This window comes from Halobaculum roseum, assembly GCF_019880245.1.
Classification (GTDB): domain Archaea; phylum Halobacteriota; class Halobacteria; order Halobacteriales; family Haloferacaceae; genus Halobaculum; species Halobaculum roseum.
Genome location: NZ_CP082286.1, coordinates 1 through 56,265, shown reverse-complemented (window position 1 = coordinate 56,265; position 56,265 = coordinate 1). Strand labels below are relative to the sequence as shown.

At 70.0% G+C, this 56,265-nt stretch carries 54 protein-coding genes and 1 pseudogene (1 of these 55 only partly in view); 20 read left to right on the top strand and 35 right to left on the bottom strand.

What is annotated here, in order from left to right; all coding sequences use genetic code 11:
* Positions 1-120: the 3' portion of a hypothetical protein gene (locus tag K6T36_RS00270; RefSeq protein ID WP_222922079.1), read on the top strand. The gene continues 378 nt to the left of window position 1, outside the view; the window shows 120 of its 498 coding nt (coding positions 379-498); its start codon lies beyond the left edge, outside the window; its stop codon occupies positions 118-120.
* A gap of 235 nt (positions 121-355) precedes the next feature.
* Here the strand turns inward: K6T36_RS00270 and K6T36_RS00265 are convergent, their stop codons facing one another.
* The 6 genes from K6T36_RS00265 to K6T36_RS00240 form a co-directional block, all read right to left on the bottom strand.
* The gene (locus K6T36_RS00265) at positions 356-664 is read right to left on the bottom strand and encodes a hypothetical protein (RefSeq protein WP_222922078.1); all 309 of its coding nucleotides are present in this window, start codon (positions 662-664) and stop codon (positions 356-358) included.
* A gap of 110 nt (positions 665-774) precedes the next feature.
* Complete coding sequence (locus tag K6T36_RS00260; RefSeq protein ID WP_222922077.1) at positions 775-1,572, bottom strand: helix-turn-helix transcriptional regulator; 798 nt, start codon at positions 1,570-1,572, stop codon at positions 775-777.
* Between the two features lie 236 nt (positions 1,573-1,808).
* Positions 1,809-2,210: a nuclear transport factor 2 family protein gene (locus K6T36_RS00255; protein ID WP_222922076.1), complete on the bottom strand. Its 402-nt coding sequence runs from the start codon at positions 2,208-2,210 to the stop codon at positions 1,809-1,811.
* A gap of 184 nt (positions 2,211-2,394) precedes the next feature.
* Positions 2,395-3,267, bottom strand: a complete 873-nt coding sequence (epsC, locus tag K6T36_RS00250; protein WP_222922075.1) for a serine O-acetyltransferase EpsC — start codon at positions 3,265-3,267, stop codon at positions 2,395-2,397.
* A 408-nt stretch (positions 3,268-3,675) separates the two neighbouring features.
* On the bottom strand, positions 3,676-3,891 hold the full coding sequence (locus K6T36_RS00245) for a hypothetical protein (RefSeq protein ID WP_222922074.1): 216 nt from the start codon (positions 3,889-3,891) through the stop codon (positions 3,676-3,678).
* Between the two features lie 531 nt (positions 3,892-4,422).
* Positions 4,423-5,658 carry an outer membrane protein assembly factor BamB family protein gene (locus K6T36_RS00240; protein ID WP_222922073.1) on the bottom strand — a complete coding sequence of 412 codons (1,236 nt, stop codon included), beginning with the start codon at positions 5,656-5,658 and terminating at the stop codon, positions 4,423-4,425.
* 103 nt (positions 5,659-5,761) lie between these two features.
* Here K6T36_RS00240 and K6T36_RS00235 point away from each other — a divergent pair, with 103 nt between their 5' ends.
* Complete coding sequence (locus K6T36_RS00235) at positions 5,762-7,234, top strand: hypothetical protein (protein WP_222922072.1); 1,473 nt, start codon at positions 5,762-5,764, stop codon at positions 7,232-7,234.
* Positions 7,235-7,422: 188 nt separating this feature from the next.
* Here K6T36_RS00235 and K6T36_RS00230 read toward each other — a convergent pair whose 3' ends face one another.
* The 5 genes from K6T36_RS00230 to K6T36_RS00210 all read right to left on the bottom strand — a co-directional run bounded on the left by K6T36_RS00230 (position 7,423) and on the right by K6T36_RS00210 (position 14,314).
* Positions 7,423-8,073, bottom strand: coding sequence for a DsbA family protein (locus K6T36_RS00230; protein WP_222922071.1), 651 nt, complete (start codon positions 8,071-8,073; stop codon positions 7,423-7,425).
* Between the two features lie 185 nt (positions 8,074-8,258).
* Positions 8,259-9,080, bottom strand: a complete 822-nt coding sequence (locus tag K6T36_RS00225) for an AAC(3) family N-acetyltransferase (protein ID WP_222922070.1) — start codon at positions 9,078-9,080, stop codon at positions 8,259-8,261.
* Positions 9,081-9,463: 383 nt separating this feature from the next.
* Positions 9,464-10,360 (bottom strand): segregation/condensation protein A, encoded by an 897-nt coding sequence (locus tag K6T36_RS00220; RefSeq protein WP_390182291.1) that lies wholly within the window; start codon positions 10,358-10,360, stop codon positions 9,464-9,466.
* Positions 10,317-13,904: a chromosome segregation protein SMC gene (smc, locus tag K6T36_RS00215; RefSeq protein WP_222922068.1), complete on the bottom strand. Its 3,588-nt coding sequence runs from the start codon at positions 13,902-13,904 to the stop codon at positions 10,317-10,319. Before smc ends, K6T36_RS00220 begins: the two co-directional genes overlap by 44 nt.
* Positions 13,905-13,987: 83 nt before the next feature.
* Positions 13,988-14,314, bottom strand: a complete 327-nt coding sequence (locus K6T36_RS00210; RefSeq protein ID WP_222922067.1) for a DUF7518 family protein — start codon at positions 14,312-14,314, stop codon at positions 13,988-13,990.
* Positions 14,315-14,602: 288 nt separating this feature from the next.
* Here K6T36_RS00210 and K6T36_RS00205 point away from each other — a divergent pair, with 288 nt between their 5' ends.
* Positions 14,603-15,526 (top strand): presenilin family intramembrane aspartyl protease PSH, encoded by a 924-nt coding sequence (locus tag K6T36_RS00205; protein ID WP_222922066.1) that lies wholly within the window; start codon positions 14,603-14,605, stop codon positions 15,524-15,526.
* Positions 15,523-16,383, top strand: coding sequence for a presenilin family intramembrane aspartyl protease PSH (locus K6T36_RS00200; RefSeq protein ID WP_222922065.1), 861 nt, complete (start codon positions 15,523-15,525; stop codon positions 16,381-16,383). Before K6T36_RS00205 ends, K6T36_RS00200 begins: the two co-directional genes overlap by 4 nt.
* 172 nt (positions 16,384-16,555) lie before the next feature.
* On the opposite strand, the gene K6T36_RS00195 is transcribed toward K6T36_RS00200, so the two are convergent.
* On the bottom strand, positions 16,556-17,029 hold the full coding sequence (locus tag K6T36_RS00195; RefSeq protein WP_222922064.1) for a PUA domain-containing protein: 474 nt from the start codon (positions 17,027-17,029) through the stop codon (positions 16,556-16,558).
* Positions 17,026-17,523 (bottom strand): LabA-like NYN domain-containing protein, encoded by a 498-nt coding sequence (locus K6T36_RS00190; protein ID WP_222922063.1) that lies wholly within the window; start codon positions 17,521-17,523, stop codon positions 17,026-17,028. The genes K6T36_RS00195 and K6T36_RS00190 overlap by 4 nt, the downstream gene beginning before the upstream one ends.
* Before the next feature lie 211 nt (positions 17,524-17,734).
* Between K6T36_RS00190 and K6T36_RS00185 the strand changes: the two genes are divergently transcribed.
* Together K6T36_RS00185 and K6T36_RS00180 are read left to right on the top strand one after the other, a co-directional pair.
* On the top strand, positions 17,735-18,250 hold the full coding sequence (locus K6T36_RS00185) for a nucleoside deaminase (RefSeq protein WP_222922062.1): 516 nt from the start codon (positions 17,735-17,737) through the stop codon (positions 18,248-18,250).
* Positions 18,251-18,394: 144 nt separating this feature from the next.
* Complete coding sequence (locus K6T36_RS00180) at positions 18,395-19,384, top strand: PhzF family phenazine biosynthesis protein (protein WP_222922061.1); 990 nt, start codon at positions 18,395-18,397, stop codon at positions 19,382-19,384.
* Positions 19,385-19,500: 116 nt separating this feature from the next.
* Here K6T36_RS00180 and K6T36_RS00175 read toward each other — a convergent pair whose 3' ends face one another.
* Positions 19,501-20,022: a hypothetical protein gene (locus tag K6T36_RS00175; RefSeq protein ID WP_222922060.1), complete on the bottom strand. Its 522-nt coding sequence runs from the start codon at positions 20,020-20,022 to the stop codon at positions 19,501-19,503.
* A gap of 290 nt (positions 20,023-20,312) precedes the next feature.
* Here K6T36_RS00175 and ppsA point away from each other — a divergent pair, with 290 nt between their 5' ends.
* The 3 genes from ppsA (at position 20,313) to K6T36_RS00160 (ending at position 24,705) form a co-directional block, all read left to right on the top strand.
* On the top strand, positions 20,313-22,652 hold the full coding sequence (gene ppsA / locus K6T36_RS00170) for a phosphoenolpyruvate synthase (RefSeq protein ID WP_222922059.1): 2,340 nt from the start codon (positions 20,313-20,315) through the stop codon (positions 22,650-22,652).
* A gap of 130 nt (positions 22,653-22,782) precedes the next feature.
* Positions 22,783-23,931 carry a tyrosine decarboxylase MfnA gene (mfnA, locus tag K6T36_RS00165; protein ID WP_222922058.1) on the top strand — a complete coding sequence of 383 codons (1,149 nt, stop codon included), beginning with the start codon at positions 22,783-22,785 and terminating at the stop codon, positions 23,929-23,931.
* A gap of 225 nt (positions 23,932-24,156) precedes the next feature.
* Positions 24,157-24,705: a YqaA family protein gene (locus K6T36_RS00160; protein ID WP_222923311.1), complete on the top strand. Its 549-nt coding sequence runs from the start codon at positions 24,157-24,159 to the stop codon at positions 24,703-24,705.
* 24 nt (positions 24,706-24,729) lie between these two features.
* Here K6T36_RS00160 and K6T36_RS00155 read toward each other — a convergent pair whose 3' ends face one another.
* From K6T36_RS00155 to K6T36_RS00145, 3 genes are all read right to left on the bottom strand, one after another.
* Positions 24,730-25,890: a DNA-methyltransferase gene (locus K6T36_RS00155; RefSeq protein WP_222922057.1), complete on the bottom strand. Its 1,161-nt coding sequence runs from the start codon at positions 25,888-25,890 to the stop codon at positions 24,730-24,732.
* 88 nt (positions 25,891-25,978) lie between these two features.
* Entirely contained in the window at positions 25,979-26,335 is a 357-nt protein-coding gene (locus K6T36_RS00150; RefSeq protein ID WP_222922056.1) for a winged helix-turn-helix transcriptional regulator, read from the bottom strand.
* 115 nt (positions 26,336-26,450) lie between these two features.
* Positions 26,451-26,741, bottom strand: a complete 291-nt coding sequence (locus K6T36_RS00145; protein WP_222922055.1) for a DUF7964 domain-containing protein — start codon at positions 26,739-26,741, stop codon at positions 26,451-26,453.
* A 99-nt stretch (positions 26,742-26,840) separates the two neighbouring features.
* Between K6T36_RS00145 and K6T36_RS00140 the strand changes: the two genes are divergently transcribed.
* The 3 genes from K6T36_RS00140 to K6T36_RS00130 all read left to right on the top strand — a co-directional run bounded on the left by K6T36_RS00140 (position 26,841) and on the right by K6T36_RS00130 (position 28,154).
* Entirely contained in the window at positions 26,841-27,053 is a 213-nt protein-coding gene (locus tag K6T36_RS00140; RefSeq protein ID WP_222922054.1) for a hypothetical protein, read from the top strand.
* A 53-nt stretch (positions 27,054-27,106) separates the two neighbouring features.
* The gene (locus tag K6T36_RS00135; RefSeq protein WP_222922053.1) at positions 27,107-27,358 is read left to right on the top strand and encodes a hypothetical protein; all 252 of its coding nucleotides are present in this window, start codon (positions 27,107-27,109) and stop codon (positions 27,356-27,358) included.
* A 79-nt stretch (positions 27,359-27,437) separates the two neighbouring features.
* On the top strand, positions 27,438-28,154 hold the full coding sequence (locus K6T36_RS00130; protein ID WP_222922052.1) for a helix-turn-helix domain-containing protein: 717 nt from the start codon (positions 27,438-27,440) through the stop codon (positions 28,152-28,154).
* A 30-nt stretch (positions 28,155-28,184) separates the two neighbouring features.
* On the opposite strand, the gene ddfA is transcribed toward K6T36_RS00130, so the two are convergent.
* On the bottom strand, positions 28,185-28,469 hold the full coding sequence (gene ddfA / locus K6T36_RS00125) for a DdfA family disk-determining factor (RefSeq protein WP_222922051.1): 285 nt from the start codon (positions 28,467-28,469) through the stop codon (positions 28,185-28,187).
* A gap of 109 nt (positions 28,470-28,578) precedes the next feature.
* On the bottom strand, positions 28,579-29,049 hold the full coding sequence (locus K6T36_RS00120) for a YbaK/EbsC family protein (RefSeq protein WP_222922050.1): 471 nt from the start codon (positions 29,047-29,049) through the stop codon (positions 28,579-28,581).
* Positions 29,050-29,348: 299 nt separating this feature from the next.
* On the opposite strand from K6T36_RS00120, the gene metG reads away from it, so the two are divergent.
* Together metG and K6T36_RS00110 are read left to right on the top strand one after the other, a co-directional pair.
* Positions 29,349-31,460: a methionine--tRNA ligase gene (gene metG, locus K6T36_RS00115; protein WP_222922049.1), complete on the top strand. Its 2,112-nt coding sequence runs from the start codon at positions 29,349-29,351 to the stop codon at positions 31,458-31,460.
* A 438-nt stretch (positions 31,461-31,898) separates the two neighbouring features.
* Complete coding sequence (locus tag K6T36_RS00110) at positions 31,899-32,093, top strand: zinc ribbon domain-containing protein (RefSeq protein WP_225935146.1); 195 nt, start codon at positions 31,899-31,901, stop codon at positions 32,091-32,093.
* A gap of 133 nt (positions 32,094-32,226) precedes the next feature.
* On the opposite strand, the gene K6T36_RS00105 is transcribed toward K6T36_RS00110, so the two are convergent.
* Entirely contained in the window at positions 32,227-33,096 is an 870-nt protein-coding gene (locus tag K6T36_RS00105; protein ID WP_222922048.1) for a VOC family protein, read from the bottom strand.
* A 96-nt stretch (positions 33,097-33,192) separates the two neighbouring features.
* Positions 33,193-34,368 carry an MFS transporter gene (locus K6T36_RS00100; protein ID WP_222922047.1) on the bottom strand — a complete coding sequence of 392 codons (1,176 nt, stop codon included), beginning with the start codon at positions 34,366-34,368 and terminating at the stop codon, positions 33,193-33,195.
* Between the two features lie 128 nt (positions 34,369-34,496).
* On the opposite strand from K6T36_RS00100, the gene K6T36_RS00095 reads away from it, so the two are divergent.
* Positions 34,497-34,667 carry an HVO_0758 family zinc finger protein gene (locus K6T36_RS00095; protein ID WP_222607430.1) on the top strand — a complete coding sequence of 57 codons (171 nt, stop codon included), beginning with the start codon at positions 34,497-34,499 and terminating at the stop codon, positions 34,665-34,667.
* A gap of 126 nt (positions 34,668-34,793) precedes the next feature.
* On the opposite strand, the gene K6T36_RS00090 is transcribed toward K6T36_RS00095, so the two are convergent.
* The 12 genes and pseudogenes from K6T36_RS00090 to K6T36_RS00040 all read right to left on the bottom strand — a co-directional run bounded on the left by K6T36_RS00090 (position 34,794) and on the right by K6T36_RS00040 (position 48,736).
* On the bottom strand, positions 34,794-35,894 hold the full coding sequence (locus K6T36_RS00090) for an aldo/keto reductase (protein ID WP_222922046.1): 1,101 nt from the start codon (positions 35,892-35,894) through the stop codon (positions 34,794-34,796).
* Positions 35,895-35,925: 31 nt separating this feature from the next.
* Complete coding sequence (locus tag K6T36_RS00085; protein ID WP_390182290.1) at positions 35,926-37,092, bottom strand: DHH family phosphoesterase; 1,167 nt, start codon at positions 37,090-37,092, stop codon at positions 35,926-35,928.
* 41 nt (positions 37,093-37,133) lie between these two features.
* Entirely contained in the window at positions 37,134-38,024 is an 891-nt protein-coding gene (locus K6T36_RS00080) for an SDR family oxidoreductase (protein WP_222922044.1), read from the bottom strand.
* An 18-nt stretch (positions 38,025-38,042) separates the two neighbouring features.
* A complete protein-coding gene (locus K6T36_RS00075) occupies positions 38,043-38,477 on the bottom strand; it encodes a DUF5791 family protein (protein WP_222922043.1) in 435 nt (144 codons plus the stop codon).
* A 34-nt stretch (positions 38,478-38,511) separates the two neighbouring features.
* Positions 38,512-41,778: a DUF7286 family protein gene (locus K6T36_RS00070; protein ID WP_222922042.1), complete on the bottom strand. Its 3,267-nt coding sequence runs from the start codon at positions 41,776-41,778 to the stop codon at positions 38,512-38,514.
* Entirely contained in the window at positions 41,775-42,734 is a 960-nt protein-coding gene (locus K6T36_RS00065; RefSeq protein WP_222922041.1) for a DUF7284 family protein, read from the bottom strand. Before K6T36_RS00065 ends, K6T36_RS00070 begins: the two co-directional genes overlap by 4 nt.
* A complete protein-coding gene (locus tag K6T36_RS00060) occupies positions 42,731-43,141 on the bottom strand; it encodes a DUF7285 family protein (protein ID WP_222922040.1) in 411 nt (136 codons plus the stop codon). Before K6T36_RS00060 ends, K6T36_RS00065 begins: the two co-directional genes overlap by 4 nt.
* Positions 43,116-43,610 (bottom strand): DUF7283 family protein, encoded by a 495-nt coding sequence (locus K6T36_RS00055; RefSeq protein ID WP_222922039.1) that lies wholly within the window; start codon positions 43,608-43,610, stop codon positions 43,116-43,118. Before K6T36_RS00055 ends, K6T36_RS00060 begins: the two co-directional genes overlap by 26 nt.
* Positions 43,611-43,654: 44 nt before the next feature.
* Complete coding sequence (locus K6T36_RS00050) at positions 43,655-45,505, bottom strand: type II secretion system protein (RefSeq protein ID WP_222922038.1); 1,851 nt, start codon at positions 45,503-45,505, stop codon at positions 43,655-43,657.
* The gene (locus K6T36_RS00045; RefSeq protein ID WP_222922037.1) at positions 45,502-47,589 is read right to left on the bottom strand and encodes an ATPase, T2SS/T4P/T4SS family; all 2,088 of its coding nucleotides are present in this window, start codon (positions 47,587-47,589) and stop codon (positions 45,502-45,504) included. The genes K6T36_RS00050 and K6T36_RS00045 overlap by 4 nt, the downstream gene beginning before the upstream one ends.
* Positions 47,590-47,705: 116 nt before the next feature.
* Positions 47,706-48,107 (bottom strand): annotated as a pseudogene (locus K6T36_RS19140) (DUF7311 family protein); the annotation flags it as partial.
* The gene (locus K6T36_RS00040) at positions 48,104-48,736 is read right to left on the bottom strand and encodes a DUF7310 family coiled-coil domain-containing protein (protein WP_222922036.1); all 633 of its coding nucleotides are present in this window, start codon (positions 48,734-48,736) and stop codon (positions 48,104-48,106) included. The gene K6T36_RS00040 and the pseudogene K6T36_RS19140, both read right to left, overlap by 4 nt.
* Before the next feature lie 149 nt (positions 48,737-48,885).
* Here K6T36_RS00040 and K6T36_RS00035 point away from each other — a divergent pair, with 149 nt between their 5' ends.
* The 5 genes from K6T36_RS00035 to K6T36_RS00015 all read left to right on the top strand — a co-directional run bounded on the left by K6T36_RS00035 (position 48,886) and on the right by K6T36_RS00015 (position 53,447).
* Complete coding sequence (locus K6T36_RS00035) at positions 48,886-49,974, top strand: tubulin/FtsZ family protein (RefSeq protein ID WP_222922035.1); 1,089 nt, start codon at positions 48,886-48,888, stop codon at positions 49,972-49,974.
* A 90-nt stretch (positions 49,975-50,064) separates the two neighbouring features.
* Positions 50,065-50,940: a COX15/CtaA family protein gene (locus K6T36_RS00030; RefSeq protein WP_222922034.1), complete on the top strand. Its 876-nt coding sequence runs from the start codon at positions 50,065-50,067 to the stop codon at positions 50,938-50,940.
* A 126-nt stretch (positions 50,941-51,066) separates the two neighbouring features.
* Entirely contained in the window at positions 51,067-51,876 is an 810-nt protein-coding gene (locus tag K6T36_RS00025) for a basic amino acid ABC transporter substrate-binding protein (RefSeq protein WP_222922033.1), read from the top strand.
* Between the two features lie 6 nt (positions 51,877-51,882).
* Positions 51,883-52,719: an amino acid ABC transporter permease gene (locus K6T36_RS00020; protein WP_222922032.1), complete on the top strand. Its 837-nt coding sequence runs from the start codon at positions 51,883-51,885 to the stop codon at positions 52,717-52,719.
* Positions 52,719-53,447 carry an amino acid ABC transporter ATP-binding protein gene (locus K6T36_RS00015; protein ID WP_222922031.1) on the top strand — a complete coding sequence of 243 codons (729 nt, stop codon included), beginning with the start codon at positions 52,719-52,721 and terminating at the stop codon, positions 53,445-53,447. The genes K6T36_RS00020 and K6T36_RS00015 overlap by 1 nt, the downstream gene beginning before the upstream one ends.
* Positions 53,448-53,481: 34 nt before the next feature.
* On the opposite strand, the gene K6T36_RS00010 is transcribed toward K6T36_RS00015, so the two are convergent.
* Both K6T36_RS00010 and K6T36_RS00005 read right to left on the bottom strand, forming a co-directional pair.
* Positions 53,482-54,537: a zinc-dependent alcohol dehydrogenase family protein gene (locus tag K6T36_RS00010; protein WP_222922030.1), complete on the bottom strand. Its 1,056-nt coding sequence runs from the start codon at positions 54,535-54,537 to the stop codon at positions 53,482-53,484.
* A gap of 81 nt (positions 54,538-54,618) precedes the next feature.
* On the bottom strand, positions 54,619-56,160 hold the full coding sequence (locus K6T36_RS00005; protein WP_222922029.1) for a replication factor C large subunit: 1,542 nt from the start codon (positions 56,158-56,160) through the stop codon (positions 54,619-54,621).
* Positions 56,161-56,265: the final 105 nt, after the last annotated feature.

Here is a 56,265-nt window from a genome sequence, read left to right as displayed (position 1 = left end):
GAGCCGGCGCCGGAGTTCGAGAAACATTGGGAGATCACCCTGCGGTACCGGCTACGAGAAAACGAGACGACGACTGCCGATGCCGTTTCGAGCTCCTCGATTTCAGTTCAACAGCGATAATGAAGCATCTCCGGGTTGTTCGCTTCGAGATCCGTTCTCGTGACGCCACCGAGGGTGTCCACACCCAGCTCGAATTCGGTCCCACGTAGGCGGTGTACAGGACCGTCGATCCGTACCCGACGATCCCACATCCAGTGGCGGCTATCAGTATCGCTCCCTGTCACAGTTTCGGTTCGGTGCTCACTGGAGTATCCCCCCAGGTACGTGGGTCGCTATCATGTGGGCGTGCGCTCTCTCAGATCGTGACCTCTCCCGCGACACGGTTCGGGTCAGTACTCGGGGACTCGACCCGGCGAATGCCGCCAATCGGGAGGCGTGCACGGACGGCGAGCCAGCCCACATGGCCTTCCGTCGGCGCAGCATACCGGGATGTGCCTTCGGATATCGTCCCGTCTGCACTGAGCGTGACTGTCCCACCGAGGTGCGTGATTTCGTTCGTTCGGGCCTGCAGGTCGGCAAGTGTTTCGAAGGACCGTTCGATCACCTCTGTCGGCGTCCCTGTGTAGTGACCATCGAACGTATAGGTGACTTCGTAGGTCGGCATGAGTGCCCAGCGAGGAGTAGCGCGGGTCAGACGGTAACGATTCCCGCTGCAACGATTCCACTTGGTGGATTCAGTTCACGCCGTGGACACGCACCCGGAACAGGACGCCATCACTCCGCGAGGGTGGTGGCGCGTATTTGCTCGGCCTCACGGCGATGCTCCTCGATCCTCGACATGACCCACGAACACACGAACCGGTCATCGGTTTCGATCTGAGCACGCTGGTTCCCATCCCGATCGATCTGCGTAATCAGCGCCACCGTTTCGTCCGCGACCCCAAGCGTCTGCGAAACGCTGCCGTCGTAGCGATAGAACTCGGCGCTCCCCGATTCGATCATTTCCCGTGTCCGTTCGCGGAACTCTGGCGAGTCACTGACGGCATCGAGGAGGTCCCCGGTTATCACGCCGACGAGAGTGAGCTCCCCCTGGACGGTTTGCTCCCGGAGGGTCTCTACGAGGGGGGACACTACCGTGTTGGTGAGAAACCGGAACTCGTCGGCTTCGTGTAACAGTTCCCGAGCTCGTCGGACCGGAGCACCCGGATCGGTTTGGGTCGGCGTCGCGATCGTCGCGTCGCGGAGCCGGTTCAGCTCGAAATCGGTCTCGTTCATCGGTAGATAGTCGATCACGTCTTCGAGGTGTTGCATCGTCTCAACGGCCTCCTTGAGCGATGTGAACTCGTCGGCGAGGACCGCGCCCAACGGCGTACTGTTGCAATCCGAACCGTGTTGTGCGATCCAGTTTTGTGCTTCCAAGCCGGCGAGCACTCGGCTGAGCGTTGATCGGGGGATATCCAGTTGCTCGCTGAGTTCCTCGCGATCGGCTGGCGCTTCGCTCAAGTATTCGAGCACCCGCACGCGGTTTTTCGACAGCACGAGATACTGAATCTGGTCGAGTGGATCGCTCATGGTGTGACATACGTTAACAATCCATATGGCGATTTCGTCGAACCAACAGAGGGGATCTAGATTGGTCCCTCCTAGGGCCACGGGAATTCGGGATCATCCACCAATTACGCTGAGGAGGGGTTGATCGACGGCTCCAGCGGCGCTGTGTACAGTGTCCGAGAGATTCCAAAACGCAAAGACGGGGAACCGCTGCACGAGTGTACGCCCGAACAGGCCGACCACGGCTCGATGGCGAGTTACGGTCCGAGAGCCTGTTCCATTTGGGCAGTGTCGGGATACTCCTGAAACCGGGTCATTCGGCCGTCCTCCAGGTCCAGGACATGGGCGAACGGATACTCGAGAGTCTCACCTGTCTCGCTGGCCGTTCCCCGCGTCTTCCCGACGACGACGACGGTGTCCCCGCCATCGATGAAGCGGTCGATGTCGAGCTGCAGGCCGTCGATATCCGAGGTGACGCGCTCGAAGAATCCGCCCACTTCCTCGGGGCCGTGGTAGGTCCCACCGTAGCGGATACCATCGGGGCAGATCCATTCGATGTCGTCGTCGAACCGTTCCATCGCCGTTTCAAAGTCTCCCTCGTTGAACGCCTCGTATCCTTCGCGGACGATCTCGACGTTCGTTCGTTGTTGAGACGCCATTGTCCCTCACCGGAACTAGTATTGAATAATTGAAACGATAAGCGTTGCCGCCAGTTCACAGCAGAATAGTGACCGGGCGGAGTAATCGGATATATCTGGGTTCGAACGGTCTCGCCAGCGTCTTCGATATCGACTTTCACATCGTACGCTTCAGTTCGGTGATCTCTGAGTAGTCAGCCGCCAGTTACCCGTTCGGTTTTCGCTCCTGATCGGGGTGATTAGAGATGAAGACGCTGGTCTCGTTCGGGACATCGTCTGTTACCCAGGAATTCGCCCCGATGCTCACATGGTCGCCGATATCTACCGCCCCGAGTACGCTGCTTCCGGCCCCGATAACGACGTGGTCGCCGATGTCGGGATGGCGCTTGTAGTCCTTCGTCAGCATGTGGCGTTCGTCCTCTTCCTCCTCGAAGTGGAGTGCGCCCAGCGTCACGTTCTGGTAGATTCGGACCCAGTCACCGACCGTAGCCGTCTCGCCGATGACGACCCCGGTCCCGTGATCGATGAAGAACCGTTCGCCGATCTCCGCACCGGGGTGGATGTCGATTCCCGTCTCAGTCTTCGAATACTCGGCGAGTTCGCGTGCGTATTCGAAGTGGCCCTCCTCGTAGAGGACGTGCGCGATCCGGTGGGTCAGGATGGCATGGAACCCTGGATACGACCGAATGATCTCACAGTAACTCTTCGCCGCGGGATCGCCCTTGTATGCGGCCTCGACGTCTCGCTTGAGGACGCTTCGAATTGTCGGCATTCGGTCGAGCGTCCTGTCGACGGTCTCGGTCAGGTCGTCCGCGTCGCGATCCGAATAGGCCGTAATGCCGTTCTGGATGCACGTCCCGAGCCTGGTCAAGCGGCTACGAGTTTCGGCAGGGTCGTCTACCAGTTCCGTCGCGTTCCAGCACCGGGGGAACAGGAGCTGCTTGAGCAGGAGTGGTTCGGCACGCAGAAAATCGCGGCGAGGATACCCCCGCGAAGTGTCCGTCGGGAAGGGCGATTCATCCGCTCGATAGGAGTCGACGAGCGCCCCGTGGGCGTCGCCCGTGTACTCGTACCCCATTTATATAGGTGTTGGCGCTTCCGAGTAAAGTATTTCACCTCCTTCGTCCCCGTGAGATCCCTTCGATGGTTCCGGTAGGTCGTCCACTCCCCGTTCCGAATTTCGGAACCACCTCGGTCGCCCTGAAGTACCATACTGCAGTCATCCTCTATATTCAGCAGGACGATTGTCTCCGAGTCCGGATGAGTCTTCGAGAGCGTGCTGAATACAGGTGAGCTACTCACCGCGAGCGAACGAAGTGAGCGAGCGGGCCAAGGAACCCTCGAAGCGCGGCGAAGCCGCGCTGAGGGGGTGACGCAGTGCTTTTGCTCCAGCTTTTGCCAGCGAGGGGCCGAAGGCTCCGAGCGCAGCAAAAGGTGGGTGGGACGCACGTATCGACCACGGGCTCTATCGAAGGCACCAACCGAATCAGAGATCCGCGAGACGTATCACCTCGACGGCGGTCAGGACGAACCAAGCCATCCAGATGGTAAACGTGATCAACGCCGCAGTGTAGTACGCCACGTTCGAACCGAGCGAGGACGCAACCCCGAACGCCAATGCCACACCGGCGAGAGCGACGACGTGACGGCGCCAGTCGCGGAGGGCTTCTATGAGTGCCGCCTGTGCCGGATAGTTCGGCATCGGGGAACGTTCGTCGCCCGCGGAGAAAAACCGTTCTGGGATCGACAACACCTGTATTCAGCACCGGCCGACTCGCCAGCGCCTTCCAGACCATCTCGCACGGGACGACTGGTAAGTGACTCGTGCCAATCGTTCATCGAGTGGTCGCAAGAGCACTCCACCGCTACTCGTGGGCCACGGTTCGACGAGGTCGCAAGCGTCATCAGCACCGTGCAGTCACGTGCGAGTAGACTTCCCGATTCGTTGGTCGTCGGGTGCCAACGACTCGAAGAAGAGCGGCAGGGGGTAGCGTAGACTCGTTCACGGATCCACTCTCTGCCGTCGACCGGCTCTCTACTACCCTCAAGCGGATTCTCGCGGAGCGACCGAAAGGTGACTACTGCGGGGATAGTATCCGCGAGCGGAGCGAGCGGTTCACCGGACCCGAGCGCATGGCTGGTCCGGCCGTTTCGCAGTACGAGAAATACTCGAGTTCCGTGAGCAGTCAGAACGCACGACCCATGACGCCATGAACGGCGATCACCGAGCGGCTCAACCGCTGACCTGGAGAGCCACAACTCTCCCGTCACCGTACATGACGTACACCTCCGCCGCACCGTCGTCGTCCGTATCCGCGAGTGTCGCGTGCGTGTAGATCGAACCCTCGCGTTCGTAGGTCCCGACGACGGACCCGTCCTCCGAGTCCACGACGCTGACGAGCCCGTCGTTCGTGGGGGCGACCAACTCGCTATCGCCGTCGCCGTCGACATCGCCAAGCGACGGCGGCGGGGTCATTTGGACGCGTTCGTTCGTCAGCGTCGTCTCCCACTCGACTGTCCCCGTCCCCCCATCGAGCGCGCGCAACTCGGCGGCCCGGTTCGTCGCGTACACTTCCGGGTCACCGTCGTCGTCGCCGTCGCCGATCGCGTGGACCGCGGCGAACGGTCCGATGGAGCGCCTCCAGATCACCTCGCCCGTCGCTCCGTCGAACGCGGCGACCGTGCCGGCGGTCGTGGCGACGACGAACTCGGCGGACCCGTCGTCGTCGAGGTCCGCGCTCGCGGTCCACCCGACGGACTCGCCGAACGCCTCGCGCTCCCAGACACGCTCGCCGCGGGCGTCGAACACTGCGACCGTGCTCGTTCCGAGGGCGACGCCGAACTCGCTGGTCCCGTCACCGGTGAGGTCACCGACGACCGGCGGGGCATACGTCGTTCCCGACAGGTTCTGCCGCCACTGGAGCGTCCCGTTCGCCGCATACGAGAACACGCTCCCGTCGACGTCAACGACGACCACCTCGGCGGTACCATCGCCGTCGAGGTCGACGACAGCCGGCCGCGTATAGCCGTACTCCGACAGCGGCACCGACAGCTCCTCGTCGCCGGTCGTCGGATGGAACGCCCGCAGCTCCTCGTTGGTCGACGACGCGAGCACCTCGCGGACGCCGTCGCCGTCGAAATCGGCGACCGCGGGGTCGGCGACGGCGTGGATCGTGCAGTGCTCGGCCGGTACGGGGACGTTCCACGTCGCCGTCCCGTTCGAGGCGTGTAGCGCCGCCAGGCGACACTCGTCGGTGTCGCTGCTGCCGCTCACCGGCGCGTACACGAGCCCGCCGTCGCCGATCCGTGCGGCGGCGACGGCGTGGTGGTTCGCGCCGATGCTCGTCCCGGTGTCGCTGACCCACCGTTCGGACACGTCTCCCGCGGTGCCGCCGAGCGTCACCGCGACGACGCCGCCGACTAACACGAGGAGAACGGCCGCCAGCGCCACCACGGTCCGACCGCGCATAGACGCTAGCGGGAGCCGAGGGCGAATAAGTCACCCCACTGCCGCCCGCCGTTCGACGGCCGAACCAATCCCGTTTTGCGGCGGAGGCTCCGAGACGACACCGATGCGTCCGCGACGGCACGATCGGATCCGTCTCGTCACCGCTATCGCCGTCGTAGCGACGGTGCTCGCGACCGCGAGCGGTTCCGTCTCCGCGCACAACGTCGGCGCGACGCGGTACGAGGCGCCGATCCCCCCGCTGCTGCTGTTCGGTGGAGCCGCCGCGACGGTGCTCTTTTCCGGTCTCGTGCTCGCGCTCGCCGAGCGATCCGGCGGAGTCGTGCCGGACCTGCGAGCGTCTTCGATCGCCCGGTCGCTGAAGGCCGTTCGCCTTCCTTCCCCCCCGCCGGCGCTGCGAGCGACGCTTCGTGTCGGGTTCCTTGTCGCATTCGCCGGCGCGCTCGCCCACGGACTCGTCGGGCCGACCTCCGCCGCCGAGAACGCCGTAACGATCGTCGTCTGGTCACTGTGGCTGCGTGGCCTCGCGCTGGTCGCGACGCTGGGGGGAACCGTCTGGCCGACGCTCTCGCCGTGGCGGACCGTCTACGACGGCCTCTGCGGACTGGAAGGCGAGGAGATCCGAGTCGTCGGCCGTGTCCCCGACCGCGTTGCCGACGGAGTCGCATTCGTCGGGTTCCTCCTCGGGATCGGCGTCCTCGCGACGCTGACGAGCGCCCCGCGCGACCCCCGCGGGACCGCGGCGCTCGTGCTCGCGTACGCCGCGGTCATGCTCGTCGGCGGCGTCTGTTTCGGCCGCGAGTGGTTCGACCGTGGGGACTTCGTCGGCGCCTTCTACCGGATCCTCGCGCGCGTCGCGCCCGTTCGTCGAGTTGAGGGGGGCACCGATGACGCAGGATACCGGTTGCGGACGCCGTGGACAGGGACGCTGCAGCCGGCGGCGAACGGATCGACGGTCCTGTTGATCGTCGCGACCGTGTACGTCGTCAGCTTCGACGGCTTCACCAACACCCCGGAGTTCCGGACGCTGCTCGACGTGCTCCGCGCGACCGCCGCCGTCGGCCCCGAGGGCAGCCTCCTGGTGTTCGTCGTCGGGTTCGGGGCGTTCGTCGGAGCGTTCCTCGCGGTCGTCGGAGTCGCCGCGCGAGTCGGCACGAGTCGCGACGGCTCGGCCGCGGCCTCGACGGACGGCGGTGTCGCGACCGAGTCGACCGTCTCCGCGGCGCGAGCGTTCGCACCGACGCTCGTCCCGATCGCGGCCGCCTACGAGGTCGCGCACAACTACCCGTACGTCGCGGCGTCGCTGGGGCAACTCGTCCCGCTGGTCCTCGAACCGTTCGGCATCGGGGTCGGGTCGGTCGACCCGCTCGCGTGGCTCCCCCTCCCGGCGTTCTGGGCGAGCCAGGTCGTGTTGGTTGTCGTGGGCCATCTGTTCGCGGTGATCGCCGCCCACGCGGTCGCGAGTCGGCGCTACCCGGACCACACGCTCGCCGGTCACGCGCCCCTGCTCGTCGTGACGGTCGCGTACACGGTGGTGTCGCTGTGGATCGTCTCGCGACCGGTCGTCACGTTCGGCTGATCGGACGCCAACTGATTCGACGGACGGCCCGAGGGACGTTCGCCGGCATATCCACGGATCGAATACGTTCGGACGGTCTCGCGGACTCGTCGAGAGACGCGTTCGCGTGCGTCCTCGTGCGTGCGGTCCGCCGGTACCGGTGAGGAGGGATCCACCGTCACGGTGGAGCGGGAACCTCCGTCGGAGATCTACGCTTCCCGTGCGTCCTCGACCGCCGACTCGATCGCGGAATACGTCGGTTCCTCTATCGGTGTCCCGTCGACGAACACCGCGGGGGTCCCGCTGACGCCGCGCTCGGTTCCGGTTTCCCTGTCCGCCTCGACGACGGGCCGGTACCGCCCGTCCGCCGCGGCCCGGCGAACGGTGTCGGCGTCGGCCCCCACGTCGCCGGCGATTTCGCCGACTAAGTCGTCGCTATACTGGTGACGGCCGTCGGACCATCCGTCGGCGAACAGCGTCTCGACGAACTCGAAGAACGCCGCCGTCCCCGCGGAGTCTTGGACCGCGCGGGCGGCGATCGGCGCGCGCCACGACCATCGGTCGTCGACAGGGATCGGGAAGTCGTAGTGCTCGTATCGGACGACTCCCTCCTCGATGTAGGTCGTCTCGATCTCGGGATACACCTGCGTGGCGAACGTCCGGCAATGGGGACACGCGAAGTCCTCGAAGACCGCGACGGTCACCGCCGCTTCGCCGTCCCCGTGGACGGGGCGCGAGAGCGACTGGACCGTGTTGTCGCTCGCGGAACCGCCGCCGAGGCACCCAGCGACGCTCCCGACCGATGCGGCCCCGATCGCGGACAGCGTTCGACGACGAGTGATCGGTATCGGGGAACTCATAGATCGATCTCGAGAGCTACCGCCTAACTCGATTGTGGTGCGTCCGTCGAATTCGTCCCCCGGAACGGTCCCTCAGACGGGCCGGACGTCGCCGGTGCGGGATCGTTGACTCGCCCGATCTAGCCGCCCTGTCCGACAGCTACCGCCGTCGAATCGGTCGGTGGGTCACCGCCGGACACCCCCCCTCAGGTGACCATGTAGTAGGGGTCCCGTTCGAGCTTCGGCTCGAGCGCCTCGCGCATGTCCCCGGCCCTCGCGAACGAAAGTTTCAGCCCGTTTCTGGTCCGATCGTCCAAGACTCCCTGTTCGTCGAGGTAGCGCTCGATCTTCCACCGGTTCCAGGTGTAGATGGACTCGAACGTGTCGTTCGTTTGGGTCACACGCTGATGGGTTGACTCGTCGTAATAGATCACGCCGGAGTGCGTGTCCGTGGTCTGATACGGCGGATCGTCCCGAAGGGAAATATAGTGGAACTGAGTGGACACGAGTCTGTTCGTCCCGATGTTCGCGATCAGGACGTTGTCCTCGTCGAGCCGTGCGTAACACCCGTCGGGTCCGAACGTGTTCTGGTGGGTACACCCGTCGAACCGATACCCGCCGGCGACCTGGATCGAGTGTAACGCGTCGTTCGTGCGGTACTCGGCGTCGTCCATGAAGAGGACGGGGAACGTCCCCACCTGCGGCCGGGAGTACTCCTTGTGATACACGCCGGACTCCCGGAAGCTCGGGGTGAAACCGGGAACCAACACGCTCTCGAACTCCGCTGTCAACGCCGAACACAGTCGTTCGTAGGGGCATCCGGCGAAGGCGGCGTTCACGTCGCTCAGTCCGATGTGGACGAAGACGACCGGGTCGTCGTACTCACTCAGGATCGATCGGAACTCGGCGAACGGGAACGACGAGGCTGACGTGTCCCTCACGCGCTCGGCGACCCGGTTCGTGTACAGTCGTCTCCCGACTGTCGACCACCGCTGGATCTCACGGACTGACCGCTCTGTCAGCGTCACACGATCGCCAGACGACGCGAACGTAATGTTATAACTGACTTACGACGGACCCCCGTTTAGCCAGTTATTATCAACTGCATGTGTTCGTTTGCGACAAGGTGAGTCTACGGTGATCCGATGCAGCCGTAGCCGCGGTTCAGCGCTCGGCATGGAGTCCACTCGTCGCCTCGCTCGAAGTGACCTACGACCCGGCGCCCGACGGGAAGTGCATTCGCAATCGCCGACACAACGCTCGAAGCTCGATCACGATGCACGAATTCGACGCCGACTGACGGGGACGGATCGGGCCGTGAACGCGGGACGACAGAGATCCGTCCGATTCGCTGAGGGTCCGACAGGGCCACAAACGGTATCCGCTGCGGCTGACGGTCCGCCCTCCGTCGTCAGTCCGCGATCGCCTCGTCGCCGGCGGCGGCGACGCCGGCGTCGCGAACCCACAGATCGCCGAAGAGGTCGTCCTGCTCCAGCGTGATCTCGCCGCGGTGCGCCAGAAACAGCAGCGCGAGGTACGTCATCACCGCGGTGCTACCGGTGTCGGCGATCTCCCTGAACAGCACCTCCGCGCGCCCGCGCTCGTACTGCGGGTGCAACGCGGCGCGCACGTCGTCGATGACCGCCTCGATGTCCTCCTCGTGGGTGGTCCCGGTCACGTCGGATTCGCCGGGTTCGCCCTCGCGTCGGAGGTCGTCGGCGCCGTGGTACTCCAGCGTCTGCGTGCCGCGGGAGAACCCCTTCGGCGACTCGCTGGTGTCGTACTGGCGCGACTCCTTCCACCACGTGCCGCGCTCGGCCTCCCGCAGCTCCCGGACGAGTTCGTCGAGCGTCTCGGGCGAGCCGCGGGTGCTCTTGCGCTCCAGCCGCCGGTCCATCTCCTCCTCGAGCGCGTTCACGGGGTCGAACCCGTCGTCGATCGGCGCGTCGTCGACCATCGCGCCGTCGCCCTCGAAGGCCCGCTCCCAGGGTTCGAGGCCGTCCTCCGGGTCCTCGTCGTCGTCCGCGGCGAGCATGTCGTCGGACTTCATCCGAAGCAGGACGCTCGCGTAGAAGAGTGCCCGTCCGCCCGTCCGGAGGTCCGCCTCGTCGAGCCGGTCGAGGAACGCGTCGGTCACCTCGACCACGTCGATGTCCCAGGGGTCGATCTCTCCCTCCTCGGCGAGGTTGACGAGCAGCTCGACCGGCTCGACCTCGTCGTCGTCCGTCTCGCCGGGCGGGGCGATCCCCGCGTCGCCGGGCGCCTCAATCATCGGCGCTCGCCTCCGGCATCGGCTCCCCGTCGTCACCCAACTGGATGCCCGTGACGGCCGAGACGTTGTCCGACTGCATCGTCACGCCGATCGCGCGCTCGGAGCGCTCCAGCAGCGCCGAGCGGTGGCTGACGACGACGAACTGCGCGTCGCCGGCGAGGTCGTGGACCATCTCGCCGACGCGCTCGGCGTTGACCGCGTCGAGGAAGGCGTCGACCTCGTCGAGCGCGTAAAAGGGCGCGGGGTTGTGCCGCTGAATGGCGAAGATGAACGCCAGCGCCGTCAGCGACTTCTCCCCGCCCGACATCGCGTCGAGGCGCTGGACGGGCTTGTCCGCCGGCTGGGCCTTCATCGTCAGCCCGCCCTCGAAGGGGTCCTCGGAGTCCTCCAGCACCAACTCGCCGGTCCCCGCGGAGAGCCGTTGGAAGATGTCTGTGAACTGCTCGTCGATCGCCTCGAAGGCGTCCATGAACGTCGCCTTCTTCTGGGACTCGAACCGGTCGATGCGCTCCTCGATCGCCTCGCGCTCCTCGACGAGCACGTCCCGGCGCTCCTGGAGGTCGTCCAGGTCCGACTGCACGTCGTCGTACTCGTCGATCGCGAGCATGTTGACCGGCTCCAGCGCCTCCATCTCCGACTGGAGGCGGTCGATCTCCGACTCGACGGTGTCGTGGTCGGGGATCTCCTCGGGGTCGTAGCTGCCGACCTGCTCCTCCAGGGAGTCGATCTCCCACTCCAGGCGCTCTGCGGTCTCGCGCAGCGACTCCAGCTTCGAGACGACGCGTTCGACCTCGGTTTCCTGTTCGTCGCGGGCGGACTTCGCCTCGCGGAACGACTCCTTGACGGACTCCCGCTCCTCCTTGAGGTCCGCGAGCTCGTCCTCCAGTTCGGCGATGGCGTCGCGCTTCTCCTCCAGGGTCGACTCCTTCTCGGCGATCCGCTCCTCGAACTCGTCGATCCGCTCCTCGGCGTCCGCCTTCTTCGACTGCGCCTCCTCGACGGTTTCGTGGTGGTCGTCGACGGCGTCCTCGGCGTACTGCTTCTCCAGTTGGAGCTGGTTCAACTCGCCGTCGAGGTCGTCCATCCGCTCCTCGAGGTCGTCGATCTCCGCGCGGATGTCGTCGGCCTTCGCCGACAGCTCCGGGATCTTCGAGTCGGCCAGCTCGGACTCCAGCTCCTCGATGTCGGCCTCGACGGTCTCGATCTCCTCGTCGGCGGCGTCGATCTCCCCGTCGAGTTCGGTCATCTCCTCGTCGACGGACTCGCGCTCCTCGCGCAGCTCGTCGAGTCGGTCCCCCAACTCGTCGATGCGCTCCTCCTTCGATCCGAGCTTCTCCTCGGCGCGCTCGATGTCGGACTCGATGTCGCGCACCTTCTCGGCGGCGTCGGAGGCGCGCGAGCGGGCGTCCTCCAGGTCGCCGTCGATGTCGGCGATCTCGGATTTGATCCGCTGGCGCTCGTCCTCCAGCTCGTGGATCTCCTCGGCGACGCGTTCGAGCTTCCCCTTCCCGGACTTCGAGAAGGAGTACCGGGAGCCGCCGCCGGAGCCGCCGGTCATCGCGCCGGACTTCTCGACGAGGTCGCCGTCGAGGGTGACCATCCGGTAGTTGCCCATCAGGTGCCGGGCGGTCTCCATGTCCTCGACGACCAGCGTCGACCCGAGCACGTACGAGAAGATCGGCTCGTACCGGCCGTCGTAGTCGACGAGGTTGCGCGCGAAGTCGACGACGCCGGGGTCGTTCGGCAGCGACGGGAGCCCGCGGTCGTCCATCTTCGTGATCGGGAGGAACGTCGCGCGCCCGGCGTTGCGCTGCTTCAGGTAGTCGATGCAGTCGGAGCCGACGCCGTCGTCGTCGACGACGACGTTCGCGAGCCGGCCGCCCGCGGCGGTCTCACAGGCCTTCGCGTACTCGCCGGGGACCGACGCCAGCTCGCCCACGGGGCCGTGGACGCCCGAGAACTCGGCGTTCGTGATCGTCGTCACCGCCCGCGGCCACGACGTGTCGCCGGAGTCGCCCGCCCGCGCCTCGAGTTGGGAGTACTCCTGTTGCTTCTCGCGGATGTCCTCCTCGACCTCGTCGAGTTCCTCCTGGTACTCCGCCTTCTCGCCGCGTAAGTCCTCGATGACGCCGTCGATGTTGGCCTTGTTCTTCTCGGCCTTGTCGAGCTCCGAGTGGAGGTTCGAGACGCGTTCCTTCAGGTCGGGGATCGCCTCGCGCGTCTCCTGGATCTCGTCTTCCACGTCGCCGATCTCGTTCGACCGCCGGCGCGCGTCGTCGAGCAGCCGGTCCTTCTCGCGCTGGAGCTCGTTCTTCTCGGCGCGAAGCTCCTCCAGCGTCTCCTTCCTGTCGGCCAGTTCGGCCTTCAGCTCGTCGAACTCGGTGTCGACGCTGTCGATCTCGGATTGGACCTCGGCCAGCTCGGTCTGTTTCGACGTGAGCGTCGACTTCAGGTTCGCCTTCTCGACTTTCGTCTCGCGGATATCCGACTCGAGCTCGTCGATCTCCTCGCTCTTCTTGTCGATGGCGACGAACGCGTCGCGCCGCTCCGTCTCCGCCTCCTCGACGCGCTCCTCCTGGTTCTCGATCTTCCCCTCCAGCCGCGAGACCTCGCCTTTGATCTCCTCGATCTCTGACTTGATGGCGATCTGCTCGTCCTCGCCCTTCCGCTCGATCTCGCGGTTGATCTCGTCGAGGTCGGCCTCGAGGTCGTCGACGCGCGCCTGCCGCTCGTCGAGTTCGGCGCGCAGCTCCTCGAGTTCGTCCTCGCGCCGCTCCATCGACTCGCGGGTGCCGTCGAGGTCCTCGCGTTTGTCCTCGAGCTCGGCGGCCTTCAGATACCCCTCGTACTCCTCCTTCTCGTCGCGCAGGTCCTGATACTGGAGGGCCGTCTCGCGCTCGTCGGCCAGCTGGTCGAGCCGCTCTTCCTTCTCCTCGATGCGGAGGTCGGCCTCGTCGATGCGTTCCTCGACGGTCTCCAGTTCGCCGAAGGCGTCCTCCTTCTTGGCGTCGAACTCGGCGACGCCGGCGATCTCGTCGATGATCCCACGGCGCTCGTGGGGCGTCATGTTGATGATGTCCGTCACGTCGCCCTGCATGACGACGTTGTACCCCTCCGGGGTGACGCCGGCCTGCGCGAGCAGGTCCTGGATGTCCGAGAGGTTGACCGAGCGTCCGTTGAGGTAGTAATACGAGTAGTAGTTGTCGTCGGTCTCCTTCACCCGGCGCTTGATGGTGATCTCCTCGGCGTCGCCGATGTCGTCGCTGCCGGCGGCGCTGACGACCTGTGACCGGTCCAGCTTCCCGTCGGAGTTGTCGAGGACGACCTCGACGCTCGCCTCGCGTTCGCCCGAGGGGCCCTCGCCGTCCTCGAAGCCGGGGTTGTAGATGAGGTCCGTGAGCTTCTCCGCGCGGATGCCGCGCGTACGCGCGAGCCCCAGCGCGAACAACACCCCGTCGATGATGTTCGACTTGCCCGAGCCGTTCGGGCCCGTGATGACCGTGAAGTCCTCGTAGAAGGGGATCCGCGTCCGGCGCCCGAAGCTCTTGAAGTTGTCCAGTACGAGTTCCGTGATGTGCATGCGTGAGTGGAACGGTGGTGTGGTACCCGCCGCGCCGCCGCGGTTCGGCGACGCCGGCGAGGTCGAGTACGCGACCGGGGCGGTTACGCGACGATGATGTCGTCGGAGTCGTCGTCCGAGGAGTCCGACTCCTCGGCCGCCTCGCCGTCGCTGCCGCGTGCGGCCTTCTGCGCGTCGCTCTCGTCGTCGGCCATCACGGCTTCGTCCTCCGCGGCGGCGTTCGTCGCCGACTCGTTGGGTACGAACTCCGCGTTCGGGTTCCGGCTCGTGGTCGACTCCTCCTCCACCTCGGTCGCGCTCTCCAGCTGCGAGATGCGTTCTTTCGCCTCCACCAGCTCCTCGGTCAGTCCGTCGACCGCCGCCTGAAGCTCAGCAACCTGCGCCTCGAGATCCTCGACCCGATTTCCCATACACGGGCACGGCCGTCCATCCGTATAAACCCGCGTCAGACAGATGGATGACCCGCGAGGCTGCCCGTATCGCCCGAAATCGAACGATCGAACACTTCTCCCGTCGGTTCGACCGCCGCCGTTCGTAAATCGGTGTACGCTATATTGAATCCCGTACGGCGGCGCGCCCGGCGTCCGAGCGCGCCCAGCGGACAGAGGCGGTCGCGTTTGCGAACGGCCGGTCGGACCGGCGTCCCCCCTCGCCCGCAACCACAACCACCAAACGCGGGCCACCCCTACCGGCGGGCAATGAAGGCTCGCGCAGTCCGCGGCGTCCTCCTCGCGGGGCTGTTGTTCCTCGTCGTCCACGTCGGCGCCGTCTCGCTGGCGCCCACGTTCGAGGCGGCCGGCTACCAGACGGTCGAGGACCCGCAGAACCCGACCAACTCCGCGCTGTACCTCGGGGCGATCCTCGTGGTCACGGCGCTGATGCTCGCGGCGTTCAAGTACGACTTCGACTGGGCGGTCCGGCTCGTCATCGTCGCCTCCTCCGGGATGCTCTCGTGGTACGTCTTCTCGGTGTTCCTCCCCGGGTTCGCCGCCGTCGCCGCCGCCGGGCTCGTCGCCGTCGCGCTGTTGGCGTACCCCGAATGGTACGTCATCGACGCCGCCGGCGCGCTCATGGGTGCCGGCGCGGCCGGCCTGTTCGGCATCTCCTTCGGCCTCCTGCCGGCGATCGTGCTCCTGACGGTGCTCGCGGTGTACGACGCCATCTCGGTGTACGGCACCGAGCACATGCTCGACCTCGCGGAGGGCGTGCTCGATCTCAACATCCCCGTCGTGCTCGTCATTCCGCTTGAGTGGTCGTACTCCCTGCTCGCGGAGGGGTCGACCGAGGGCGCCACCGAGGGAACCGACGAGGACGAGCGCGACGTGTTCTTCATCGGCCTCGGCGACGCGGTGATGCCCGCGGTGATGGCCGCCTCGGCGGCCTTCTGGTCGCCCGCCCCCGCGTTCGGGCTCCCGGTCGTTCCCGCGATGGGGCTGCCGACGCTGCTCGCCATCGTCGGGACGTTCGTCGGCCTCGCCGTCCTCCTGCGGATGGTACTGAAGGGCCGCCCGCACGCGGGACTCCCGCTGTTGAACGGCGGCGCCATCGGCGGCTACCTGGTCGGCTCGCTCGTCGCCGGCGTCCCGCTGGTCCAGGCGCTCGGGTTGGCGCAGTACCTGTGAGGCGCCGGTCGGACGCCGGGCGACTGACTGCCGCCGTCCGGGATCCGCGCGTCCGCGGCGCCCTCGGCGTCGGCGCGCTGTTTCTCGCGGTCCAACTGCTCGCGCTCGCGGCGGCCCCGCGGCTCGACGGGTCGGGCGTCAGCTACGGGAGCGGCGGCGACGCGCTCGTCCCGCTGGTCCTGGGCCTCGCGGTCGGCACCGTCCTCTCGCTGGCGGTCGTCCGGTACGGGGCCGGTCGCCGGCTCGTGCGCGGGGTGATGCTCGTGTCGCTGGGCGCCGCCCAGTGGTTCACCGTCTCCGCGTTCGTCGGCCCCGTCGCCGGCGCCGTCGCGGCGGCGGTCGGAACGCTGCTCGCGTGGCGCCTCCCCCGTCCCGCCGTCCGCAACGCGGTCGCGGTCGTCGGCGTCGCCGGCGGCGCCGCGCTGTTCGGCGCCAGCCTCGATCCGGCGTACGCCGCCGGGGCGCTGGTGCTCGCTGCCGGCTACGACGCCTACGCGGTGTACGGCTCGGGCCACATGCTCGACATGGCCGACGCGAGCGCCGAGCTCCGGGTGCCGTCGATGTTCGTCGTCCCGACCGACGAGCGGTACGACGACGCGAACGCGACCGTCACCGGCGGCGGGACGCCCGCGGCGACGCTGCTCGGCGCCGGCGACGCGCTGTTCCCGGCGATGTTGACCGCGAGTGTCGGGGTCGCCGCTCCGGGGACGCTCGCCGCGGCCGCGCCGCTTCTCGGGTCGCTCGTCGGCCTCGCGGCGCTACAGGTGTTCGTCCACCGCGTCCGCGGCGTCCATGCCGGGCTCCCGTTCGTCAACGGCGGCGCGCTCGTCGGCTGGCTGGCGCTCCTGATCGCGTGACAGCGGCCCGAGCCGTGCCGGGGTCACCGTCTCCGAATCGGTCCGCAGTCGGGCGATCCGCCGACACATTTATTCCGACTCTGTCCTCAGCCGCGGACGCGGGAGACCCGCGTGCTTGGGTCGCCACTACGTCCCCGAGAGGGGAACGCGGGAACCCGTCTCCGGGCGCAGGTCACTCCGGGCCGGCGCCCGACCGTACTTTCACCGCCATTCCCGTCGAGAAGTCGTGCATCTCCGCCGCGGCCAGCTCCGCCCGGCCGACGCCGAGCACGGCGCCGTCCTCGTGGACGACGACGACCTCGTCGCGCGGGCGGACCGCGTCCCCGACCTCGCTCACGAACTTCGCGAAGACGTTCTTCCCGTCGCGCACGAACGGCGCCGACTCGTCGCCGACGACGACGCTGTATTCGGGGTGCGGCAGTACGGATCGGAGCCGACGGCCGCCCTCGACGCCGAGGGTGAACCGGCCGTCCGTCCGGTAGGAGACGATCCGCCCGGCGTCGCAGGTGACCTGTCGCGGGCGGCCGCTGGTCGACCGCCGGACCGTCACGTCCTCGTCGACCGGAAACAGCGCGGCCCCCGCGTCGGCGCCGAACTGGTAGTCGGCGACCGTTCGGAGATCGTCGAGGGTCGCGTCGCCGCTCATAGCAGGAACGTGTCCTCGCGCTCGCTCATGTCGACGAACGAGTCGGCCGCAGCCTTCAGGTCGGCCGCGGCGGACTCCTCGAAGGCGACGACCTCGACGCGGACGCCCTCGTGACGCAGATGCGAACAGAGCCGCGAGAAGTCGGCGTCGCCGGTGCACAGGACGACGGTGTCGACGTGGTCCGCGAGCGTCACGGCGTCGAGGCTGATCCCCACGTCCCAGTCGGCCTTCTTCGAGCCGTCGCCGAACGTCTTGATCTCCTTGATCTTCGTCTCGAAGCCGATGTCGCGAAGCGCCTCGAAGAACGACTCCTCGTCGGGCGAGTCCGCGCGGATGACGTACGCGATCGCCCGCGTGAGTTGACGGCCCATCACGGCCTTCTCCAACATCTTCGAGTAGTCGACGTTGCGCGAGTACACGCTCTGTGCGGAGTGATAGAGGTTCTGCGAGTCGGCCAACACGGCCACCCGCTGCCCCTCGTGGATCTCGGTCATACCTGACCGTGTCGGACGCGCCGTTTAGTCGTGTCGGGGCGCGACTCGCGCGCCCGTGGCGTCGCCCGACTCGGCCGTATCCATGCCGCAGAATCGCCCGACTGTTCCCCGAATCGGAGCCGTTCGATCGCCGCGTCTGTCGGACACCCGACGTGGCGCCCGGCCGACGCGTCGCCGACAGCTACACCTCGATCGGCGACCATTCTCGGGTATGGCATCCTCGTTCGAAGCCCTGCCGGACCGCTTCGCCGACCTCAGCCACGAGGACCACGTGCGCGAGGCGATCGAGTTGGCCCGCGGCGCCGCCGAGCGCGGCGACGACCCGTACGGGTCCGTGCTCGTGCGTGCGTCCACCGACGAGATCACGATGACCGAGCGCAACGCCGTCAACACGGAGAACGACGTGCGACGCCACCCCGAGTTGACGCTCGCACACCGCGCCGCGCGCGAGTTCTCGCCCGCCCAGCGGCGGGATCTGGTCATGTACACCAGCACCGAGCCGTGTCCGATGTGCGCGGGGGGCATCGCCCACGTCGGTCTCGGCGCGGTCGTCCACTCCACGTCCGCCGAGCGCGGCGCCGAACTGTACGGCGCGGACTCGTGTCTCCCCTCCGCGGAGGTGTACGAGCGCCTCGGCAGCGACGTGGTCGCCGCCGGCCCGGTTCTCCCCGATGAGGGCGACGCCGTCCATCTGGATCTCGGCGGCGCGTCGGGAACCCTGGACTGATCGAGACCGCCCGACTGCGGTCCGGATCGGAGACTGACGAGGGCGAACAAGTCGCCTGCAGTCTGGCGGTCCACGGTCGCGTGAGAGGACGCGGCGACCGCGGAACCACGGGGTGTTTTGTCGCGGCCGCCCGGAGACGCGTGCATGACCGAATCCGACGGTGGGTCCGGCGACGCGCGCCGCGAGGCCGCGCTCGTCGACGCGTTCACGACCGAGCCGATGGCCGGCAACGCGGCGGGCGTCGTCGCCGACGCGGACGGGCTCGACGACGAACAGATGGGCGCGATCGCCAACGAGCTGGGCGCCAGCGAGACGGCGTTCGTTCGGCCGTCGAGCGAGGCCGACCGACGCGTCCGCTACTTCACGCCGACGACGGAGATCGACCTGTGCGGGCACGCGACGATCGCGGCCCACGCCCGGCTGTTCGAGACGGGCGCGATCGACGCCGGCACGCACTCGCTGGAGACGAACGTCGGCGTCATCGAGATCGAGGTGACCGACGACGGGCGCGTCTGGATGACGCAGAACCCGCCGACGGTGTACGAGGTCGAGGTGGACTACGACCGCCTCGGCGACGTGCTCGGCGTCACTCCGGAGGCGTTCCGCGACGTGGGCGCCGCACTCCCCGTCGCGTACGCCACCGCCGGGCTGCCGTTCCTCGTCGTCCCGGTGAACTTCCTCGAACACCTCGGCGACATGTCGCCGGACTTCGACGCGGTCGCGGCGCTGGCGGACGAGCATGACGCCGCCGGCGTATACGCGTTCACGTTCGACGCGCTCGGCGCCGACTCCACCGTCCACGGGAGGTGTTTCGTCCCGGGCAGCGGCATCGACGAGGACCCGGTGACGGGAACCGCGAGCGGTGCCTGCGGCGCGTACCTCGACCACTTCGCCGCGTTCAGCGGCGGCGACACGAGCAACGTCCCGGGTGCCGACGGCGACGCGGGCGACGCGGGAACGCCCGCCGAGATGGTGTTCGAGCAGGGCCATTACGTCGATCGTCCGGGCCTCGTCCGGGTGCGCGCCGGCGCCGGCGTCGGGGGCGCGCCGGTCGTCGGCGGCGACGCGGTCACCGCCTTCGAGGGGCGGATCCGGGTTCCCGAGAGCGACGACGACGAGATCATCGAAGTCTGAGTCACACGAGACAACCGAACTCCCGAGTACCCTCCGAATCCGCTTGCCGTCTTGCGGTTATCGATAGAAACAGTCTTTTTGAGAAATTCGCAAGACGTAGCAACTATTCGGAGAGATTATCGCCCCTGTGCCGCCTCCAGCGCATCCTCGGGCGAACGGTCGGGTTCCGCGTCGGGCTTCGCGTCGAGGTACGCCTCGGCGTCGGCGATCGTCGCCTCGTTCTCCAGCCCGTACGCGCGTGCGGTCGCGGCGTCCGCGCTGGCGTCCACGACCTCGGGCACGTCGGTCATCCCGTCGTCGTCCTCGGCGACGTGACGGCGCACGATGATCGCGGCCGTGACCGCCGCGAGGAGGGCGCCGACCGCGATCCCGAGCGTTCCGCCGAGGAGCCAGCCCGCGGCGGGCAACCCGACGGCCGCGACCGGAACGAGCGCGAGGACGAGGCGACGACGGGAGCGCGCCCGGCGCCTGTAGGTGGTGACGACCTCGGAGCCGGCGCCGGCGGGGACGACGCGGTGGACCGGCTCCGGCTCCTCCTCGTACCGGAGCACGTCCCAGCGGTCGGCGGCCGCCGCCGCGAGGTACGGTTCCTCGGGCGGCCCGTCGTCGGGTGCTCCGGGCTCCGTGCTCTCGCTCACACTCCCTCTCGGGAACGACCCGTCGAAAACCCCGCGGTTCGTTCGGGAGGTCACGCCGTTCGTTGGAGATGTCACGACGTTCCGGGGGTCCGCAGGTCGTTCGGGCGGCACCGTCCCCGATGCCGGCGTCGACGAGGCGAACGCCAATACCGCCGAGACGGCGTCAGGTCCGGGCGTTCGCGAAACGCCGCGAGATCCGTCGAGAAGTACTCAGAACCGAGTATAGACTTTCGCTCCGTTGCGTCGGTCGATACCTTCTTGGTTCAGTCCTCGGTCCCTCCGAACACGAAATGGCTGTACTTTGGCTGGACGACGTCACCGCCGACGACCTGGACACCGTCGGCGGGAAAGGGGCCTCGTTGGGGGAGCTGACCGGCGCCGGCCTGCCGGTCCCGCCGGGGTTCGTGGTGACCGCGGGCACCTACCGCACGTTCATCGAGGAGGCGGGCATCGACGAGGAGCTGTTCGCCGCGATGGACATCGACCCCGAGGACTCCGCCGCCCTGCGCGCTGCCGAGGAGACCGCCAGGGACCTCATTCTCGGGACGGAACTCCCCGAGTCCGTGCGCGAGGAGATCCTCGAGGCCTACCGGACGATGGGCGACGGCGATGAGGCGTTCGTCGCGGTCCGCTCGTCGGCGACCGCCGAGGACCTGCCCGACGCCTCCTTCGCGGGCCAGCAGGAGACGTTCCTCAACGTCCGCGAGGAGGCGCTCTTAGAGCGCGTGAAGGAGTGCTGGGCGTCGCTGTTCTCCCAGCGCGCCATCTACTACCGGCAGCGACAGGGGTTCCCGCACAGCGAGGTCGACATCGCGGTCGTCGTCCAGCGGATGGTCGACGCCGAGAAGTCCGGCGTCATGTTCACCTCCCACCCCTCGACCGGCGAACCGGAGATCATCATCGAGGCCGCGTGGGGGCTCGGCGAGGCCGTCGTCTCAGGCTCCGTCTCCCCAGACAACTACGTCGTCGACCGCGAGACGGCTGCCGTCGACGAGGTCACCGTCGCCGACAAGAAGCTCCTGATGGAGAAGGACGCCGAGACCGGCGAAACCGTCGAGCGCGAGGTGCCCGAGGAGAAACGCGAGGCGCGCGTCCTCACCGACGACGAGATCGAGCGGCTCGTCGAACTCGGCCGGCAGGTCGAGGACCACTACGGCACCCCCCAGGACGTGGAGTGGGCGATCTACGAGGGCGAGGTGTACATGCTCCAGTCGCGCCCGATCACGACGATCGCCGACTCGACCGGCGACGCCGGGACCACCCCGTCGAGCACGGAGCGGGCGGCCGCGACGAACGGCGGCGTCGACGCCGACGGGGCGGGCTCGAACGCGAACGCGACGGGGACGGGCGACGACGAGGTGATCCTGCGCGGGCTCGGCGCCTCGCCCGGGATCGTCTCCGGGGAGGTCCGGATCGTCACGAAGCTCGACCACCTCGATCAGGTCGGCGAGGGCGACCTCATCGTCACGGAGATGACCATGCCCGACATGGTGCCCGCGATGAAGCGCGCGGTCGGCATCGTCACCGACGAGGGCGGCATGACCAGCCACGCCGCCATCGTCTCGCGGGAACTCGGCGTCCCCGCGGTCGTCGGCACGGGCTCGGCGACGACCGCCCTCTCGGACGGCCAGGTCGTCACCATCGACGGCGACAAGGGGACGATCCGGCTTGGCAGTGCCGAAGAGCGCGGCGAGGAGGAGCACGAGCCCGTGGAGGCCGTGCGTCCGGAGACCCCCGTCAAGCCGATGACCGCGACGGAGGTCAAGGTGAACGTCTCCATCCCGGAGGCCGCCGAGCGCGCCGCCGCGACGGGCGCCGACGGCGTCGGCCTCCTGCGAATCGAGCACATGGTGCTGTCGCTGGGCGTCACGCCCGAGAAGTACATCGCCGACAACGGCGCCGACGCGTACGTCGAGGAACTGGTCGAGGGCATCCGCGAGGTCGCCGAGGAGTTCTACCCCCGGCCCGTCCGCGCGCGGACGCTCGACGCGCCGACCGACGAGTTCCGCGAGCTGGAGGGCGGCGAGAGCGAGCCCGACGAGCACAACCCGATGATGGGATGGCGGGGCATCCGTCGATCGCTCGACAAGACGGACGTGTTCCGCCAGGAGCTGCGCGCGTTCGCCAGGCTGTACGAGATGGGCTACGACAACGTCGAGCTGATGCTTCCCCTCGTCAACGACGCGGCGGACGTGGAGGCGGCCAAGCAGCACATGGAGGCCGTCGGCATCGACACCGAGAAGCGTCGGTGGGGCGTGATGATCGAGACGCCCGCCAGCGCGCTCGCGATCGAGGAGCTGGCCGACTGCGGCATCGACTTCGCCTCCTTCGGGACGAACGACCTGACGCAGTACACGCTCGCGGTCGACCGCAACAACGGCAACGTCGCCGACCGCTTCGACGAGCTGCACCCGGCGGTGCTCTCGCTCATCGGCGACGTGATCGAGACGTGTCGCGAGCTCGATGTCGACACGAGCATCTGCGGGCAGGCGGGCTCGAAGCCCGACATGGTCGACTTCCTCGTCGAGCGGGGCGTCACGAGCATCTCCGCGAACATCGACGCCGTCCGCGACGTGCAACACGAGGTCAAGCGCACCGAGCAGAAGCTGATCCTCGACGACGTGCGCTGATCGACGGGCGGTCGCGTACCGGGCGCCGGTCGTGTTTCGGGCGTCGGTTCTGTTCCGGGCGCCGGTCGCCGCGTCCACCGGACGCCCGAAAGCGCAACCCCTAACTCCCGCTCCCTCCGTCTTCGTGGCAATGCAGCCGTCCGTCGCCGAGCGCCGCCCGCAGTCGTTCGACCGCGTGCTCTCCTCGATGTGTACGAAGCCGCATCCGGCGGCCCGACGGGCGGCCGAACGCTTCCTCGCCGCGAACCCCGGCGACCCGGCGACATACGAGACGATCGCCGAACTGGAGCGCGAGGCAGTGGCCTCGCTCGCGGAGGTCACCGGGCTCGCCGACGCTGTCGGCGTCGACGGCGATACCGAGGCCCGCGGGAATACCGGGGTCAGCGAGAACACCGAGTCCCACGGCGACATCGCCGCCCACGGCTACGTCACCAGCGGCGGCAGCGAGTCCAACATCCAGGCGGTGCGCTCGGCCCGCGAGCGCGCCGAGACGGCCGACCCGGTCGTCGTCGCGCCCGAGTCCGCACACTTCAGTTTCCACAAGGCCGCGTCGGTGCTCGACGTGGAACTCCGGACGGTTCCGACCGACGCCGACGGCCGCGCCGACGTTGACGCCGTCGCCGCCGCGGTCGACGAGGACGCGGCGCTCGTCGTCGCCGTCGCGGGCTCGACCGAGTACGGGCGGGTCGACCCGATCCCCGCGATGGCGGATCTCGCCGTCGACGCCGGCGTCCCGTTGCACGTCGACGCCGCCTGGGGTGGGTTCCACCTCCCCTTCTCGGGGCACGACTGGGGGTTCGGCGTCGACGGCGTCGAGACGGTGACGATCGACCCCCACAAAGTCGGGCGCGCGGCGGTGCCCGCCGGGGGGCTGCTCGCGCGCGACCCCGTGGCGCTCGACGCCCTCGCGGTCGACACGCCGTACCTGGAGACGGCCTCGCAGGCCAGCCTCACGGGCACCCGCTCGGGCGCGGGCGTCGCGAGCGCGGCCGCCGCGATGGACGAGCTGTGGCCCGACGACTACCGCGCCGAGTACGAACGCGCGAGCGAGCTCGCCGCGTGGTTCGCTGAGGAGCTGCGCAGCCGGGGGCTCGATGTCGTCGACCCGGAGCTCCCGCTCGTCGCGTTCGATCTCTCTCGGGCGACGTTCGAGGCGGTCCGCGAGCGCGGCTGGCGTCTCTCGCGCACCGGCGCCGGCGAGGCCCGCGTCGTCGTGATGCCCCACGTCACCCGCGGGTCGCTCTCGGCGTTTCTCGACGACCTCGACGCCCCGCGATAGCGCGAGCGGGCGGACGACTCTCCGCCTGCCGGACGGACCGGCGCCGAACGGACGGCGCGCCGACACCAATCCTCGCCGGGAACCACCGGACTTATTCTGTGGTACCGCCCCGTTTCGAACGTGCTTCCGGTCCCCGTCTCGGCCGCGCTGTCGACCCCGGCGACGGCCGACGCCCTCGCCACGGCCGCGTCCGTCGGACTCGCCCCGCTCGACGCCGCGGTTCCGCTGGCGAGCGAGCCGTCCTGGTGGCCCGACTTCGGCTGGCTCACGCGGCTCGTTGAGACCGCGACCGGCTGGACCGGGCTGGGGATCATCTTCGTGTACTCGTTTCTCATCGCGTTCGCGCTCCCGGGCGTAAGCGAGGTCGTCCTCCTCGCGCCGCTGGATCTCGGGCTCCCGCAGTGGGCGAAGCTCTCGATCATCATGCTCGTCTCCGGGCTGGGGAAGGCCGCCGGCTCGGTGTTCGCGTTCCACATCGGACAGGAGGCCAAGCAGTCCGGGCCGATCATCAGGTGGCTCCGGCGCTCCCGGTTCGACGTGATCGAGTGGTCCGAGAGCACCACCGCCGAGTTGGCGCGTCGCTACGGCTACGCGGGGCTCGCGATCGCGCTCTCCGTGCCCTTCTTCCCGGACACGATCTCCATCTACGCGTTCGCCGTCCTCGAGCGCGACTACTGGCGCTTCGCGCTCGCGACGTTCGTCGGCAGCGTCGGCCGGCTGGTCGTGACGCTCGGGCTGTTCGGCGCGGGGTCGCTCACCCTCGGCCTGTTCTGATAGGCGACTCGCCTCGCCGGAGACTCACTCCGCGGCCGGATCGGTCGCCTCGATCGGTTCGTGTTCGACGCGGTAGCCGCCGGCCGTCGACTCCACGTCGGTCGCCGCGTACAGGCGGATGTCGCGTTCGGCCTTCGTCACCACCGGGAACCCGTAGTGGGTCGCGTCGTAGCTCGGCCGCTCGTCGCGGTCGGCGACGAACGCGCGGTGCTCGCGGAGCCTGCGGCGCCCCCGATCCCGCGAGAACGCGGGCGCGCGTCGCGCGTCGGCGTCGAACGACGCGACCAGTCCGGTGTCGCGCTCGACGCCGACGGAGTCGCGGCCGGCGGCCATCGCCGCCAGCGTCGTGGTTCCCGTCCCCCAGAAGGGATCGAGCACGCGGTCGCCGTACGTCGAGTACATGCAGATCAGCCGGTAGGGAAGCTCGACGGGGAACGCCCCCGAGCGGTCGCGGGCAACCGCGGAGGCGTCGCCCCCGAGTTCCTGGTCGGCGCCACGGAGGTCGTCCCAGGTGTCCGAGAACCAGCGGTTGCGCTCCTCCCAGAAGAACGCCGACGCGTAGCGCGCGGGGTCGCCGGCGTCGAACGAACGGCACGATCCCTTCCGGAACACGAGCACGTGCTCGTGTTCGAGCGTGACGTAGGCGTTCGGCGGGAGCGTGCCACTGCCCATGAACTTCGTCGGCGCGTTCGTCGGCTTGCGCCACAGCACGCCCGGGAGCCGGTCGAGCCCGGCCGCCGAGAGCGCGTCGGCGACCCGGGTCGCGTTGTCCCACAGGCGGAACCGGCCGCCGACCGAGCGGGTCGCGTCGCCGACGTTGACGCAGGCGACGCCGCCGGGCGCGAGCACCCGCGCGAGCTCCTCCCACGCCGGCGCGAGCGCCCCGTGCATCGCGTCGAACGCGCGCTCGGCGGCCGCCCCCGCGTCGGTCCCCCCCGACTCCGCCGCCGCGAGCGACTCGCCGATCGCGGGGTCGAGCCGCGCGAATATCTCGTCCCACTGCTCGACCATCGGGTACGGCGGCGAGGTGACGACGAGGTCGACCGACTCGTCGGGGAGCGCGAGCGCGCGGGCGTCGCCGACGCCGACGACGTGGTCGGTCTCGAACGACGGGCCGACGCCGGGGACGCCGTCGGCCTCGCCGCCGTCGCCCTCGGTGGCGTGCGGGTCGTCGTCGCCGCTCATCGCGTCATCGGATCGGCCCGCGTGGGGCGGGCGAATAAACCCCGGCGATTCCGGCGGGCGATACCGGGCCGCGGAATCGACGAACGGCCTACTCGGCGCAGGTGTCGAGCCACTCGCCCGCCCACGACTCCACCTCGCTGAACACGACCGACAGCGACTCGCCCTTCGCGGTCAGCGAGTAGTACGTCGCGACGGGGGCGTCCGGCTCCATGCGCTTCTCGACGAAGTCCATCTCCCTGAGGTCGTCGAGCACGCGCGAGAGCGTCCGCGCGCTCGCGTCCGTCGAGCGCTTCAGCTCGTTGAACCGCTTCTCGCCGTCCAGGAGGTCGTGCAGCACCACGAGCCGCCACTTCGACCCGACCTGTTCGAGCGCGTCGACGACGGGACAGGGCCCGGCGTCGAGCGACTTCACGGACTCCGCCGCCTGCGGCTCTTCGACTGCCATGGACGCTCGTACACGTCCGAGGGGTATAGCAGTTCGGATCCGAACCGGGTAACGAACGACAATCACGTGTCACGATGTCAGCGGGTCGAACCGGGACCGCCACCCCGGGGTCGTCTCACTCCTCGTCGTCGACGGCCGCGCGTCTCGCCTCCCAGCTCTTCAGCGAGTCGCGCACCGCCGCGAGGTCCTCCGGATCGCCGGCCTCCCGCCTGTCGACCACGGTCCAACCGGTGTCAGGATCGTACCCCAGTCCGTGGATCGTCTCGCCCGCCTGGACGGCGAGCGCGCGGATGTCGTCGTCATCGACGCCGAGCGGGGCGGCCTCGGTGACACTGTCGGCGTCTCGGAGCGACTGGAGTTCCGACGAACGGAGCGGTCGGGGCGGAAGCGAATCGAGGACTGTCACGCCCGAAGCAACGACCGGAGGCGGGTTCAACCGTTCGACTCGTCCGGGGTCGGCGGACCCCACAAGGCTTTCACGTCGCACCCTCCGAGGCGCCGGACCGTGCGACGAGTATTCGCGGTCGTGACGCTCGCGGTGCTGGTATCGTTGGCCGGCTGTTCGGCGGCCCCCGGTGGTGGATCATCCGGCGACGTGTCCACGACCGACGGGGACGGCGTCGTCGCCGCTGACACCGCGACCGGCGCGGTCGATGTCGAACACGCGATCCGGTTCACCGCGAACGAGTCCGACGCGGCAGCGAGTGGGAGTCGCTGACCGTCGAGTACCCGCGCGAGCACGTCGCGGTCGACAGCGCCCGCCACGGGAACGTGACGTTCGGGGTCGACACGAACGACGACGGCGAGGTGGACCGGGAGTTCAACGAGACCGCGATCAGCGGCGTGAACAACAACGACTACTCGTTCACGCTCTCGCTCGACACCGACTACACCCTCGAAGCCGGCGACACGGTCGTCGTGCGCTATCCCGCGGTCGACAACCCCGAGGAATCCGGCGAGTACGAGGTCGCGGTGACGCTCAACGACGCGCGCACGATCACGGAGACGCTCACCATCGGCTGAGCGCGAACGTGCGGCTCGCCCGTGATCGTGTTGTCAGCCCGAAAGATTCATCGAGTCGCGGGAGAACCGAGGATCACACATGGCAAGGGCGACCGACACCTCCAACCGTAGCCCCAACGGCACCGGTAACGGCGGCGTGCTCGAAGTCGAGTTCCGGTTCGAGCCGTCGGCGTATCCGTTCGTTCGGGCGTCCGCGGTCGCCGACTGTACGTTCGAGCTCGCCGAGCTAGTGCCGCGCTCCGACGGCCGGTACGCCGAGTTCTTCAACGTGACCGGCGCCGATCCCGATCGGATCGAGGCGCTCGCGACCGAACACGAGGGCACGGACGTCACGCTGGTCGAGACGTACCGCGACGGCGGCCTGTTCGAGTTCCTGGTGTCCGACGACTGTCCGGCTCGTCGGCTGGCCGAACTCGGCGCGCTCCCGCGACGGGTGCGGGGGGCTGGCGGCCGGGGCAGCATCGTCGCCGAGATCCCGGCCGACGCCGACGCAGCGGCGATCGTCGAGACGTTCCTCGCGGAGACGCCCGAGGCGACGCTGGCGTCGAAGCGCACGAAGCCGTCGATGACCCCGCTGCTCTCGGAGGCAACGCTGCACCGTCGGCTGGAAGCGCGGCTCACCGATCGGCAGCGCGAGGTCCTGCAGACCGCCTTCGAGGCCGGCTACTACGACTGGCCACGCGAGTGCACCGGTACGGAGGTCGCGGCGGAGCTGGACATCTCGTCGGCGACGTTCTCGGAGCACATCCACGCCGCGGAGCGAGCGCTCATCGCGACGCTGTTCGAGGAACGCTGAACGAGAAGCGACGGGACGGGCGCGGGCTGGCTAGCTGCCGTCGTCTGCCGGCTCGACGGTCACCTGCCCGCCCGCGTGGACCGTGACGACGCGTCCGTGATACCGAAACGTGACGTGACCCTCCGTCGATAGCCCGCCGTGCCCGTTCGTTGCGAACAGGCGGTTCAGGGCATCGGTATCGACCGTGTCGTGAAGTGGTGGCAGTCGGAACGGGTCGGTGTCGGTCGCCTCGGCGACGGACTCGATCACGACATGCGAGAGCTGTCGTCGGCCGTCGCCGTCGCCGTCCGCCCCCCTGAGCTGCTTGTCGTTCATTTGCTGTGGACTCCCGTCTCGCCTACAGCCCCTTCTCACATAGGTCGATTCCCTACACTTCGAGGGTGTCGGTCAGCGCCGATTTCTATATCGCAGGATGTGATTTATGCTACTCGAACGCGCTCGTGGTCGCCGGGTCCGCGATCGCCCGTAACTCCTCCGGAGAAAGCTCGAACACCGCGTCCGGGGTTCCCGCGGCCGCCCAGATCCGGTCGTGGTCGAGCAGCGACTCGTCGAGATAGGTCGCCACAGGCGACTCGTGTCCGAACGGGGGGACCCCACCGATGCTCCAGCCGGTGGCCGCCTTCACCTCCTCGGGGTTTCCGGTCCGGACGGACTCGGCGTCGATCTCGGCCGCGAGCGCGTCGGTGTCGACGCGGTTGTCCCCGGCGGTGAGGACGACGATCACCTCGCCGTCGGCGACGAGGACGATGCTCTTGACGATCTGGTCGACCGAGCAGCCGACGGCGTCGGCGGCGTCGGCCGCGGTTTTCGTCCCCTCGGGGAACTCCTCGATCTCCGGGTCGAAGCCGTACTCCTCGCTGACGCGCTGGGCGAACCGTGCCGCGCTGGCGTGCATACCACGGTGGAGCCGATCGATCCTCAAGTAGCTACGGGAGTTGACACCACGCTACACGACCGTCAGAGGGAAATACGGTCGGTCCCCTTCGTTCGACGATGACTCCCCCGGCCGCCACGATGCGCATGCGCGAGTTCTCCAGCGCCGGGTGGAGCGTTCGCGTCCGTCGCGTCCCGTAGCCGGGTCGCGGCGGCGGCGACGTGAACCCCGGCGCGCCTCGGGGGACCGACGACGCCCACGGGCGGGGATCGTTCGCCCGTTTCGGCGGGCTTTAGGCCCGCATCCACGACACGACATCCATGAGCAGCAAGGACACACACACGCGCGAGCCGTTCCCCACGGACGCGCCGGCGGTGGTGACGTGCGGGTTGCCGTACGCCAACGGCGACCTCCACATCGGCCACCTCCGGACGTACGTCGGCGGCGACGTGTACTCGCGGGCGCTGGAATCGCTCGGCCAGGAGACCGCGTTCGTCTGCGGGTCGGACATGCACGGCACCCCGATCGCCGTCCAAGCGATCCAGGAGGACGTCGACCCCGAGGCGTTCGCCCTGGAGTGGCACGAACAGTACGGCGAGACGTTCCCGAAGTTCGACGTGGACTTCGACAACTACGGCCACACCCACGACGAGACGAACCGCGAGCTCACCTACGAGATCGTCGAACGGCTGGAGTCGGAGGGGTACGTCTACGAGAAGGAGATCAAGGTCGCGTGGGACCCCGTCGACGAACAGCCCCTCCCCGACCGCTACGTCGAGGGGACGTGCCCGTACTGCGGCGCCCACGCCCGGGGCGACGAGTGTGACGAGGGCTGCGGCCGCCACCTCGAACCCGGGGAGATCGAGGACCCCGTCTCCACCATCTCGGGCAACCCCGCGGAGTACCGCGACCGCGCCCACAAGTTCTTCCGCGTCTCCGAGCTCTCGGAGTACCTCGACGGCTTCCTCGACCGCCTGGAGGGCACCTCGAACGCCCGGAACCAGCCGCGCCAGTGGCTCGAGGACGGGCTCCAGGACTGGTGTATCACGCGCGACCTCGACTGGGGGTTCGACTACCCGGGAGAGGACGACCTCGTCCTCTACGTCTGGGTCGACGCCCCGATCGAGTACATCGCCTCCACGAAGCAGTACACCGAGCGCGTCGGCGCCGACGAGTACGACTGGGAGGAGGCCTGGCGCGACGACGGCGAGATCGTTCACGTGATCGGCCGCGACATCATCCAACACCACACGATCTTCTGGCCCGCGATGCTGCACGTCGCCGACTTCGCGGAGCCGCGCGCCGTGATGGCGAGCGGCTTCATGACCCTCGACGGGCAGGGCTTCTCCACCTCCCGCGACCGGGCGGTGTGGGCCAGGGAGTACCTCGACGAGGGCTTCCACCCGGACCTGCTGCGCTACTACCTCGCCACCAACGGCGGCTTCCAGCAGGACGTGGACTTCTCCTGGGAGAAGTTCCGCGACCGCGTCAACAACGAGCTCGTCGGCACGGTCGGGAACTTCCTGTACCGCTCGCTGCTGTTCGCCCACCGCAACTTCGAGGGCACTCCCGAGGCCGAGGTCAGTCCGGAGGTCGAGGCCAGAATCGAGGAGGCGATCGCGGACCTCGAGGCCGGCGTCAACGACTACTCCGTCCGGCAGGTCGGGACCGCGACCGTCGAGCTGGCCCGCTTCGGCAACGAGTACATCCAGCGCGAGGAGCCGTGGAACCTCCTCGGCGAGGACGACGAGGCGGCCGCGCGGGTCATCCGCGACTGCGTCCAGATCGCGAAGGCCGTCGCCGTCCTCTTCGAGCCGATCGCCCCCGGCACCAGCGAGGAGCTGTGGGACCAGCTGAACGAGGACGGCTCCGTCCACGACGTGACCACGGACGCCGCGTTGGAGGCACCCCCGCGCGACTTCGACGCGCCCGCGGAGCTCTACGAGAAGATCGAGGACGAGCGCGTCGAGGAGCTCAACGAGAAGCTCGAATCGCGCGTCGCCGAGTCGACGGCCGGCGCTGACGGGAGCGACGCCGACGCGGACGAAACCGAAAACGACGAGGGCGAGGGTGACGCCGACACGGCCATGAGCGACATCGAACCCGTCGCAGACGACCGCATCAGCTTCGACGAGTTCCAGGATCTCGACCTCCGGGTCGGCGAGATCGTCGACGCCGAGGGGATCGAGGGCGCCGACGAGCTGGTTCGGCTCACCGTCGACATCGGCGTCGAGGAGCGGCAGATCGTCGCCGGCCTGAAACAGCTTCACGACGTCGAGTCGCTCCCGGGCACTCGCGTCGTGATCGTCGCGAACCTGGAGAAGGCGGAGCTGTTCGGCGTCGAGTCGAACGGCATGGTGCTCGCGGCCGGCGAGGACGCGGACCTGCTGACGACCCACGGCGACTCGTCGCTCGGGACGAAGATCCGGTAAACCGGTCGTCTCGACGGCACCGTTGTCCTTCTCTTCGACGCTTGTGAGCCGCTGCACCGCTTCCTGCGGGCGATCCGCGTGTTCACCGGAACTCCTCAGAGAACGCGCATCCGTAGCTGTTAAATCGAATAGCGCGATACAGAATCGGCACCATCACCGATTCGTGCCGGCTTCAGTTCGATATGCGAACCAAATGTAGAGGTGACAGGAGCCGATGCGATCCCCGTTGACGGCGTCCATCGACGCACGTTCTCCTGAACGAGAGATCCCGTGTTCCACCCACTCTTGCTCAGTCGGGGGCTATTGGTCCCGTTCAGGGAGTTCGTTCGATTTCCACTTGGTGCCAACAGTACTCGTCGTGTTACTCGTTCAGATCTCGGCCGATCGCCGTGCATCGTTACGGGACGATCCGGCGAACGCTTTTGGTTCGTGGTCGTTATGGTAGCACAACACGTGGGATTGTTCACCGAGCTCGGACGACAGGTCGAGGAGTTCAAGCAAACCGCGAAGAACGCGGCCGAGAGGGACGAGACAGCCCGGTGTCCTGCCTGTGGGGCGCAGTTCGACAGTGAGCACGAGCAGTGCCCGGAGTGCGGGGAGCAGATGGCCGGGTCGAAAGGGAACGAGGAGTAGTTACGTCCTCCGTCCGGTTCGCGACGGGGCATTCCGGACGGTTCTCGATTCGAGCCTCGACACCCGCGCGACCACGTCCGAGACAGTGTGCCGTCGGTCCGGCCAGGAACCGCGGAACCCAGCGACCAGCGAGCTACGCGACCGTGAAGCGAACGCGAACGTCGTCGGGGGCGACCGCGAGGAACCCGTCGCTGCCGTCGTGCACCTCGACGCCGGCGTCGACGAGTCGGCCGCGGATCGCCTCCAACCCGTCGCCGTCGGGAACCGCCACTTCGAATTCGACGAGCCCGGTACCCGACGCGGGCGCAGTGCGGCGGTTCCAGGTGTTGAGGCCGACGTGGTGGTGGTAGCCGCCGGCGGCGACGAACAGGGCGTCCGACTCCCAGCGCTGGCGCACGTCGAACCCCGCGGCGTCGACGTAGAACGCCTCGGCTGCGTCGAGGTCGGTCACTTCGAGGTGAACGTGGCCGACGGCGGTGTCGGCCGGCGCCGCCTCGCCGGCGTCGTCGGCGTCGCCCGCGCGGTCTGCCAGCAGCGAGTCCACGTCGAGGGGTAACGTGTCCATCTGCACCTCGCCGTCCGCCTCGGGCCACTCCTCGCGCGGGCGGTCGCGGTACAGCTCGACGCCGTTCCCCTCGGGGTCGCGCAGATACAGCGCCTCGCTGACGCGGTGGTCCGAGGCGCCGGTGAGTCGTTCGCCCGCGTCGCGGGCGCGAGAGAGCGCGTCGCCGAGGGCTCCACGCGACGGGAACAGGAACGCGGTGTGGAACAGTCCCGCGGCGTCGGGCGGACGCGGGCCGGCCTCGGGGGCCGCGTCGAGGACCAGGAGGTCGTCAGCGTCGGTGCCGAGGACCGCGCGGCCGTCGTCCCGCTCGCGAACCCGCAGACCGACGACATCGCGGTAGAACGGGATCACCGCATCGAGATCGGAGACGGCGAGCGTCACGAGGCCGATCCGCGCGGCGGGGTCGATGCGGTCAGTCGCGTCAGTGGTCGGTGACATACGGGATCGAGGGCGAACCACGGTGATAGTCGTGGCGTCGCCGGCGGATCGATCCCCCGTCCGGGACGGTTCCGGGGACGGAACGCTGTCGGAGCCCTACTCCGGCAGCCACGACGCTCGCTGTGCGACCATCATCCCGAGGAGCAGGACTACGAGACCCGCGGCGGCGGCCCCGAACACCGCGTCGTACGCGAAGCCGGCGCCGCGAAGGGTGCCCACGACCGAGGAGCCGGCCGCCTGGACGATCATCATCGACGCCGAGTAGACGGCGTACGCGGAGCCGCGGGTCGTGTCCGGCAGCGTGTCGAGCAGGTAGGTGTCCATCGCCGGAAACAGCGAGTGGATGACGTAGCCGGTGACCGCCGAGACGACGAGCAGGGGAACGAGCCCGGACACGGACACCAGCGCGAACAGACAGGCGATGAACGCCGCGAGCACGCCCAACAGGTACGGGACGTGCGGCAGGCGGTCGGCGAGCCGGTCGGAGATCAGGAACGCGGGGACGCCGGCGCCGAAGACGACGGTGAGCGCGTTGCGGGCGACGTACGGCGAGAGCCCCTTGTCCAGCATGTACAGCTCGTAGAAGTTGAACACGCCCTGCCAGACGAAGCCCGCGACGCCGAGGATGAGCACCCCCGTGAGGATGGTCCGCCACTCGGTTCGGGCGGCGCCCAGGAGGTCGCGGTCCTCGGCGCCGGCCTCGGGAAGGTCGGCGCCGCGGGCGGTGAGAAACACCAGCGCCGTGAGGAGCGCGGCGGCGACCGCCAGCACCGCGAATACCGCCCGCCACCCCGCGACCGCCTCGATCCCGAGGCCGAGCGCGACGGTGACGAACGGCGCGGCCGAGACGGCCGCAAGCTGGCTCGCGGTGCCGTGGATGCCCATCACCCGCCCCACGGTCTGGGGAAACAGCTCGGAGACGAGCGTGTTACCCGCGATGAAGTAGACGCCAGAGGCGAGCCCCATGCCGACGGCGGCGATCATCAACACGTCGATGCCGGGGGCCAGCGTCGCGAACGTCGACGCCAACGTGAGCACGACGCCGGCCGCGAGGACGACGTAGTGACGGGGGACGCGGGTCAACACCCAGCCGACCGGGAGCCGGGGGGCGGCGCTGCCGACCCACACGAGCGTGACGAGCAGCCCCGCGGTCGCCTCGCCGATCCCGAAGGTGTCGATGAACTCCGACAGCAGCGGCGCGAACACGACCCTCGCCATGTTGACGAGGAACACCGCCCCGCAGAGCGTTCCGAACAGCCGTCCCCGTGACACGGTCCAACCCTTCGAGCCTCGGGGCTCAAGCCTTCCGACTCGCCGTCGTCGTGCGTGTGACTCGCACGCGTCGAGCGGGAGTCGTGTGCAACGCCGTGTTTTTCACGCCCCCGCGTCAACGCACCCACGTGAAATCTACACGGAAGGGGCTCCGCGAGGGTGAGCTGGAGAAGGACAACTACGAGCGGCTGCTGTGTGCCGAGTGCGGCACGTCGCTCGCGAAGGAGAACCCGCCGGAGGAAGTGTACTCCGTTCGAACCTGTCCGGACTGCGACCGCGAGTGGAAGGAGCTGCGCTGATCGCGGCCGGCCTCCCCGAACGCGACGACCGACCCGCCCCTCCGCGAATCCGTTCTTCGCCCTCCCGTGGTTCACGAGCCCGTCCGCGGTTCCGATTTCGTCACCACCCCGTGATTCCTCGCCCGTTCACTGGAACACCGAGTCGAACGCGGACGCACCCAACGGGTCGAACGTCCCCGCGGCGACGCTCTCGCGGACGTGTTCGACCCGACTGCAGCCGACCAGCGCCGCGGTCACCGCGGGCGCGGAGCGCGCGAAGTTCAGCGCCCGATGGGCCGGCGAGTCTCCGGCTAACTGGGCTTCGACGGATTCGGGGATCGATCCCTCCTTCGTCAGATCGACCTGTCCGAGGCTGGCACTGGCGAACACCGACAGCCCCTCGCGGTGGCAGAACTCCAGCGCGCTCACCGGTCCGCCCTCGACGTCGGCGTCGTGGCTCTCGCGGGTGAACGCGTCGGCCATCCGCACGTTGAACGGGAGCTGTACCGCCTGAAGACCGTGGTCGTCGACTCCCACACGGTCGGCCGCAGCCTCCGCCCGCGCGAGTATCTCGGCGAGATCGAGGAACGCGTCGTGACCGCGGGGGACCCGAAGCGCCTCCCACGTCGCGACGCCGTAGCCGCCGATGTCGCCGGCGGCGCGGCGGCGCTCCAGCGTCTCGAACGCGGCGCCGAGCTGGTCGTACACGGCGTCGCGGTCCCGGACGACCAGTTGCGTCTCGGGGTTGTGGACGTAGTAACAGTCGATCGTGTCGACGCCGAGGGCGTCGAGCGACCGGTCCAGCATTTCGTCGAGGAACCCGGGGGCGATGCAGTGGCTCCCCCGCGCCAGGTCCGCGGGGTCGACGAGGCCGTTGTCGACGAACCGCTCGCGGACGTACGCGCTCGGGTCGTCCGGCCGTTCGCCGTCGAAGGGGAGGAACCCGGCCTTGCTCGCGACGACGACGCGGTCGCGGTCGACCGACGCCCCCCGGAGCGCGTCGCCGACGACCCGCTCGGAGCGACCGCAGCGGTAGTTGCTCGCGGTGTCGACGAGGTTGACACCGGTTTCCAATCCCGTACCCAGCGCCTCGCGGTAGCGGTCGTCGACCGCGTCGGTCGGCTCGCCCAGATACGTGCCGAGGCCGACGCTGGAGACGACGCCGGGACCGAACCGGCGGAAGAAGGTGCGACCGAAGCGGTCGCCGAAGCGGTCGCGGTACGCCCACGTGCCGCTGGAGGTTGCCATGTCGGTGAGTGCGAGGCGAGCGAGAAAAGGGCTACCGCTCGCCGTCCATCGCGTCGAACAGTCGGTCGATCAGTTCCTCGCGGCCGAGGACGGGCACGTCCTCGCTCCCGTCGGCGGTGATCTGCGGACCGATCTGTCCGCCGCCCATTCGGGCGTGACCGCCCGCGGAGGCGTCGTCCACGTCGCTTACGGCGGCTTCCAACGCACGGCCCATGTGGACGCGGTCGTCCCGAGAGCGCCCCGAAAGGTGGACCGTTCCGTCCCGCTCCCCGAGGACGACGACCGCGGTCACCCCCTCCAGCCCCACGAGTTCGTCGGCCGCCTGGGGGATGGCGTCGACGTTGGAGACCCGCCCCACGTCGCTGACGGCGAAGGAACCGCGGACCTCGCGACCGGCGATGGCACGGGCCTTCACGTCCAGTGCCTCCGTGCTGACGGCCGGGTCGGCGATCCGTTCGAGGTTGTCCTCGTCGACGCCGGGCTGGAGGTAGGCCGCCGCGGCGAAGTCGGCGGCGGAGGCCCCCCTCGTCAGCCGGTTCGTGTCCGAGATGATACCGTACAGCAGGCCCGTCGCCGTCCGGGTGGACAGCGTCGCGCCGGTCACCTCCGTCTCGTGGGCGTCCGGCGGGATCGGCGTCGCGCCGGTGTCCCGGAAGTACTCCGCGAGGATGCTCGCGGTCGCGCCGTAATCGGTGCGAACGTCGGTGTACGCGTCCCCGCCGCCCTCGCCGGGGTGGTGGTCGACGACCGCGAACGGGAGCACGCCGTCGGCGCCCGCGAACCCCCGCGGGGCGTTGTGATCGACGAGGACGACGGCCTCGGCGGCGAGATCCGAGACGTGGTCGATCCGGTCCAACTCCACGTCGAGGACGGTCCGGAACGCGCGGTTCTCCTGGCGGCGGACCTGTCCCGTGTACTGGACGACCACGTCGGTGTCGACGCTCTCGGCGAGTTCGGCGACGGCGATGCCGGCGGCCATCGCGTCGGCGTCCGGGTTCGGGTGGAGGAGCACGCTGATCGACTCGCGCCCGGCCAGCAGCGCCCGAAAGCGCTCCCCTGGCGTCCGTCGGAGCCGCCGGTACAGCGCCAGTGCGGCCACGAGCGCGAGGGCGCCGCCGGCGACGGCGACCACCAGCCGCGGGTTGGCGGACACCACGTCCCACCCCGTCTGGATGGCCCGCGTGCTCACCTGTCCCATAGCGGCGCTATTCGGTCCCCACATATGAAGGTACCAGTCGCTTACTCGCCCCGATACGCCTCGATCGCCGCCCGATATCCGCTTCGATACGTGGAGTACTTGAACTCGTATCCCAGTTCCCGGAGCCGGTCGTTCGAACAGCGCTTGCTCGTGCGGATCCGGCGTTCGGCGGCCGTCGAGATGTCACCCGCCGCGATCCGTTCCTCCTTCGTGCATTTCTCGGGGGTGTCGACGCCGCACTCGTCGGCCAGCCAGTCGGCGAACGCCCACTTGTCGGCGGGCTCGTCGTCGACGACGAGGACGACCTCATCGCGCGCGAGGTCCGCCTCCAGCAGGAACCGCACCGCGCCGGCGGCGTCGTCGCGGTGGACCATGTTCAGGTAGCCCGCGGTTACCGGGCCCTCGAGGTACCGATCCAACCGGTAGCGGTCGGGACCGTACAGCCCCGCGAAGCGGGCGACCGTGCCGTCGATGCCGACCGCGGCCGCCTCCTCGCGGGCGACGCGCTCGGCCTCCGCGAGCACGCGGGTCTTGTCGGTGGTCGGGTCCAACGGCGTCTCCTCGTCGACCCAGTCGCCGCCGTGGTCGCCGTACACCCCGGTGCTGGAGGTGTAGACGAGGCGGTCCGGCGGCGACTCGCGGGCGCCGTACTCCCGGATCACGTTCCGGAGCCCCTCGACGTACACCGCGCGGGCGGCGTCGGCGCCGCGGCCGCCGGAGCTGGCGGCGAACACGACGGCGTCCGTGTCGGGCAGCGCCGACAGCGAGTCGGGGTCCGTCGCGTCGGCGGCGACGGCCGTCGCGCCGGTCGCCTCGACGGCGTCCAGCCCGGACTGCGACCGGCGGACGCCGACGACCTCGTGGCCGTCGGCGAGCAGTTGGCGTGCGAGTTCGAGGCCCACGTAGCCGCAGCCGATGATCGTGACGTGCATGGTTCGGGGCTCCCGAGGTTACGGCGTCCGCTCGATCATGAGCGCCTGGATCTCGGCCAACTCGCCGAGCGTGAGCCGCGTGCGACCCTCCAGCGCCTGCTGGACCTCCTGACCGGTGAGGTCGGCGTCGATCTCGGCGGCGATCGTGTCCACGTCCAGGATGGCCGTCACCATCTCCATCATCACGTGATCGCGCACCTCGTAGGCGATGTCGTCGGCGGGAACACCCTCCTCCGGTTCGAGGACGGCCGCCGCGTCGGCGAGGCGAACCCCCGCGATCGCGTCGGCGTCGCCGGCGGCCATCGCCGCGACGACCGACTCGTCGACGCCGGTCTCGGCGGCCACCGTCGCGGGATCGGCGCCGTCGAGCGCTGCCGCCAGCTCGGTCGCGTACGCCTCGAGCAGATCCTTCGGTGTCGCCCCGTCCGGCTCCGCGAGGGCGTCATAGAGCATACCCCTGCTCCCGGCCGCGACGGCAAAACCGTTGTCACTCCCCGCCCGACGCGGGACAGCCGGGGACTGCGGTCTCCGTCGACGTTCCGGTGCCCTTCGGAACCGACGGACACGGCCAGCCGGCGGACCGCTCGTCGGCGTTCCCGTCCACGTCGCCGACGCCGGACGGTCCGGCCGGAACGACGACCACGACCACCGTCCACGTCCGGAACGCGACGCGGTCGCTGCGGCCGACCCGCTCGGCCGTCCCGTCGCCGTCCACGTCGATCGTCACGTTCCGGCCGTCGCGGACGTAGCGGACTCGCCCGTCGCCGCCGTCCGGGCCGCCGACCGGGGCGGTGACCGCGAACCGGGGGTACGCGCCGGCGACCTCCACGTCCCAGACGTTCACCGTCGCGTACCAGTAGCCGGGGACCGGCGCGACCGGAAGCCCCGCCAGCACCGGTCCGAGCTTCCCCATCCCGTACCGCTTGTGGAGCCGCTCGGTGGCGTTCGAGCCGGCCCGCTTGGCCGCCCGACGCAACGCCGCGCGCCGCGCCGCCCGCGTCTCGTCCACGGTGCCGGCGCGGATACCCTCGGGAACGTCGACGCTGGCGTTCGTCGCGGCGTCGGCGGTTTGGACGCGCAGCCGGAGCGCCAGCCGATCCCGATCGATCTCGTCGCCGTCGCCGGTTCCGGCACGGGCGGTCGCGGCGCGCGCGACCGCGGCGGCGTACGACCCGTCGACGACCGCGGCCGTCCGCTTTCCGGGCGCCGGCCACCGGCTGTTCGCCGCGCGAACCGCGGCGATCCGGTCGCCCGGGGGGAGCGACGTCCGGCGGTCGAGCACGGCGAGGGCGCGCGAGTCGACCGCACGGAGTCCGTCGGCGACTCGTCGTCGTAGCGTTGCCCGCTCGCGATCGTCGTCGCCGTCCGGGGGCGGGCTCGCGTTCGTCGCCGCGGCGGTCCGGTTGGCGGCGACGAGGGCCCGCCCTGCCTCCGGAAGTGACGCGGTACGTTCGGGGGGGAGCGCGGCGTCGGTGACGGCGTCCGCGGCGTCGTCGGTCGGCACGGCGAACAGGTTCGTGTTGCGCGCGGCAAGCGGATGGACCGTCTCTCCGGGCGCCAGCGAGGCGACGTGCTCGGAGTCGACGGCCGTGACCGGGAGGTATCCAGGCGTTCCATGCGGCGTGAACGTCACCTCGCCGGCGCGCCACTGTCCGGCGGGCGCCGGCTCCGGCGCGGTGGCGTCTGCGGCGACCCGCGCGAGTTCGTCGATCCGCCCGTCCGCGTTCCCGCGGAGGCGTCCGACCCGATCGAGATACGCGTCGTTTCGCGCGGTCGAGCCGGCGGCCCGCGCGTCGAGATCGGCGAGCACGGCGTCGACGTACGCCGCCCTGGCGGTCACCCGCGCCCGGTCGGCGGCGCCGTCGTACGTCTCCGGGGCGTCGACAAGCGTTGCCCGTCGGCTCCTGATCGCCGTCGCCAACCGTCGGGCGGCGTTCGCCTCCCCCGCGGCGACGGCCGAGCGCGACACGGGAACGGAAACGTTCCGGACCTCCTCGCGAACGCCGATCAGATCCCGGTACACCCAGTCGTCGAGCCCGGTCGGACGGGTTCCGTGAACGATCGTCCGATCGACGGTCGAATCTCCGAAACCGACCTCGTTCGTTCGGGCACGGATCGCGGATCGGGCCTCCCGATCCGCCGCCCCGGGCGGCAACAACTCCGCCCGCGCGGCTCCCGGTAGGTCCGCAAGGTTCGGACCGTCGAGCGCTCCGCCCCGGACGTAGAGGGGATCTGTCGGTCGATCCGGCCCTGTTTTCGGCACGTATTCGACCGACAGCGTGACCCGGACGCGGTAGCGGTCCGTCCACGTCGCCGTCGTCGTCCGGACCGACCCGTTGCTCGTCCACCGCCGCGTCACCCGGTGCCGGACGGCGACCGTCCGCCGTTCGTCGGCGACAGACCTCGCGGAGGAGCCACGACGCGACTCGCGGTCGACGACGACGACCTGCTCTTGGTCTCGTTCCGACAGGAGCGTCCAATTGGACCCCGGTGGCGACGGCGGCGGGCGCTGTGCGCGCGTGGCACCGATCACGCTGACGCGTCGCGTCGCTCGAGAGCGGTACGCGCCGCGAATCGCGGCGTCGAATCCGCGTGCGGAGTCGCCGTCGAGGAACGCGATGAACGCCCGATCCGCGGTCGCGTTCACCCCGACCGAGATGTCGTCGGCGCCGGCAGCGCCGCCGCTCGGGCCCCAGCGGTCCTCCTCGGTCGCGGTCGACGGCGACCCGCCTGTTGGCGCCGTCGCCGTCTCGCCCGCGTCGAGGACGCGACCGGTCCACGACGGTCCGCTGTCCATCGCCGGCACGAGGAGATCCTGCGCCCCGACGCGGCCGGTCGCCCTGATCATCGCGGCGCGGCCCGCGGGGTCGCTGCGGCCGTACGCCGCCCCTTGTGCGCGCAGCGACGCGGCGTTCGTCGACAGCTCCACGTGCCGGGACGCGAGCACGTTGGAGACGGGAGCGCCGAGGTACTGCGCGGTGCCGCGGGCCTGCGCGACCGACCACAGGCGCCACGTGAGCGCCCGACCGAGCCCCGGCCCCTCGAACGGGGAGCGGTTCAGTCGCGATTCGTAGGCCACGGTTCGGTCGTGCATCGCGAGGGCGGGGACCGCCACCGCGACGGTGTAGTTCACCCGCCGCGTCGCGACGACGCTCCCCCCGCGGGTCGCCGTGAGCGTCACGTTCCGGACGGTGACGCGCATCGCGGTACCGTTCGCGAGCGGCGCGACCGAGACGCGCTCGATTGCGGCTCGGGCGTCGTCCGACGAGTCGACCGCCGGGAGCGACGCGGTCGCGGTCAGGCCGCCGGCGTCGGTCCGCGCGTTCGCCAGCGCCTCGGCGGACGCCAGCGCGATCCGTAGCCTGAGCGCGTCGCGGAACGGTCGGTCGGGATCGAGCGCGCGGCCGGCGTTCGTGTTCGCCGGCGTCGTCACCGGATGCAGCGCCGCCTCCCGCGCAGCGGCGGTCGCCGCCGCGCGGACTGTCGGCCTGCCGACCGACTCCGCCCGATCCAGCGCGTCGTCGGCGGCGGTGTCGACGACGACCGGCCCGCCGAGCGCGAGCGTGTTCGCGTAGACGACGCTGCCGAGCAGGAGGACGACGGCGATCAGCGCGAAGGGAACCATCCCCCTGTCGCCGTCGCCACCGCTGCCGCCGCTGCCCCCGACGCCACTCCCGCGTCTTACGGCGGCCGATCCGATACCGAGTCGGCGGATCGGGACGACCGAACCGCCAGAGTGCGTTCGGGCACTCACGGCGACCACGTCCTGACGACGACGGTCACGCGGTTCGGGTCCCCGAGTCCACACGGGGAGGTCTCCTCTGCGACACCGTCCCCCGAGTATCGCTCGGCAAGCGCCGTGGCGAGTTCGCGGTTCGCCTCCCGCGGTCCGCCGCGCTCCAGCGCGCCCACCGCGTCTACGCCCATGGCATCGCCGACCGCACGGTACCGCTCGATCACGGCGGCGGCGGCCGCGGAGTCGCCGCGGGCGGCCGCGGCGACGCGGTCGGGCGGGAACAGCACAGCGACCGTCCGCACGGCGGCGCGCGAGGGCTTGTCAGCGTCGACCCGGTCGCTCGAAATCGGTTCCGACGACGGGGCGACCGGAACGGCGAACCGAGCGGCGTGGACAGTTGTCGACGCGGGCGGCCGGGGGCCGACCGTCACTTCGCCGCCGATCCGGTCGCGCCCGTCCCGGTCGGCCTTGTCTCGGTCCGCGCCGCCCCGATTCGCTCCGTCCCGATCCGCACCCCCTCGGTCGTCGCACGGGAGCGGACGCCAGACGGCGCGCACCCTCGTCCGCGGACCGATCGTCTCTGCGACCGTCTCACGGACCGCCCGTCGGTAGTCCGTGACCGTCGCCGACGGTATCGCCCCATCGTCCGCGGTCGTGTCGTCGTCCGACACCGGGGCGTCGAACGTCGTCGACCTGACCGCGGCGCGCGCGAGGTGTTCGGCCAGCGTCGCGTGGGCAACGCGCGTCGCCTCCGGTGACGCGGCCCCTCTGTCGGTCCCCGCCCCTTCGCGAACGGGCGAGAGCGTGTACTCGACCGCCGCCGTCGACGACGCGAGCATCTCGGCGGTCCCGCTCGCTCGCGACGGCGACGACGCCGTCCCGGCGCCCGCCTCCGCGTCGGCGCCGACGAGCGTTCCGGCCGCGGCGCCGATCAGGAGGAGCGCGAGACACACGTCGATCAGCGACCCGGTCATCGCCACACCGTGACTCGGAGTCGCCCCGGCCGAACGCGTCCGGGTTCGAGCGCGACGCCGACCCGCCTGCTCGCGGTCGCGCGCGTCGGGGCAGCCCCGGCTCGATCGGGAACCGCGGGCCCGACGCGCCACCGTCGCCCGGCGACGCGCAGGGTCGCGTTCGCGCGAATGTCTGTCCGAGCGATCACGGCGCCGGCTCGGTCAAGCCGCTCCGGGTCCGCGACGCCGCCGACCGTGATCTCGTCGTGGACGCGTTCCAGCGTCGGCTCGGCCGTCGGCCCCCGGTCGCCGACGCCGCCCAGAACGACCGTGTAGGCGGCGACGCCGAGCGACAGCACGAGCACCGCCGCGAGCGCGACGGTCGGCTCGGCGAACGCGCGCTCACGCGACGAGGACGAGCGTGACATCCGTCTCCCCCCACGAGACGTGTCGGGCGTGCAGCGTCCGACCCGCGGTCCAATCGCCACCCGAGTCCGTCTCCGTGGGCGACCCTTCAGCGCGCGCCGTCGCGACCGCGACGGCGAACTCTCCGGGCGAATCGAACGCGCGACGCGGGCGGTCGCCGAGGACGACGCCGGCGAGCGGGCCGCCGGGGTCTACGGGAACGACCGTGTCCGTCCCGAAGCCGGCGAACGCGCTGCCGCCGTCGGAGCGCAACGAGACGCCGCGGGTCGTCACCCTGACGCGGTCGGCGGCGATCCGGTAGCGGGCCGTCGCGGGCGGGTCGGCGGCGGCGACGGTGTCGACGGTCGCTGCGACCGAGACGGCGTCGGGCGGCGGGGCCGTCGGGAGTCCCGACACGACTCCCAGGGTCACCGCGCCGGCGATGGCGAGCCCGAGCCAGGCGTACCAGACGTCGAGTGGTGCGTCGATCATGTGCCGGGGTGGTCCCGTTCCGGTATTTGAACCCTCGTGCGGGGTCACGCGACGAGCATCGCGACGGCGGCGTGCCCGGCGAGGAACGCGCCGCTGGCGGCGACGAGCGCGAGCCCGACGCGGTAGCCGACGACCGTCACGTCGAGCCCGCGCTCCAACCCCGTCGCGAACGCGGTCAACGTGGCCGCGAGCATCAGGACGTACACGCCGACGACGGGCCCGACGAGCGACGCCGGGAGCGCGGCGGCCTCGCCGGCGACCGCGCCACCGGCTGGCCGCCCGACCTCGCCGACACCCGACCCGATCCCGCCGGCCCCGCCGAACCCCCCGAGTCCGTCGAGCCGCCCCGCCAGCGCGACAGTCGCGCCGCCGACGAGCGGCCCGAACAGGGCGGCGGTGTCGCGGAGCGTCCCCGTCACGGTCGCCAGCTCCCGTCGTGCGTCACGCTCGGCGGCCGCGAGCGCGTCGAGCCGGTCGGCGTGTGCCACCAGCGCGTCGCCGGCGGGACGACCCACCGTCGCCGCGACCGCGAGCGCGACCACCGCGCCGGACGCTCGGCCGCCGGATCCACGGTCCGGGGCGAACGGTCCCCCGTCGCCGGCGAGGGCTGTGCCGACAGGGATCCCGAGCGCCGACATCCGCCGGCTCGCGGCCGCGAGGGCATCCGCGGTCGGTCCCGACAGCGACGCCGCGACCGCCGGAAGCGCGCGTTCGACGGCCTCGCCGTCGGCGACGCGGCGTCCCACCAGCGCGAGCGCGTCGCTCAGCCCGCGGTTCCGCTCCTCGATCGTCCGCCGTACCTCCCGCCGCGGGCCCAGATGGACGCAGAGGGCGGTCCCGATGCCAGCGCCGGCTGCGAGCACGGGGCTCGCCCACCCGCCGGCGACGACGGGGGCCGCGACCCATCCCACTGCGGCAGCCGTCGCGCCAGAGAGCAACGCGACTCCCCGTCGGTCGGGAACGTCCGGATGCGTCGCGTCGACACGCGGTGCGGGCAAGGCGACCGGCCTGCGGAGCAGCAGTCGGCCGGCCACGACCGCGAGCGCCGCGGGCAACACCAGGTCGTAGGTCGCGACGAACGCCCACGGCGGGATCGTCACGCCGGCTGCGACTGCCGCCGGGAGCGTACTGACGAGCGCGAGCGGGAGCAACACCCCGAAGGCGTACAGTCCGGTGACCGGCGCGCGGAGGTCGCCGGCGAACGACGCCGTCCGGTCGCGGAGGTCGTCCTCGACGGTCGCGACTGCGCGCTCAAGCAGGCGGATCCGGTCCACCCCAGCGTCGGCGTCGGCGGCGGCGAGCAGGAGGGCGACCGACCGGTCGAGCGCAGGGAACCACTCGCGCCACTCCGCGGCGAACGCTCGGAGGCCGCCGTCGCCGTCGCCGGCGACCGCGGCGCGATCGGCGTGGTTGGCGAGGCTTCGGTGGAGCGGGCCGTCCCCGCCGTTCGTGGCGAACCGGACCGCCCGTTCGGGCACCGGTGTGAGCCGGAGCGACAGCGCAAGCGCGCTCGCGACGGTCGTCGCGTCCGCGACGGCACGGGTCCTGGCGACGGCTGCGGCGAGTTCGGGCGCACGGCGGATCCCCGTGAACAGGCCCCAGCCAACGATCGCAGCGACCCCGACGGCGATCGGGACGGCCCGTATCGGATCCGCGGATCCACCGAGAAGGGACCACCCGAACGCGACGACGAACGTACATCCTCCGAGGAGGACGCCGATAGTCGCGGCCACGGTCTCGAACCGTTCAGCGTCGACGGGGAGCCCGAGAAACGCGCACGCCCGTTCGAGGTTTTCGTCGGGTTCGACTCTGTCGGGGTAGCGCTCCGGCAACTGACGCACGGCCATCGCAGTCGCACGCCCGATCCCGTGCCGGATGGCCGTCCACGAGATCATCGGTCGTCCGCCGCGTCGATCCCGGCGGTCTCCGTTCTGCCGGCGTCCGCGAGCGTTCGGATCGTCCGCGCCCGGCGTCGGACCGCGTCGCGAACGTCCGCGTACGCCTCACCCGGACCGGCGAGGTCGGCGATGACGCGGCTCTCGCCGCGGTCGATCCTCCCCGTCGGCGTCGCCGCAGTGTGAGGGTTCTCGCCGCCGTCGCCCTGTCCGTCGTCGTGCCAGACGCCTTCCCCGCCGTCGCGCTCCGCGAGAGCCGTGAGATCGCCCTGAGCCGGACCGTGCACCTCCTCGATCGATGCCAGCGCACGGTCGGGGCCGAGCGTGACGACCAGATCCGTCGTGGCGAACGACGACGCCGGAACGTCGAGGTCGGAGACGACGCGCTCGCGGACCGCCGCGCCGCCGGTCCCGTGGATCGTTCCGAGGACCGCGTCGGCGGCGGCGCCGACGCGCATCGCCTCGTACAGCGCCCGCGCCTCCGATCCGCGGACCTCGCCGACGACCAGCGCGCCCTCGCCGAGCCGCAGCGCCGTCCGGACCGCGTCTGTCGGCGCGAGTACGTCGTCGCCGTCGGTTCCGGCGGAGAGGGGCTGCACGTCGCGGCCGGCATCGCGGATCGCCGCGACCGGGAGCTCCGGGGTGTCCTCGATAAGGACCATCCGGGTGTCGACGGGAACTTCCAGACACAGCGCGCCGAGCAGTGAGGTCTTTCCAGCCCCTCGGGGGCCGGCGACGAGGATCGCGGCCCCGCGCTCGACCGCGACCGACAGCAACCCGGCTGCCCGCGGGGGGAGCGAGCCGACGGAGACGAGTCGGGGGAGCGTCCACGGGTCGTCGTCGCGCCGGCGGAGTGCGAACCCCCGACCGTCGCTCGCGGGGTCGGTGACGGCGGCCACGCGGACGTCGCCCAACGCCGCGTCGGCCGTCGGCGACGCGCGGGAGAACGCCCGCCCGCTCGCCGCGCGGACTCTAGACGCCAGCGCGTCGACGTCGGCCGCCGACAGCCGGACGTTCGTCGTCATCGCCTCGCCGTCGACGACCGCCCGGACCGGCCCGTCCGCCGCGGGCGCCGACAGGTACGCGTCGGTCACGCAGCCGTCGGCGAACAGCTCGTCCAGCACGCCGAGTCCCCGCGTATGGCGCCGCAGCGCCTCGGTCAGCGACTCGATCGGGAGCGGTTCAGGCGATCCTCCAGCGTCAGTCGAGCCCGACCGCCGGTCGGAGGCGGCGTGCCGAACCGCACGCCGGTGGGACCGCGGCCCGTGTGAGATCTCGCCCGTCGCGAGCGCGTCGGCCGCGGTCGCCAACACGTCGAGCGCGTCCGTCGAGAACGCCCGCGTCGCCGGCGTGAGGTGATAGTGCGGGAGTCCGTCCGGGCGGTCGTACACGGTCGCGCTTCCGCCCGTGGGGAGATCGGTCGTCCCGCGAAACACGGCGTCGGACGGGCGCGTCGGCCGTGTTCGCCCCAGCGCCCCCGCCGGGGCGACGCTCGCCCGGAGCGATTTCGGTGGCCTCCCGGCGTCGTCGCCCCCGTCGGCCCACCCAAGGAACCCCGTCTCGGCTGCGAGCCGGGCGACCGGCCCGGCGCGTCCGACCGCCTCGCGGGCGACCGCGACGGGGGCCGAGCGAGCGCGCATCGCGAGGGCGGGGTCGTAGCCCTCCGCAGCCTCCGCGAACCGGCCGGCGGCAAGTAGCAGTGCCGCGGCATCTCCCCCGTAGAACCGGTCGAGGCCGCCGCTCCGGACGCGAACGAGGTCGGCGTCGCGGTCGGCGAGCGCGTCGATCACCGTCGCCCTGCACTCTGGGTCCGCCGCGAGATCGCCCCCGGAACACCTCGACGCGTCGACGCGCAACACTGTCGAGCCGCTCATCGGGCCGCCAGCGCTCCCCGATCCGGGACCGGCCCCCGACCCGGGACCGGGACCCGAACTACCGTCGAACTCGGCGAGACAGCGACAGCCGTCCTCGGACGGCCCGCGCGACTCGACGCCGCGTTCGTCGGTTCCGTGCCCGGTCGGGTCGCGTCCGTCGGAACTCCGTCCGCCGGCGACGCGGTCGCGGAGGCCGTCGAAGGATCGCATAGGCGAGGTGGTCCCGTTTCGGTACTTGAACCTGCGTCCGCGGTCGCCGGGGGGAGCAGTCGAAGCCGGATGCGGCGCTCGCTCCCGTCCGTCTCCGTTATGACGGGAACAAGCGAGAGGGACACCCGTTGACGCCCGCCGAGCGCGATCCCGCCTGCCGGGAGGTCGTAGGGAGCCGACAGCGCCGTTCGTGACGGTTCCGCGTCGCCCACGGCGTGAACGAATACGGCAGTTCCCTGTTCGTCGCCCGAACAAAGCGCGAGCGCTCGAACGCGCGCGGCGGCGAGCGAGCCGCCGGGAACGGCGAACGACACGACGCGTCGCGCCGTCGGTGCCGATCCGGTCGCCGAGGGTCGCGCCGGCTCCGCAGCGAGCGTCGACAGCGCGGCGCGGTCCATCCGCTCCGGGACCCGATCGAGTGCCGCCGTCGTCCGTTCGACGCGCGCGGTGTCGACGGCCGGCAGCGACGCCGTACACAGGGCTGCCGCCATCGCGACCGCGAGGACGACGCGGATCACAGCACGTCGCGCAGTCGCTCGACTAACGGCGCCGCGTCGTCGTCACAGGGGGCGCATCCGCGATCCGATCCCTCGTGGACGGGGCTCCTGTCGGCGCCGGACACCCCGTCCCCGTCGATGCCGGACGCAACGCCCCCGTCGCCGGCGACGAACACGTCACCTCCCCCGGCATCGTCCGGGTGGTGCTCCCCCGCGTTCGCCCGTGGACCCTCGGTTGTCGTCTTTCCGCCCGGTAGCCCCCCGGCCGGTCGTTCCGACGTGGATCGTTCCCGGGGCGACCCCGCGCGTGCCGCCGCGAGCGCCCGGTCGGCGCGTCGTTCGACGCGCTCGTTCACCGCGCGTATCGACCCGACGTAGCCCCGGAGGGCCTGGGTCGCCGATTCGAGTTCGGCGACGCGGTCCTCCAGTTCGTCGATCCGCTCCGACGCATTCTGCAGCTCCGCGGTGGCCTCGGCGGCGTCCGCGAGGTCTGCCGGACCGGCGTCCGGGTCGCCGGAGCACGCGCGCTCGACGGCCGCGAGCCTGGTTCGGAGGTCGTCGACGGCGGCTCTCCCTGGGACGGAGTCGCCGTCGGCGTCCGTCGGATGCTCGTCGTCCGGCGGGGATCCGCTCGGAATATCGCGCGACATGCGGGGGATGGCCGCGTGTTCATATTTGAACTTCGGGGCGGTGAATGTCGAAGACTGCGGAGGGTCGATCGAGGAACGTCGCGGTGGCTCGCCCCGACACCCGCGACCGTGGGAAGATTCAAGCGGTGGGCTGCGCCAACTGCGTGTGTATGAAAACGGTCCTCATCGGCGTCGGCCAGGCCGGCGGCAAGGTCACCTCCTCGCTGGTCGAGTTCGACCACGACATGGGATTCGAGTCCGTTCGGGGGGCGCTCGCGGTCAACACCGCGGAGGCGGACCTGCAGCCGCTGTCGATCGATACGGTCCTCGTGGGACAGGACCGCGTGAAGGGACACGGCGTGGGCGGCGACAACGAGCTGGGGGCGGAGGTGATGCAGTCGGACATCGGCGAGGTGCTGTCGGCGCTCGACGGCCGGATCACCGCCGAGGCGGAGGCGATCGTCGTCGTCGCGGGGTTGGGCGGCGGCACGGGCTCGGGCGGCGCCCCGGTGCTCGCGAAGGAGCTGAGTCGCGTGTACGAGATCCCGGTGTACGGGCTCGGGATCCTCCCCGGACGCGGCGAGGGCGCGATGTACCAGGTGAACGCCGGCCGGTCGCTGAAGACGCTGGCCCGCGAGGCCGACGCGACGATCCTCATCGACAACGACGCGTGGCACTCCTCGGGGGAGAGCCTGGAGGAGGGGTTCGACAGCATCAACAGGTCCATCGCCCGCCGAGTGGGGCTGCTGTTCGCCTCCGGCGAGGCCGTCGAGGGCGTCGGCGAGTCCGTCGTCGACTCCAGCGAGGTGATCAACACGCTCCGGTCGGGCGGGGTCGCGGCGCTCGGCTACGCCAGCGCCGAGGCCGACGACGACGCCGACACGAACGTCAACGTCGTCACGAGCGTTACCCGTAACGCCCTCCTCACCGGGACGAGCCTGCCGAACGCGACGAAGGCCGACGCCGCGTTGCTCGTCGTCGCCGGCAAGCCCGAGCGCATCTCCCGCAAGGGCGTCGAGCGCGCCCGCAAGTGGCTCGAGGAGGAGACCGGCTCGATGCAGGTCCGCGGCGGCGACTTCCCGATCGACTCCGAACGGCTCGCGTCGCTGGTGCTGTTGGGCGGCGTCGAGCGCTCCGAACGGCTGGAGGAGTTCATGCGGCAGGCGAAGGAGGCCCGCGAGGAGGCACAGCGACAGGAACAGGACCGCGAGGAGACCGACAAGCTGTTCCAGAACGACGACCTCGATAGTTTGTTGTGAGCCGCTCGTCGCCGACGAGGTGGGCGAGACGACGTCGGATCGACGTGGCGACCGCGTTTTCTAAGTAGCCGCAACCCCGAGTATCGGCCAATGTCACGCGGACCCGACTGGCTCAGCTACCGTCGGTACGCGGCGTTCACGACCGGGATGGCGCTGACGCTCATCTCGCTCGGGATCTACACCGCCGCGACCGGCTCCGGACTCGCGTGTGCCCAACAGTGGCCGCTGTGCGACGGGGGCGTGCTCCCGCAGTCGATCCCGTCGTTCATCGAGTGGTTCCACCGGCTGTGGGCGATGATCACCGGGTTCCTGATCCTCGGTGCGGCGGTGTGGGCGTGGCGTTCACGGGGATCCGTGTCGACCCGCGGTCGGTTCGCGGTTACCCTCGCGACGGTGCTCACGCCGATGCAGGCGATCTTCGGCGCCGTCACCGTGACACTCAACGGGGCGCTGCCGGGCGGCTACTCCGCGCCGGTGCACGCGGCGCACTTCCTCACAGGCTTCTCGATCTTCGCGCTGCTGTCGTACGCGACGTTGCTCGCGTACGACGGACGGTTCTCCCGCGACGCGCTCGCACGCGGTCGCCTCGCCGTCGGCGCCGGGCTGGTCGGGCTGCTCGTCGCGTGGGTGCTCGCGCGGATCGACCCGGTCTCGTCGTATTCCCCGGTCGAACAGGCGGGCTTCTTCGCCGTGTCGCTGGCGGCGTTCGCGTCGCTGCTGGCGGCGACGCGCTGGCTCGGCGAACTGGACGAACTGATCCCGCGGGCCGCGACCGGCGCCGCGGCGGTGCTGCTGTTCGTCGGGATGGTGCTCGGTCGCGACCTCGTCGTGTACTCGGCCGGCGTGCGGTTCGTGAACTGGCTCGTGCTCGCGACCGCAGTGGCGCTGACCGCGGGCGCGGCGTGGGCGCTGCGCGGCGTCGAGCCCGATGTCTCGGAGCCGGCCTACGGATCGACCGACGACTGACGCGGCGACGACTGACGCGGCAGCGACGACGCCGCGAGCGGTCGGCCGGGGCGTCGCCGGAAATTCTTTCGCCGTCGCGACCCACCGAAGGGGACTAATAGCCGGGCGGCAGTAGCTACCCCTGTCATGGACAGACGCACGTACCTGAAGTCCGCCGGCGCCGCGGGCGCCGGACTGGCGCTCACCGGCTGCCTCGGCGGCGGCGACAGCGAGACGATCACCATCGGGTCGGACATCCCGTACCGGCCGTTCGAGTACGAGACGACCGACGGGGAGCTGACCGGCTTCGACGTGGACATCGCACAGGCGGTGTTCACCGACCAGCTCGGCTACGAACACGAGTTCGTCCAGACGTCGTTCGACACGATCATCGGCTCGCTCAACAACGGGAACTTCCGGGTGATCATGTCCGCGATGACGATCAACGACGAACGCGATGAGGAGGTCGACTTCTCGGACCCGTACTTCACGGCCTACCAGACGATCGTCGTGCGCGAGGACTCCGACATCACCGCACAGGAGGACATGCGCGGCGTTCGCGTCGGCGTCCAGCGCGGAACGACCGGCGAGGGCGCGGCCGTGGAGCTGCAGGAGGAATTCGACGGCGACCTCGACATCAACCGCTACGACCAGATCCCCGACGCCTTCAGCGCCCTGCTGAACGGTCAGATCGACGCCGTCATCAACGACAACACCGTCAGCGCGGAGTTCGTCAACGGCGAGGGCGAGGGCGAGGTCCGCTTCGTCGAGGGCGAGGGCGCGGCCGCCGAGTCCGACCAGGAGGCGCCGCCGTACCTCACGCTCACCGTCGAGAACTACGGCATCGCCTTCCGCGAGGACGACGACGAGTTCCGCGAGGAGGTCAACGGCGCGCTCGAGACGATCCGCGAGAACGGCACGTACGACGAGATCTACAGCGAGTACTTCGCCGGGTAACCCTCGATGGCGACCGACACCGAGCGCGTCGGCGAGCGTGACCGCGGCGTCCTCGAACAGCTGAACGACCGGACCTTCCGTCGGATCGGCGTGATCGGGACCTCGGTGTTCGCGCTCGGGGTCGTGGCGTTCATCGGCTACATCCTGTTCGCCCGGGTCGACTACGGCCTGCTGGTGAACATCATCTACCCGCAGTTCACCTTCGCGTTCCTGCGCGTGATCGGGATCGTGGTGATCTCCAGCGTGCTCTCGGTGATGGCGGGCGTCGTGGTCGGCCTCGCGAGGGTCTCGCGGACACGCCTCACGAGTTCGATCGCCAAGAGCTACATCGAGTTCTTCCGGGGGACGCCGCTGTTGTTCCAGCTGTTCGTCATCTACCTCGGCGTGCCGCAGCTGTGGCCGCCGGGGCAGTTCCCCATCGACCAGTTCAACTACTACGCCGCGGTCATCGGCCTGACGCTCAATCACGCCGCGTACGTCGGCGAGGCGCTCCGTGGCGGCATCGAGTCGATCCCGGACGGCCAGATGGAGGCCGCCCGCTCGCTCGGGATGAGCTACATCCAGTCGATGCGGGAGGTCATCCTCCCGCAGGCGTGGCGCAACTCGCTGGCCGCCATCGGCAACGACCAGGTGATCCTCGTGAAGGACACCTCGCTGCTGACGGTGATCGCGATCCCGGAGCTGCTCTCGGCGTTCCGGCAGGTCAACTCCGCGACGTTCGACGCGTGGACGCCGATCGTCCTCGTCGCGATCACGTACCTCATGATCACGGTTCCGCTCGGGAAGGTGATCCGGACGCTGGAGGACCGCGCCGACCCGGCGACCCACGGAGGTGACGACTGATGTCCTTACTCGAGTTCGAGAAGGTGAACAAGTACTTCGGCGAGACGCACGTGCTGAAGGACATCGACCTGGAGATCGACGAACAGGAGGTGGCCGTCGTCATCGGCCCCTCCGGCTCCGGGAAGTCGACGCTCCTCCGGTGTACGAACCGGCTGGAGGAGATCCAGTCGGGGGAGATCCGCCTCGACGGCGTGCCCCTCACCGACCCGGACGCCGACATCAACGTGCTCCGCCAGCGCATCGGGATGGTGTTCCAGTCGTTCAACCTCTTCCCGCACAAGACGGCGCTTGAGAACGTCGCCCTCGCGCCCAAGAAGGTGAAGGGCGTGCGACCCGAGGACGCGGAGGCCGACGCCCGCGAGTTGCTCGAACGCGTCGGGCTCGGCGATCAGGTCGGATCGTACCCGAGCGAACTCTCCGGCGGCCAGCAACAGCGGGTCGCGATCGCCCGCGCGCTCGCGATGGACCCCGACGTGATGCTGTTCGACGAGGTCACCAGCGCCCTCGATCCCGAGCTGGTCGGGGAGGTGCTGGAGGTCATGCGCGACCTGGCCGACGAGGGGATGACGATGATGGTCGTCACCCACGAGATGGGGTTCGCCCGCGAGGTCGCCGACACGATCACCCTCATGTCGGAGGGCCGGATCGTCGAACGGACGCCCCCCGAGCAGTTCTTCGAGCAGCCGACGACCGAGCGCGGCCAGCGGTTCCTCTCGAAGCTGCTGTAACGGCCGGCGCCGTCGGCGACTCTCCCCGTCTCCTTCAGAAGGTCAGTACCTCGACCCCCTCGGTCTCGTAGTCGGTCATCGCGGCGAGTCGCTCCGGGACCTCGTCCAGTCCGACCTCGCGGCCGACGAGCACGCTGGGATCGAGGTCGCCGGCCTCCAACAGCCCGAGCAGCTCGTCGTACCGCGTCGGCGGCATCCCGCGCGAGCCGAGGAAGTCGACCTCCCAGCGCGTCATCGCGTCCGTCGGCAGTGACACCGCTCCCTTCTCCGCGTCGGTCGTCAGCCCGACCTGGACGTGCGTGCCGCGCTCGCGGAGGCAGGCGACGGAGTTGCGGCACGTCTCCGCCCGCCCGAGCGCGTCCAGCGAGACGTGCGCCCCCCGGCCGGTGATCGCCTCGACCTCGCTCGGCACGTCGACCGCGTCGCCGCGGACGGTCTCGTCGGCGCCGGCGGCCTCCGCTCGCGAGAGCGCGCCGTCGTCGACGTCGACGGCGATCACACGTGCGCCGAGCGCGTCGGCGACCTGGACCGCCGAGAGGCCGACGCCGCCGCAGCCGTGAACGGCGACCCACTCCCCCGCGCCGACGTGAGCGCGGTGCTCCAGCGCGTGGTACGCCGTCATGAACCGGCAGCCGAGCGCGGCAACGTCGCGGGGGGCGACGCCCGCCGGCAGGCGCATCGCGTTGTAGTCGGCGTGTGGCAGGTGGACCCGTTCGGCGAACGCGCCCGGCGCCGCGCGCTCAAACCCCAGCGCGTGGCCGTCGAGGCAGGTGTTCCCGTGGCCGTTCACGCACTCCGGACAGGCGCCGCAGCCGAGGTTGAACGGGACGGCGACGCGGTCGCCCTCCTCGACGGAGGCGACGCGCTCCCCGACCGCGACGACGGTACCCGCGGGCTCGTGACCGAGCACGTAGTCGAGGGGGACCTGGTCGTCGGCCCACTCGCCGTGGCCCATCCAGGCGTGCCAGTCGGAGCGACAGATGCCGCACGCCTCCACGTCGACGACGACGCCGTGGGGTTCGAGATCCGGTTCGGATACGTCGGTCACGTCGAGGGGCTCCCCGTACTCGCGGAGGACGGCCGCTTGCATGGGCCGGGGTTCGTGGACGGGGGTGAAAAGTCGGTGTGTCCCGGCGAGCAGCGGAGCGGGCGCGTCAGTCCCCCGGGCGGGTCACATGAAGTCCGAGAGCCCGGACTGCCCGTCGTCCTCCTCGGCGGCCTCCGGGTCCACATTGCGGGTGTCCTCGTCCGCGTCGTCGCCGATGTCGCCGGCGGCCGCCTCGGCCGACCCGCCGGAATCCGCCGAGCCGCCGGCGTCCGCGAGACTCGTCTGACTGTCGTCGCCCTCGCTCGCGCCCTCCGCGTCGGCGTCCTCACGCTCCTCGACTTCCGTGCTCGGTGCGATCCCGGCGAACGCGCCCCCGGAGTGGTCCTCCATGCGCTCGGCGCGCAGCTCCTCGGCGTCCTCGACGATGGACTCCACCTTGTTCGTCGTCTCGCCGGAGCCGGTGACGAAGGAGACGTGTTCCGCCTCGAACTCGTAGGCGGCGGCCATCTCGACCGTCAGCTCCCGGGGTTTGCAGTGGTGCGTCATCGCCTGGAGGTACGGGAGGACGGCGCGCCGGGCGGTGTCCATCGAGAAGCCGCCGCGCTCGGCGATGGCGCGGACGACCTCGTCGCTCGTGTTTGAGGTGGAGTGGTAGAACTGCGGGCGGCCCCAGCGCGTCCACCCGCCCTTCGTCCCGTCGCGGGCGGCGGCGACGCCCGCCGAGAGGTTGTCGCCGGCGTAGCGCCAGTAGGAGTAGTTCTGGCTGGCCCACACCCGCCCGAGCCACACGTCGGCGTCGGCGAGGTGGTCGTACGCTCGGGTCGCCTCCTCCGCGTCGTACACCTTCAGCATGTTGTCCTCGATCCACTTCGTCAGGTCGTCGGGCGTCTCGTCCACGTCGTAGCTGGACTGAAGGGCCTCGCGGGCGGACTCGGTCTCCTTCAGGACCAGATCGAGAAACGGGAACACGCCCATCGAGCGGTCGCGGTCGCCGGTGATCACGTCCTCCAGCGTGAGGCGCTCCTTCCCGTCGGCGACGGCCTGGAGGTCGTTGACGGCGCCGCGGAGGTCGCCGCTGTTGCGCTCGGCGATGCGATCGAGCGCGTCCGAGTCGAACTCGATCCCCTCCTTGCGGCAGATGTCGCGGAGGACGGGCACGATGGAGCGCTTGCCCACGTCGCGGAACTCGATGTCCCGCGTCGCGTTGCGCAGCCCGCGGCTCATGTCGTAGTACTCGTTGGCGATGAGGACCACCGGCTGTCCGGCGTTCTTCACCAGTTCCGTCACCGCGCTCTTGCCGCCGCGGTCGTGGTTCCCGTGGATGTTGTCGGCCTCGTCGAGGATGACGAGCTGGCGGCCGCCGGTGTCGTCGCCGCCGGCGGACCCGCCGAGGGTGGCGTTGTTCGCCGCGCGGCCGGCGTACCGCTCGATCACGTCGGCGGTTCGCTGGTCGGAGGCGTTCAACTCGACGGTCTCCCAGCCCATGTCGGCCGCCAGCGCGTGCGCCGCGGAGGTCTTCCCGACCCCGGGCGAGCCGTGGAGGACGAGCGCCTCGCGGTGGTCGTCCCACGTGTCGGCCCACTCGCGGACCCCCTTCACCGCCTTGTCGTTGCCCCGGAGCTCCGAGAGCGACGACGGGCGGTACCGCTCCGTCCAGTCGGTCATTACCGGGGGGAGGAGCGAGCCGCGTATAGTGATTGTGGACGGCGTCGACCATCGCCGTGCCATCGCGCCGGTTGGCGGTCGCAGCCGCGGTAACCGGGTCGACGC

Bases quoted from the DNA above. Each gene is read 5' to 3' on its own strand.
- K6T36_RS00015 (WP_222922031.1), top strand. From the start codon at position 52,719: ATGTCCTTACTCGAGTTCGAGAAGGTGAACAAGTACTTCGGCGAGACG.
- K6T36_RS00205 (WP_222922066.1), top strand. From the start codon at position 14,603: ATGAAGGCTCGCGCAGTCCGCGGCGTCCTCCTCGCGGGGCTGTTGTTC.
- K6T36_RS00240 (WP_222922073.1), bottom strand. From the start codon at position 5,658: ATGCGCGGTCGGACCGTGGTGGCGCTGGCGGCCGTTCTCCTCGTGTTA.
- K6T36_RS00245 (WP_222922074.1), bottom strand. From the start codon at position 3,891: ATGCCGAACTATCCGGCACAGGCGGCACTCATAGAAGCCCTCCGCGAC.
- K6T36_RS00210 (WP_222922067.1), bottom strand. From the start codon at position 14,314: ATGGGAAATCGGGTCGAGGATCTCGAGGCGCAGGTTGCTGAGCTTCAG.
- K6T36_RS00030 (WP_222922034.1), top strand. From the start codon at position 50,065: ATGTCACGCGGACCCGACTGGCTCAGCTACCGTCGGTACGCGGCGTTC.
- K6T36_RS00155 (WP_222922057.1), bottom strand. From the start codon at position 25,890: ATGAGCGGCGACGACGACCCGCACGCCACCGAGGGCGACGGCGGCGAG.
- K6T36_RS00190 (WP_222922063.1), bottom strand. From the start codon at position 17,523: ATGACCGAGATCCACGAGGGGCAGCGGGTGGCCGTGTTGGCCGACTCG.
- K6T36_RS00255 (WP_222922076.1), bottom strand. From the start codon at position 2,210: ATGGCGTCTCAACAACGAACGAACGTCGAGATCGTCCGCGAAGGATAC.
- K6T36_RS00265 (WP_222922078.1), bottom strand. From the start codon at position 664: ATGCCGACCTACGAAGTCACCTATACGTTCGATGGTCACTACACAGGG.
- K6T36_RS00185 (WP_222922062.1), top strand. From the start codon at position 17,735: ATGGCATCCTCGTTCGAAGCCCTGCCGGACCGCTTCGCCGACCTCAGC.
- smc (WP_222922068.1), bottom strand. From the start codon at position 13,904: ATGCACATCACGGAACTCGTACTGGACAACTTCAAGAGCTTCGGGCGC.
- K6T36_RS00060 (WP_222922040.1), bottom strand. From the start codon at position 43,141: ATGTCACGCTCGTCCTCGTCGCGTGAGCGCGCGTTCGCCGAGCCGACC.
- K6T36_RS00130 (WP_222922052.1), top strand. From the start codon at position 27,438: ATGGCAAGGGCGACCGACACCTCCAACCGTAGCCCCAACGGCACCGGT.
- K6T36_RS00085 (WP_390182290.1), bottom strand. From the start codon at position 37,092: ATGGGACAGGTGAGCACGCGGGCCATCCAGACGGGGTGGGACGTGGTG.
- K6T36_RS00090 (WP_222922046.1), bottom strand. From the start codon at position 35,894: ATGGCAACCTCCAGCGGCACGTGGGCGTACCGCGACCGCTTCGGCGAC.
- K6T36_RS00180 (WP_222922061.1), top strand. From the start codon at position 18,395: ATGACCGAATCCGACGGTGGGTCCGGCGACGCGCGCCGCGAGGCCGCG.
- ddfA (WP_222922051.1), bottom strand. From the start codon at position 28,469: ATGAACGACAAGCAGCTCAGGGGGGCGGACGGCGACGGCGACGGCCGA.
- K6T36_RS00120 (WP_222922050.1), bottom strand. From the start codon at position 29,049: ATGCACGCCAGCGCGGCACGGTTCGCCCAGCGCGTCAGCGAGGAGTAC.
- metG (WP_222922049.1), top strand. From the start codon at position 29,349: ATGAGCAGCAAGGACACACACACGCGCGAGCCGTTCCCCACGGACGCG.
- K6T36_RS00230 (WP_222922071.1), bottom strand. From the start codon at position 8,073: ATGAGTTCCCCGATACCGATCACTCGTCGTCGAACGCTGTCCGCGATC.
- K6T36_RS00235 (WP_222922072.1), top strand. From the start codon at position 5,762: ATGCGTCCGCGACGGCACGATCGGATCCGTCTCGTCACCGCTATCGCC.
- K6T36_RS00195 (WP_222922064.1), bottom strand. From the start codon at position 17,029: ATGAGCGGCGACGCGACCCTCGACGATCTCCGAACGGTCGCCGACTAC.
- K6T36_RS00050 (WP_222922038.1), bottom strand. From the start codon at position 45,505: ATGATCTCGTGGACGGCCATCCGGCACGGGATCGGGCGTGCGACTGCG.
- K6T36_RS00260 (WP_222922077.1), bottom strand. From the start codon at position 1,572: ATGAGCGATCCACTCGACCAGATTCAGTATCTCGTGCTGTCGAAAAAC.
- K6T36_RS00080 (WP_222922044.1), bottom strand. From the start codon at position 38,024: ATGCACGTCACGATCATCGGCTGCGGCTACGTGGGCCTCGAACTCGCA.
- K6T36_RS00075 (WP_222922043.1), bottom strand. From the start codon at position 38,477: ATGCTCTATGACGCCCTCGCGGAGCCGGACGGGGCGACACCGAAGGAT.
- K6T36_RS00065 (WP_222922041.1), bottom strand. From the start codon at position 42,734: ATGACCGGGTCGCTGATCGACGTGTGTCTCGCGCTCCTCCTGATCGGC.
- K6T36_RS00110 (WP_225935146.1), top strand. From the start codon at position 31,899: ATGGTAGCACAACACGTGGGATTGTTCACCGAGCTCGGACGACAGGTC.
- K6T36_RS00150 (WP_222922056.1), bottom strand. From the start codon at position 26,335: ATGGCAGTCGAAGAGCCGCAGGCGGCGGAGTCCGTGAAGTCGCTCGAC.
- K6T36_RS00005 (WP_222922029.1), bottom strand. From the start codon at position 56,160: ATGACCGACTGGACGGAGCGGTACCGCCCGTCGTCGCTCTCGGAGCTC.
- epsC (WP_222922075.1), bottom strand. From the start codon at position 3,267: ATGGGGTACGAGTACACGGGCGACGCCCACGGGGCGCTCGTCGACTCC.
- K6T36_RS00020 (WP_222922032.1), top strand. From the start codon at position 51,883: ATGGCGACCGACACCGAGCGCGTCGGCGAGCGTGACCGCGGCGTCCTC.
- K6T36_RS00055 (WP_222922039.1), bottom strand. From the start codon at position 43,610: ATGATCGACGCACCACTCGACGTCTGGTACGCCTGGCTCGGGCTCGCC.
- mfnA (WP_222922058.1), top strand. From the start codon at position 22,783: ATGCAGCCGTCCGTCGCCGAGCGCCGCCCGCAGTCGTTCGACCGCGTG.
- ppsA (WP_222922059.1), top strand. From the start codon at position 20,313: ATGGCTGTACTTTGGCTGGACGACGTCACCGCCGACGACCTGGACACC.
- K6T36_RS00105 (WP_222922048.1), bottom strand. From the start codon at position 33,096: ATGTCACCGACCACTGACGCGACTGACCGCATCGACCCCGCCGCGCGG.
- K6T36_RS00025 (WP_222922033.1), top strand. From the start codon at position 51,067: ATGGACAGACGCACGTACCTGAAGTCCGCCGGCGCCGCGGGCGCCGGA.
- K6T36_RS00035 (WP_222922035.1), top strand. From the start codon at position 48,886: ATGAAAACGGTCCTCATCGGCGTCGGCCAGGCCGGCGGCAAGGTCACC.
- K6T36_RS00040 (WP_222922036.1), bottom strand. From the start codon at position 48,736: ATGTCGCGCGATATTCCGAGCGGATCCCCGCCGGACGACGAGCATCCG.
- K6T36_RS00010 (WP_222922030.1), bottom strand. From the start codon at position 54,537: ATGCAAGCGGCCGTCCTCCGCGAGTACGGGGAGCCCCTCGACGTGACC.
- K6T36_RS00045 (WP_222922037.1), bottom strand. From the start codon at position 47,589: ATGCGATCCTTCGACGGCCTCCGCGACCGCGTCGCCGGCGGACGGAGT.